Annotated in this window: 50 protein-coding genes and 1 pseudogene (1 of these 51 only partly in view); 26 read left to right on the forward strand and 25 right to left on the reverse strand. The window is 76.0% G+C overall.

The window, feature by feature from the left end; translation table 11 throughout:
* Both J5O08_RS07835 and J5O08_RS07840 read right to left on the reverse strand, forming a co-directional pair.
* Nucleotides 1–1570, reverse strand: a 1570-nt coding sequence (locus tag J5O08_RS07835; RefSeq protein WP_218706314.1) for a proton-conducting transporter membrane subunit, incomplete at its 3' end; no start/stop codon positions are given.
* Between the two features lie 71 nt (nt 1571–1641).
* A complete protein-coding gene (locus J5O08_RS07840; RefSeq protein WP_218706316.1) occupies nt 1642–4227 on the reverse strand; it encodes a LuxR C-terminal-related transcriptional regulator in 2586 nt (861 codons plus the stop codon).
* A gap of 476 nt (nt 4228–4703) precedes the next feature.
* Between J5O08_RS07840 and J5O08_RS07845 the strand changes: the two genes are divergently transcribed.
* From J5O08_RS07845 to J5O08_RS07885, 9 genes are all read left to right on the forward strand, one after another.
* Nucleotides 4704–7691, forward strand: a complete 2988-nt coding sequence (locus J5O08_RS07845) for a hypothetical protein (RefSeq protein WP_218706318.1) — start codon at nt 4704–4706, stop codon at nt 7689–7691.
* Between the two features lie 182 nt (nt 7692–7873).
* Entirely contained in the window at nt 7874–10837 is a 2964-nt protein-coding gene (locus tag J5O08_RS07850; RefSeq protein WP_218706320.1) for a hypothetical protein, read from the forward strand.
* Nucleotides 10838–11006: 169 nt separating this feature from the next.
* Complete coding sequence (locus tag J5O08_RS07855) at nt 11007–11678, forward strand: alternate-type signal peptide domain-containing protein (RefSeq protein ID WP_218706322.1); 672 nt, start codon at nt 11007–11009, stop codon at nt 11676–11678.
* A complete protein-coding gene (locus tag J5O08_RS07860; protein WP_218706323.1) occupies nt 11675–12601 on the forward strand; it encodes a hypothetical protein in 927 nt (308 codons plus the stop codon). Before J5O08_RS07855 ends, J5O08_RS07860 begins: the two co-directional genes overlap by 4 nt.
* A gap of 81 nt (nt 12602–12682) precedes the next feature.
* Complete coding sequence (locus J5O08_RS07865) at nt 12683–13429, forward strand: alternate-type signal peptide domain-containing protein (protein WP_218706324.1); 747 nt, start codon at nt 12683–12685, stop codon at nt 13427–13429.
* Between the two features lie 139 nt (nt 13430–13568).
* Nucleotides 13569–14543, forward strand: a complete 975-nt coding sequence (locus J5O08_RS07870) for a signal peptidase I (protein ID WP_218706325.1) — start codon at nt 13569–13571, stop codon at nt 14541–14543.
* On the forward strand, nt 14543–15661 hold the full coding sequence (locus J5O08_RS07875) for a hypothetical protein (protein WP_218706326.1): 1119 nt from the start codon (nt 14543–14545) through the stop codon (nt 15659–15661). The genes J5O08_RS07870 and J5O08_RS07875 overlap by 1 nt, the downstream gene beginning before the upstream one ends.
* A 109-nt stretch (nt 15662–15770) precedes the next feature.
* A complete protein-coding gene (locus J5O08_RS07880) occupies nt 15771–17396 on the forward strand; it encodes an MFS transporter (protein ID WP_218706327.1) in 1626 nt (541 codons plus the stop codon).
* A gap of 133 nt (nt 17397–17529) precedes the next feature.
* A complete protein-coding gene (locus tag J5O08_RS07885; RefSeq protein WP_218706328.1) occupies nt 17530–18726 on the forward strand; it encodes an acyltransferase in 1197 nt (398 codons plus the stop codon).
* Between the two features lie 143 nt (nt 18727–18869).
* Here J5O08_RS07885 and J5O08_RS07890 read toward each other — a convergent pair whose 3' ends face one another.
* On the reverse strand, nt 18870–20042 hold the full coding sequence (locus J5O08_RS07890; protein WP_218706329.1) for a hypothetical protein: 1173 nt from the start codon (nt 20040–20042) through the stop codon (nt 18870–18872).
* Entirely contained in the window at nt 20042–20377 is a 336-nt protein-coding gene (locus J5O08_RS07895; protein ID WP_218706330.1) for a PadR family transcriptional regulator, read from the reverse strand. The genes J5O08_RS07890 and J5O08_RS07895 overlap by 1 nt, the downstream gene beginning before the upstream one ends.
* Before the next feature lie 148 nt (nt 20378–20525).
* Between J5O08_RS07895 and J5O08_RS07900 the strand changes: the two genes are divergently transcribed.
* Nucleotides 20526–20795: a hypothetical protein gene (locus J5O08_RS07900; RefSeq protein WP_218706331.1), complete on the forward strand. Its 270-nt coding sequence runs from the start codon at nt 20526–20528 to the stop codon at nt 20793–20795.
* Between the two features lie 18 nt (nt 20796–20813).
* On the opposite strand, the gene J5O08_RS07905 is transcribed toward J5O08_RS07900, so the two are convergent.
* Genes J5O08_RS07905 through J5O08_RS07915 form a run of 3 tightly spaced genes read right to left on the reverse strand, consistent with a single transcriptional unit; the run spans nt 20814 to nt 22473 of the window.
* Complete coding sequence (locus J5O08_RS07905) at nt 20814–21236, reverse strand: hypothetical protein (RefSeq protein WP_218706332.1); 423 nt, start codon at nt 21234–21236, stop codon at nt 20814–20816.
* Nucleotides 21125–21580, reverse strand: a complete 456-nt coding sequence (locus J5O08_RS07910) for a hypothetical protein (RefSeq protein ID WP_218706333.1) — start codon at nt 21578–21580, stop codon at nt 21125–21127. The genes J5O08_RS07905 and J5O08_RS07910 overlap by 112 nt, the downstream gene beginning before the upstream one ends.
* Before the next feature lie 50 nt (nt 21581–21630).
* Complete coding sequence (locus tag J5O08_RS07915; RefSeq protein WP_308281469.1) at nt 21631–22473, reverse strand: HAD hydrolase family protein; 843 nt, start codon at nt 22471–22473, stop codon at nt 21631–21633.
* A 72-nt stretch (nt 22474–22545) separates the two neighbouring features.
* Here J5O08_RS07915 and J5O08_RS07920 point away from each other — a divergent pair, with 72 nt between their 5' ends.
* From J5O08_RS07920 to J5O08_RS07940, 5 genes are all read left to right on the forward strand, one after another.
* Nucleotides 22546–23136, forward strand: a complete 591-nt coding sequence (locus J5O08_RS07920) for a TetR/AcrR family transcriptional regulator (protein WP_218706336.1) — start codon at nt 22546–22548, stop codon at nt 23134–23136.
* The gene (locus J5O08_RS07925; RefSeq protein WP_218706338.1) at nt 23133–24299 is read left to right on the forward strand and encodes a GDSL-type esterase/lipase family protein; all 1167 of its coding nucleotides are present in this window, start codon (nt 23133–23135) and stop codon (nt 24297–24299) included. The genes J5O08_RS07920 and J5O08_RS07925 overlap by 4 nt, the downstream gene beginning before the upstream one ends.
* A 112-nt stretch (nt 24300–24411) precedes the next feature.
* The gene (locus J5O08_RS07930; RefSeq protein ID WP_218706340.1) at nt 24412–25242 is read left to right on the forward strand and encodes a GNAT family N-acetyltransferase; all 831 of its coding nucleotides are present in this window, start codon (nt 24412–24414) and stop codon (nt 25240–25242) included.
* A gap of 59 nt (nt 25243–25301) precedes the next feature.
* A complete protein-coding gene (locus tag J5O08_RS07935; protein ID WP_218706342.1) occupies nt 25302–26261 on the forward strand; it encodes an NAD(P)-dependent alcohol dehydrogenase in 960 nt (319 codons plus the stop codon).
* A gap of 28 nt (nt 26262–26289) precedes the next feature.
* Nucleotides 26290–27654: an MFS transporter gene (locus tag J5O08_RS07940; protein WP_218706343.1), complete on the forward strand. Its 1365-nt coding sequence runs from the start codon at nt 26290–26292 to the stop codon at nt 27652–27654.
* 105 nt (nt 27655–27759) lie between these two features.
* On the opposite strand, the gene J5O08_RS07945 is transcribed toward J5O08_RS07940, so the two are convergent.
* Nucleotides 27760–28377: a TetR/AcrR family transcriptional regulator gene (locus J5O08_RS07945; RefSeq protein ID WP_218706344.1), complete on the reverse strand. Its 618-nt coding sequence runs from the start codon at nt 28375–28377 to the stop codon at nt 27760–27762.
* A 119-nt stretch (nt 28378–28496) separates the two neighbouring features.
* Between J5O08_RS07945 and J5O08_RS07950 the strand changes: the two genes are divergently transcribed.
* Both J5O08_RS07950 and J5O08_RS07955 read left to right on the forward strand, forming a co-directional pair.
* A complete protein-coding gene (locus J5O08_RS07950; RefSeq protein WP_218706345.1) occupies nt 28497–29210 on the forward strand; it encodes a LytTR family DNA-binding domain-containing protein in 714 nt (237 codons plus the stop codon).
* A gap of 129 nt (nt 29211–29339) precedes the next feature.
* Nucleotides 29340–32267 carry a glycoside hydrolase family 3 protein gene (locus J5O08_RS07955; protein ID WP_218706346.1) on the forward strand — a complete coding sequence of 976 codons (2928 nt, stop codon included), beginning with the start codon at nt 29340–29342 and terminating at the stop codon, nt 32265–32267.
* An 88-nt stretch (nt 32268–32355) separates the two neighbouring features.
* On the opposite strand, the gene J5O08_RS07960 is transcribed toward J5O08_RS07955, so the two are convergent.
* The gene (locus J5O08_RS07960; protein WP_218706347.1) at nt 32356–33453 is read right to left on the reverse strand and encodes a sorbosone dehydrogenase family protein; all 1098 of its coding nucleotides are present in this window, start codon (nt 33451–33453) and stop codon (nt 32356–32358) included.
* A 259-nt stretch (nt 33454–33712) separates the two neighbouring features.
* Here J5O08_RS07960 and J5O08_RS07965 point away from each other — a divergent pair, with 259 nt between their 5' ends.
* Together J5O08_RS07965 and J5O08_RS07970 are read left to right on the forward strand one after the other, a co-directional pair.
* Entirely contained in the window at nt 33713–34570 is an 858-nt protein-coding gene (locus J5O08_RS07965) for a thioredoxin domain-containing protein (protein WP_218706348.1), read from the forward strand.
* Nucleotides 34567–35700 (forward strand): AI-2E family transporter, encoded by a 1134-nt coding sequence (locus J5O08_RS07970; protein ID WP_218706349.1) that lies wholly within the window; start codon nt 34567–34569, stop codon nt 35698–35700. The genes J5O08_RS07965 and J5O08_RS07970 overlap by 4 nt, the downstream gene beginning before the upstream one ends.
* Here the strand turns inward: J5O08_RS07970 and J5O08_RS20865 are convergent.
* The 4 genes and pseudogenes from J5O08_RS20865 to J5O08_RS07985 all read right to left on the reverse strand — a co-directional run bounded on the left by J5O08_RS20865 (nt 35697) and on the right by J5O08_RS07985 (nt 37468).
* Nucleotides 35697–35819, reverse strand: a complete 123-nt coding sequence (locus J5O08_RS20865) for a hypothetical protein (protein WP_255589472.1) — start codon at nt 35817–35819, stop codon at nt 35697–35699. The two genes, J5O08_RS07970 and J5O08_RS20865, sit on opposite strands and share 4 nt — an antisense overlap.
* 32 nt (nt 35820–35851) lie before the next feature.
* Nucleotides 35852–36196, reverse strand: a pseudogene (locus tag J5O08_RS20870) (DUF1016 N-terminal domain-containing protein); the annotation flags it as partial.
* A 55-nt stretch (nt 36197–36251) separates the two neighbouring features.
* Nucleotides 36252–37136, reverse strand: a complete 885-nt coding sequence (locus J5O08_RS07980) for a hypothetical protein (RefSeq protein WP_218706351.1) — start codon at nt 37134–37136, stop codon at nt 36252–36254.
* 101 nt (nt 37137–37237) lie between these two features.
* A complete protein-coding gene (locus J5O08_RS07985) occupies nt 37238–37468 on the reverse strand; it encodes a DUF6480 family protein (protein WP_217616706.1) in 231 nt (76 codons plus the stop codon).
* Nucleotides 37469–37603: 135 nt separating this feature from the next.
* Between J5O08_RS07985 and J5O08_RS07990 the strand changes: the two genes are divergently transcribed.
* Complete coding sequence (locus J5O08_RS07990) at nt 37604–37834, forward strand: hypothetical protein (RefSeq protein ID WP_147794661.1); 231 nt, start codon at nt 37604–37606, stop codon at nt 37832–37834.
* Nucleotides 37835–37847: 13 nt separating this feature from the next.
* On the opposite strand, the gene J5O08_RS07995 is transcribed toward J5O08_RS07990, so the two are convergent.
* From J5O08_RS07995 to J5O08_RS08025, 7 genes are all read right to left on the reverse strand, one after another.
* On the reverse strand, nt 37848–38309 hold the full coding sequence (locus J5O08_RS07995) for a hypothetical protein (protein ID WP_218706352.1): 462 nt from the start codon (nt 38307–38309) through the stop codon (nt 37848–37850).
* Between the two features lie 86 nt (nt 38310–38395).
* Complete coding sequence (locus J5O08_RS08000) at nt 38396–39130, reverse strand: GntR family transcriptional regulator (protein WP_217616703.1); 735 nt, start codon at nt 39128–39130, stop codon at nt 38396–38398.
* A gap of 96 nt (nt 39131–39226) precedes the next feature.
* On the reverse strand, nt 39227–39943 hold the full coding sequence (locus J5O08_RS08005) for a sugar isomerase domain-containing protein (protein WP_218706354.1): 717 nt from the start codon (nt 39941–39943) through the stop codon (nt 39227–39229).
* Nucleotides 39940–40383, reverse strand: coding sequence for a PTS sugar transporter subunit IIA (locus tag J5O08_RS08010; RefSeq protein ID WP_218706356.1), 444 nt, complete (start codon nt 40381–40383; stop codon nt 39940–39942). Before J5O08_RS08010 ends, J5O08_RS08005 begins: the two co-directional genes overlap by 4 nt.
* A complete protein-coding gene (locus J5O08_RS08015) occupies nt 40374–40676 on the reverse strand; it encodes a PTS sugar transporter subunit IIB (RefSeq protein ID WP_218706357.1) in 303 nt (100 codons plus the stop codon). Before J5O08_RS08015 ends, J5O08_RS08010 begins: the two co-directional genes overlap by 10 nt.
* 50 nt (nt 40677–40726) lie before the next feature.
* The gene (locus tag J5O08_RS08020) at nt 40727–42163 is read right to left on the reverse strand and encodes a PTS ascorbate transporter subunit IIC (protein ID WP_218706358.1); all 1437 of its coding nucleotides are present in this window, start codon (nt 42161–42163) and stop codon (nt 40727–40729) included.
* 87 nt (nt 42164–42250) lie between these two features.
* Nucleotides 42251–43261 (reverse strand): LacI family DNA-binding transcriptional regulator, encoded by a 1011-nt coding sequence (locus J5O08_RS08025; protein ID WP_217616698.1) that lies wholly within the window; start codon nt 43259–43261, stop codon nt 42251–42253.
* 198 nt (nt 43262–43459) lie between these two features.
* On the opposite strand from J5O08_RS08025, the gene J5O08_RS08030 reads away from it, so the two are divergent.
* From J5O08_RS08030 to J5O08_RS08050, 5 genes are all read left to right on the forward strand, one after another.
* The gene (locus J5O08_RS08030; protein ID WP_218706359.1) at nt 43460–44725 is read left to right on the forward strand and encodes an extracellular solute-binding protein; all 1266 of its coding nucleotides are present in this window, start codon (nt 43460–43462) and stop codon (nt 44723–44725) included.
* A 10-nt stretch (nt 44726–44735) separates the two neighbouring features.
* Entirely contained in the window at nt 44736–45677 is a 942-nt protein-coding gene (locus J5O08_RS08035; protein ID WP_218706360.1) for a carbohydrate ABC transporter permease, read from the forward strand.
* Entirely contained in the window at nt 45674–46489 is an 816-nt protein-coding gene (locus J5O08_RS08040) for a carbohydrate ABC transporter permease (RefSeq protein ID WP_218706361.1), read from the forward strand. Before J5O08_RS08035 ends, J5O08_RS08040 begins: the two co-directional genes overlap by 4 nt.
* A gap of 29 nt (nt 46490–46518) precedes the next feature.
* Entirely contained in the window at nt 46519–48417 is a 1899-nt protein-coding gene (locus J5O08_RS08045; RefSeq protein ID WP_218706362.1) for a glycoside hydrolase family 127 protein, read from the forward strand.
* 176 nt (nt 48418–48593) lie between these two features.
* Nucleotides 48594–49865: a chloride channel protein gene (locus tag J5O08_RS08050; protein ID WP_218706363.1), complete on the forward strand. Its 1272-nt coding sequence runs from the start codon at nt 48594–48596 to the stop codon at nt 49863–49865.
* An 88-nt stretch (nt 49866–49953) separates the two neighbouring features.
* On the opposite strand, the gene J5O08_RS08055 is transcribed toward J5O08_RS08050, so the two are convergent.
* From J5O08_RS08055 to J5O08_RS08070, 4 genes are all read right to left on the reverse strand, one after another.
* Nucleotides 49954–52509, reverse strand: a complete 2556-nt coding sequence (locus tag J5O08_RS08055) for an MMPL family transporter (RefSeq protein ID WP_218706364.1) — start codon at nt 52507–52509, stop codon at nt 49954–49956.
* Nucleotides 52510–52547: 38 nt separating this feature from the next.
* The gene (locus J5O08_RS08060) at nt 52548–53195 is read right to left on the reverse strand and encodes a TetR/AcrR family transcriptional regulator (protein WP_218706365.1); all 648 of its coding nucleotides are present in this window, start codon (nt 53193–53195) and stop codon (nt 52548–52550) included.
* A gap of 70 nt (nt 53196–53265) precedes the next feature.
* Nucleotides 53266–53931, reverse strand: coding sequence for a response regulator transcription factor (locus J5O08_RS08065; protein WP_218706366.1), 666 nt, complete (start codon nt 53929–53931; stop codon nt 53266–53268).
* A complete protein-coding gene (locus J5O08_RS08070; protein ID WP_218706367.1) occupies nt 53928–55241 on the reverse strand; it encodes a sensor histidine kinase in 1314 nt (437 codons plus the stop codon). The genes J5O08_RS08065 and J5O08_RS08070 overlap by 4 nt, the downstream gene beginning before the upstream one ends.
* Nucleotides 55242–55359: 118 nt before the next feature.
* Here J5O08_RS08070 and J5O08_RS08075 point away from each other — a divergent pair, with 118 nt between their 5' ends.
* The gene (locus tag J5O08_RS08075) at nt 55360–55980 is read left to right on the forward strand and encodes a hypothetical protein (RefSeq protein WP_218706369.1); all 621 of its coding nucleotides are present in this window, start codon (nt 55360–55362) and stop codon (nt 55978–55980) included.
* On the opposite strand, the gene J5O08_RS08080 is transcribed toward J5O08_RS08075, so the two are convergent.
* Nucleotides 55956–56631: the 3' portion of a glycoside hydrolase family 2 protein gene (locus J5O08_RS08080; protein ID WP_218706370.1), read on the reverse strand. Its footprint extends 1142 nt past the window's final position; 676 of the gene's 1818 nt are visible here — the last part of the coding sequence; its start codon lies off the right edge, out of view; its stop codon occupies nt 55956–55958. The two genes, J5O08_RS08075 and J5O08_RS08080, sit on opposite strands and share 25 nt — an antisense overlap.

A 56631-nucleotide genomic window follows, 5' to 3' on the forward strand; every position in this document is an offset into this window, starting at 1 on the left:
GCCCGCCCGGCGCCCGCCCGCGCGCCGCGGCCGCCGCGTCCAGCGCCCGGCCCAGCACCGCCACGAGGTCGCCCCGCGGGACGGTGGCCGCCCGCAGCCGCGGCGGGACCAGACCGGCCCGCACCGCCACGGCCCCGACGCCGGCGAGCCCCAGGCCGAGCAGCACCGGCCAGGTCGCCTGCCACAGCGTGACGGTGTCGAGGGCGGGGACGGACAGCACCGGCACCCACCGGCCGGCGAGGTACCAGGTCGCGACCGTCCCGCCGAGGCAGAGCACGACCCAGGACGCCAGGCCGACGTCGGCGCCCACCGGGCCCGGTCGGACGTGCCGGCGCAGGATCGTCGCGGTCCGGACCAGGATCAGCGTGGAGACCGTCGCGACGAACGGCAGCGCCACCGTGATGACGGCCAGCTCCGGGCCGTCGGCGAGGGCGCGCTTGGCGGCGTACTTCGCGACCGCGCCGCTGCCGAACGGCGCGCCGACCACCGCGAGGGCGAGCACGGCGGCGCCGGCGAGGACCAGCCCGCGCAGCCGCCCGCCCCCGTGCCGCTGCCAGATCTGCACGGACAGCACGAGGCCGCCCTTCGCCATCCCGTGGTGCACCGCGTACACGACGGCGGACAGCGCGCAGGCCCGGGCCAGCTCCGGGATCGCGAGCGCCACCCCGACCAGCACCGTGATGAAGCCCATCTGGCCGACGGTGCTGTAGCCCAGCGACACCTCGGCGTCGTCGTTCAGCACCCCCGGCACGACCGCCAGCAACCCGCCCGCCAGGCCGACGACCACCAGCGCGGTGCCCCAGCCGGGCAGGGCCACCTCGCCGAGCGGGAGCATCCGCAGCAGGCCGACCAGCCCGACCTTGACGACGGTGCCGCTCAGCACGGCGCCGACCGGGATCGCCACGGTCGACTCCAGGAGCGGCAGCCAGCCGTGCAGCGGGAACGTGGCGGCGCGGATGCCGAACGCGACCAGGGTGAGCGCCACGACGGGCACCAGGACGGGCGAGGTCGCGACCACCGCGGGCACGTCGGCGAGCCGCCCGCCGCCCGCCCCGACGACGAGCGCCGCGGCGGCGACGAGCGCGGCGTCCGAGGCGACGGCCAGCGCCAGGTGCACGCGGGCCGCCGACCGCGCCGGCCCGCCCGCCGGCAGCCGGGCCATCAGCGCGACCGCGATCGTCGTGACCAGGCACCCGGCGACGAGCGTGACCACGTCCGCGGCCAGCAGCGCCAGGGCGTTGCCGGCGCAGCAGAGCAGCAGCAGCGCCGTCAGCCGGACGGCGCCGGGCGTGCCGGCCCGCGCGGTGACGACCAGGGCCGCGGCGTACAGCACCGTCGCGACCAGCACCAGGGGGCGCGACACCGCGTCGACCAGCACCAGCCCGCCCGCGCCGGAGCCGGTGCCGGCCCCCTCGCCCGTGCCCAGCACGGCCAGCACCGCGAGCGGGAGCAGCGCGAACGGCGCGGCGGCGGCCACGGTGCGGCGGCGGTACCCGCCCCGCGCCAGCAGCACGGCGCAGAGCGCGGCGGGCAGCGCGAGAGCGCCCAGCCACAGCAGGTCGGTCGTCACGGCCGCAGCCTGGCAGGGGCGGTCGCAACCGCGGTCGCGGGCGCCGGGCTGGGTAGGTGGCGGCGCACGGGTCAGGCGTAGGGGTCGACGATCCGGCCGATGTCGGCGCGGTCCTTCGCGCCGGTCTTCCGCCGGATGTTGTACAGGTGGCTCTCGACGGTCCGCCGGCTGAGGAACAGCCGCCGGGCGATCGCCGACGTCGACTCGCCGCGCGCGATCAGCGCCGCGATCTCCCGCTCCCGCTCGGTCAGCTCGGCGCTGCCCGCCTGCTCGTCGAGCGGGACGGAGGGCGTCGACCCGAGCACCTGCGCGTCCGCGCGGGCGCGCGCCGCGCCGTCGTCGTCGCCGGCGACCTGCAGGAGGCCCGCCGCGATCAGGTAGCAGCGGACCGCCTGCTCCCGCATGTCCAGGGCGACGAACCGCCGGGCGACGCCCATGAGCGCGTCGGGGTCGCGCCCGTCCCGCAGCGCGTGCTGGGCGTCGAGGTAGGTCAGGTACGCCTCGCCGCCGATCCGCTCCGCGGTGCCGCGGAAGGCGGTGGCGAGCGCCGGGTCGAAGGACAGCAGCAGCCGGTAGATCCGGGTCGCGTCCGCCGCGAGCTGGTGCCCGAGCCCGCGCTCCCGGTCGGTGAGGACGTCGAGCAGCCGCGTGCCCTCCTCGGGCTCGCCGCCGGCGAACAGGCTCATCGCCGCGACCCAGAGCGAGTCGCCGAACGGCAGGGCGTCGGCGGGGGCGTCGTGCTCCTCGGCCAGCGCGCGCAGCCCCTGGACCAGGCCGGTCTGCTGGCTGTGCAGCGACAGCGTGGCGAGCAGCACCCGGGCGGCCAGGTCGGGCGCGAGGACGAGCGCGCGGGCGCGCAGGCCCGAGGCGAGAACCGGCAGCAGCTCGCGGCGCGCGGCGTCGAGGCGCATCCGGCTGCCCAGGCACAGCGCCGCCACGTACAGGCCGCCCACCCAGGTCGACGGGGAGCCCTCGTCGACGGCCGCGCCCGCGAGCGCGCGGGCCCGCTCGACGCCCTCGGCCAGCCGCCCGCTGCCGTACCGGGTGAGCACGGAGAGCACGTCGGCGCTGTCCCGGAGCAGCGCGGGCCAGCCGCCGCGCTCGCCGGTGAGCAGCGCGGCCGCGTCGTCGTGCCGGCCCGCGATCACGTGGCACGCGGCCAGCGCCACCCGCGCCGCGGCCGCCGCCGGGTCGCCGCCGTCCACCCGCGGGCCGAGCGTGGCGGCGTAGCCGTCGGGCACGCGGCCGTACTCGGCGCGCAGCGCCACCGCGAGCGAGTCCAGGGCCTCCCGGTGCGCCGGCGTCGCCCCGGGCGGGAGACCGTCGACCAGGCCGTCCGCGACCGCGGCGGGGTCCGCGCCCTGCACGATCGCCCAGCGGCCCTCGAGGTACCGCAGCTGCACCGGCGCGAACCCGTCGAGGTCGGTGGTCCGGTCCGTGCGAGCGAGGACGTCGTCCACGCGGCCCGGCTCGTCCTCGACCGACAGCAGCAGCCGGAGCAGCTCGGCGGCGTGCTCGGTGCGGGGGTCGTCCTGCCACCGCCGCGCGGCCTCCGGGAGCTGGATGCGCACCCGGGTGGCGAGGAGCCGGGCGACGGCGGCGCCCGCAGCCCCGGGATCCTCGGCCCAGCCGGCGGGCAGGGGTCCCGCGACGCCGTCGCCGGCGGCGGTGAGCAGCCCGCGCAGCCGCGTGCGCAGGCCGCCGTCCTCGCGGTCGGGGTCGGCGTCCAGCGCGTCGACCGCCGCCGCGACCAGGCGGTACCGCGTGGTCGCGCCGGTGGCCCGGGCGAGGTGGTCGGCGAGCCCGGGCGGCGCGACGGCGATCGTCGGCTCCCCGCCCGAGCGACCCGCGCGGAGCATGCCGCGCCGCTCCAGCGCGGACAGCCGGTCCCCGCCGAGCAGGGCGAGCGCGGCGCGCAGGGGCAGCGGCCCGACGACGCCGAGCAGCTCGACCGCGTCGCGGTCCTCGGGCGGCAGCCCGGACACGGCCGCCGCGTGCATCCCGGACACCCGCGCGGAGCGCAGCAGCTCGTCCGGCACGGGGCCGGGCTCCCAGCCGCGGCGCCGTGCCTCGTCGAACACCGCGAGCGCCAGCGAGGGCTGGCCGCCCGTCTCGGCGTGGATCCGCACCGAGAGCTGGGGCGGCACGGGACCCTGCGCCCGCTCCTCGAGCACCGCGTGCAGGCCCTCGGCGGACATGCCGCCGATCGCGACCTCCACCACCGGCCGGACGTTCTCCACGAACCACGGCACGAACGGCACGCCGGGCACGACGGTCGCCACCACCGGGGTGCCGAGCCGGCGGTGCACCGCGCCGAGCAGCCCCCAGGACTCCCGGTCGAGCAGGTGGCCGTCGTCGACCGCGATCACCGCGTCGTCGTCGCCGAGGTGCTCGAGCAGCGCCTGGTGCAGCCCGGCGAAGCCGCCCGGCTCCGCGCCGCGGCCCGGGAGCACGCCGGGCAGCGCCAGCCGTACGGCGGCCAGCGGCGGCGCGCCGCCGACCCCGTCGATGCGCAGCACGTCCCGGCCCGACCGGTCCAGCTGCGTGGCGACGCGGCGCAGCGCGTGCGAGCGCCCGGAGCCGGCCGGGCCGGTGAGCAGCACGCTGGTCCCGCGCCCCGCGAGGGCGGCCACGCCGTCGGCGATCTGATCGGTCATCGGTCCCACCTGGTCCTTCGTCCGCGGACGTCGTCGAGCGCGCAAGCAACCGGGTCTCCCAGTGGACCGCTGTTCGGGCGGAATGACCAGACCTGGTCGCGTCGTCGTGTGGTCGACCGGCCGGCGGGGCGCGTCGTCCGCCCGACGCCGTGCCCGAGATCCCCCCGGAACACCGGCCGGTCGACCGGGGACGACCCTGCCGTCCCGCGGGGCCGCCTCGGTGGGGGTCTGCGTGCGCCCGCCCGGCGACGTCGGTGCTCCGGGGGTGCCGGCTCCGCGCACCGAGGCGCTCGCCGCCCGACCCCCAGAGTCCGGGCGGCGGGCACCGAGACCGCGGCCCGGCACCACCGGTGACCCCCTGAGCCGGCCCACGCGGCAGGGAGGCTCGAGTCCGCTCGCGCTCCCGGTGGACCGCGGGCGACCGGCCCCGCGGCGGACCCGCCCGGAGCCGGACCGGACCGCCGTGAGGAGAACCGATGCCCGCTCGACCCGCGCCCGACGCGCCCCGCCGGGACCGCGCCGCCCTGCGCGCCGGCACCGCGCGCCGACCCGGTCTGCGCGCCCTCGCCGCACGGCGCTGGTCGCGCACGGTCGCGGCCCTGACCGCCACCTCCGCGCTGATGGCCGGCGGCGTGACCGCCGCCGCCGCGGACCCCGCGCCCGCGGAGTCGACCTGGACGCACGAGCTCCTGGTCGACTCGCTCGCCACGACGGTGGACGCGGACCCGGGCGACGGCGTCTGCGCCACCGCGGCAGGCGAGTGCACGCTGCGCGCGGCGATCATGGAGTCGAACGCGCTGAACGCGGGCCCCGGCGAGGTGCGCATCGGCGTGCACCCGGACTTCGCGGGCGGGCGCATCGCGCTGGTCGCCACCCAGTCGACCTGGATGCGCACCACCGCCCTGAGCGCCGGCGGCGGCACCATCACCGGCGACGGCGGCGCGGTGTTCGACGTCCTCGCGCCGGTGACGATCGACCTCGAGAACAAGATCACCGCCGCGCCGAACAACAACGCGGACACGCCGGCGGCCGCGGTGTTCCACCTCAACGGGCCCGACATCACCCTGCGGGGCGTCGACCAGTCCTTCAGCGCCGAGACCACGTTCTACGTCGGGCCGAACGCGTCGAACATCCACATCACCGGCGGCACGATCGCGACCGCGAACTACTACCCCGAGCGGTTCGTCCTGGTGCGCGGCGGCGCCACCGACGTCCGGATCAGCAACTACACCGTGTCCGGCTACGCGTCGAACGACGACGCGTGGGGCTGGGGCTACGTCGACGGCGCGACCGCGACCAACCCGGTCCGCGGGCTGGTCGTCGACGGCGTCACCTACACGGCGAACGCCACCGGCGCGTGCGGCGCCAGCAGCGCCGCGGGCTGCTCCTCGTCGCCCATGTCGCTGCGCGGCCAGACCGTCACCGACTTCACGTTCACGAACAACACCGTCGTGAACTTCAACCGCGCGGTGAGCGCGAGCACCCGGATCATGGACCTGCGCTCGGCGACGGTCGACCGGTTCGTGTTCGCGAACAACACGATCACCACCCCGCAGCTGCGCGCGGGCCTGCCGCTCATCGAGTTCGGCGGCACCGCGGCGACCCGGGCGACGGTGCACGACTTCGAGATCGTCGACAACGTCTTCGCCGGCGTCACCGCCGCCACCGAGGCCGAGAGCGGCGCGATCCGGCTGCCGTTCGGCGGCTCGGTCCGCGACCGCGGCCTGATCGCCCGGAACAGCTTCCACGCGGCCACCGGCCCCACCCAGGCGATCTACTGGCAGGGCCCGGGCTCCAACGCGCTCAGCGTCGCGCCGTCGAACGTCGTGATCGAGGACAACGCCTTCGACGGCTGGGGCTCGGCGGCCTCCCGGTCGACGATCCGGCTCCGGTACGCCGGCGCGGTCACCATCCAGCGGAACACCTTCGGCACCGGCAGCGGCTCGCAGGTCAACACCGTGGCCGAGGAGGCCGGGGCCGTGGACGCCATCGTGCAGACGCTGGTGAACAACCGGAACCTGGGCTCGAACGGCAAGCTCAACACCTGGTACCCGACGGCACGCGCCGCGGACAACACCCAGGCGACCCTCGTGGGCGCCGAGCGCTGCACCATCGACCTGGAGGTCGCGCCGCCGTCCGGCGCCCCGGCGCTGGCCACGGCCCGCAACCCGGAGACGCCCACCACGCTGGACCTGTACTGGACGTCGGGCACCGCCGCCGAGGTGTACCTCGAGTCGGTCACCGTCACCGAGCAGGCGCCGCAGACCTTCACCGTGACGCTCCCGCTCGAGGGCGACGACCGGCTGGCGCACCTGCCGGCCGGCGCGACGATCCCGGTGAACCCGACGACGGGGGAGGTCGCGGGCGGCCTGCGCCTGCAGACCCAGGACCCCAACGCCGGCAGCACCACGGCCTCGTCGCAGTTCTCCCGCGTCGCGCTCCTGAGCGGCACCTGCCGGCCGGAGCTGACCATCGACCAGGCCGAGGGCCAGGCCGACCCCGCGCTGACCCGCGACCTGCACTGGACGGTCACGTCCTCGCTGCCCCTGACCGGCCTGGACGCCGCGGACGTGGACCTGGAGGCCGAGGCGACGGACCAGACGATCGACGCCGAGCGCCTGAACCCGCGGATCGTGTCCGTGACCGCGCTCGACGAGGAGAACACGGTGTTCACCGTCGTCGCCCGCGTCGACGACTCGGCGCTGCTGCGGGCCGGGATCGCGGCCGGCGCCGTCACCGCGGAGTCGGGCTGGGAGAACGACGCGCCCGCCGCGAGCACGGACGCCGAGATCACGTACGTGAACCCGCTGGTCCTGGACCCGGAGCAGGTGACGCTGCTCGCCGGCGACGAGGTGGGGGAGAGCTACGCGGTCTCGACGCGGGTCGGCGCCCCCGTCCCCGCCGACGACCTGGCGTTCCGCACCGTGCCGGACGCCGTGGCCACCGAGTACGACGTCCGGCTGGCGAACGCCGCGCCGACGATCCCGATGGGCGGCAGCTCCACGGGCGCGCTGACGGTGACCGCGGGCGAGAGCGACGTCGAGGCCGGCACCTCGGCCATGGTCGGGCACGAGGTGACCTCGACGGACGTGAACTACGACGGCCTGGTCGTGCAGTCGCTCGACGTGCGGCTGTACTCCACCAGCCCCGCGCTGCAGCTGACCAAGCAGGCGTACGTGCACGTGGGCGACACGTCCACGCCCGAGAGCATCCAGGCCACCGGCACCGAGGTGCTCGCCGGGTCCCGGCTCGGGGACGGGCAGGCGGTGTGCTTCGTCTGGACGGTCGCCAACAACTCCCGGGACACGTGGGCCACCGAGCTCACCGACGTGGTGGTGCGCGACTCCGACACCCGGCTGGGCGACGACGGGCTGATCGCCGAGATCCCGGCGCTCGCGGTCGGGGAGAGCCGGCAGTACGCGTCCTGCGCGCCGCTGGTCCCGGTCGACTCCCGCCGGGGCTGACCGGACCGCCCCGGACCCGCCCCGCACCGCCCCACCGAGACCCGGTCCCCGGACCGCGGAGCCCGCCCCGCCGCCTACCGAGGCGGCGGGGCGGACCCACTGAGCACCCCCCTGCGCGGCCCCGGCCGCGCCCGAACCTGGACAGGCCGGCGGGACCGCCGGCACGACACGAGGAGGACGACGTGACCACTCGACGCGAGGCCCGGTCGGCCCGCCCCGGCGCGCTGGGGGCGCTCCGCGGGCTGCGGCCGTCCCGCTGGGTCCGGCGCGCGACCGCCGGGGCGGTGACCGCGGCGCTGGTGGTCACGACCTTCGGCGTGGCGCAGAGCGCGACGCCGGGCGTCGAGCTGCTCGTGAACTCCGTGGGGACCGAGGAGGACGCGAACCCCGGCGACGGCGTGTGCGCGACCGAGGAGGGCACCTGCACGCTGCGGGCCGCGATCCAGGAGTCGAACGCGCTGAACCTCGCCGCGGGGATCGTCCGCATCGGGCTGGAGCCCGGCTTCGCGGGTGGTCGCATCGACCTCACCGCGGACACCTCCACCTGGATGAGCACGGTGCGCCCGTCCGCGGGCGGCGGCTCCATCACCGACGACCTCGGCGCGGTCTTCCACGTCACGGCACCCGTCGAGATCGACCTCGAGAACAAGCTCTTCCCGAACTCGGTCACCACGCTCGCCGGCCCGAACGCCGCGATCTTCCACGTGAACGGCCCGGACATCACGCTGCGCGGCGTCGACCAGGCGTGGGGCGGCGAGACGACCTTCTACGTGGGCGAGCGCGCCCGGGACGTGACGATCACCGGCGGCGAGGTCCGCACCCAGAACAACCGGCCGCGCCGGTTCCTGGTGGTGCGCGGCGGGGCGACCGACGTCACGGTCAGCGACTACACGGTCTCGGGGTTCGCCGCCCGCGCCGCGGACCGCGGCTGGGGCTTCCTCGACGGGGCCCCCAACGCCGCGAACGCCGTGCGGAACTTGACGATCAGCGGCGTCACCTACGAGTCGCAGACCTCCGGCGCGTGCAGCACGAGCACGGCTGCCGGCTGCACCTCCGGCGTGGTGTACGCCCGGAACCAGCACGTGCAGGGCCTGCGGGTGGTCGACAGCGCGATGCCGAACTACGGCCGCGCCGCGAACAACAGCATCCGGATGATCGACCTGCGCGGCGCGACGGTCAGCGACTTCGTCTTCGCGCGCAACACGATCACCGACCCGCGCATCTACGTGAACCACCCGCTGATCGAGATGGGCGACGCCACGGCGCGCGGCGCCGACATGACGAACTTCGAGATCACGGACAACGTCGTCACCGGCATGACCGCCGCCAGCGAGGCGACCGGCGCGATGATCCGGCTGCCGCAGAACAACCGGATCGCCGGCCGCGGCCTGATCGCCCGGAACCAGTTCCACGCCGCCACCGGCTCGACCCAGGCGATCTACTGGCAGGGCGCGCACACCAACACCCTGAACGTCCAGGCGTCCGGCGTCGTCATCGAGGACAACGACTTCGACGGCTGGGGCTCCACCTCGGCCCGGTCCACGATCCGGATGCGGATGACCGGCGCGGTCACCATCCAGCGCAACACGTTCGGCGCGCGCACCGGCGCCCAGACGAACACCGTCAGCGAGGAGGCCGGAGCGGTCGACTCGACGGTGCTGACGATGGTCAACAACCGCAACCGCGGCGCCAACGGGAAGATGAACACCTGGTTCCCGACCGCGCGCGGCGCGAACAACCAGCAGGCCGCACCCGTGACGGCCGAGAGCTGCACCGTCGGCCTCGAGGTCGCCCCGCCCACCGAGACCGGGGGCAACACCGTCAGCGGCGCGCGCAACCCCGCGGTCCCCGCGCGGCTGGACGTGTACTGGACGGCGCGCAACCAGGCCGAGGTCCTGGTCGACTCGGTCACCGTCACCCAGAACGCGCGGCAGACGATCGACGTCACGCTGCCCGTGGCCGGCGACCCGCGCCTGGCGCACCTGCCCGAGGGCGCCGCGCTGCCGGTGGACCCGGAGACGGGCGCGGTCACGGGCGGGCTGCGGGTGCAGACCCACGACCCGAACGCGGGCGCCACCGCGGTGTCGTCGCAGCTCTCCCGGGTCGCGACCATCGCGGGCACCTGCCGGCCCGAGCTGTCGATCAACCAGGCCGAGTACCAGAACGACCCCACGCTCGCCCGGGACAAGCACTGGACCATCCGGTCCAGCCTGCCCCTGGTCCCGGAGACGGTGACGCCCGAGGCGATCACGCTCACCGCCGAGCCCACCGAGGACACCCTGGACCCCGCGCGGATCAACCCGCGGGTGGTCTCGGTGGAGCCCGTCGAGGGCAGCGGCGGCACCGAGTTCACCGTCGTCGCCAAGGCCGACGACTCGGCCGTGCTGCACGCGGCGATCGAGCCCGGGCGGGTGGAGTCCGAGTCGGGCTGGGTGAACGACACCCCGGCGGACAGCACGGACCCGACCATCCGGTTCGTCAACCCGCTGGTGGTCGACCCGGACACGCTCGCCGTCGTGGCGGGCAAGGAGGCCGGCAAGGACTACCGGATCACGACCCGGCCGGGCGCGCCGCTGCCGACCTCCGAGGTGCGGTTCACGGCCGCACCCGACGCGTCGGCGGCGGGCCACGGGCTGGTGCTGGGCACCCCGGAGCCGACGATGCCGGCGAACGCGACCACGACCGGGCCGCTGAACGTCACCCTCCCCGAGGGCGACGTGCCGGCCGGCACCCGGGGCCGGGTCCACCACACGGCCGCCTCCGAGGACGTCCGCTACGACGGCCTCCTCGTGCCCGACCTCGACCTCCGGCTGTTCGCCACGGACCCCGCCGTCGAGATCACCAAGCAGGCCTACTACGGCGTGGGGGACAGCTCGTCGCCCGCCGCGATCGTCGCCACCGGCACCGAGGCCCCGCTGGGCACGCGGCTGCTGGACGGCCAGCCCGTCTGCTGGGTCTACACCGTGACGAACGTGTCCGAGGACGACTGGGAGACGGTCCTGCGCGACGTCGAGGTGACCGACACGGACACCCGGCTCGGCCAGGGCGGCCTCATCGGGGTCATCCCGACGCTCGGCACGGGCGAGACGCAGCAGCTCGCCGCCTGCGCCGTCCTGATCCCCGGCGACACCCGGACCGCCGGGTGAGCCGCGCGGCCCACCGAGGCGCCGGGCCGGGGTGCTGAGAGGTGCCGGTGCACGCGCGCAGACCGCACGCAGGAGCCACCGAGGGGCCCCCTGAACGGCCCCCGGGCGGCCGAAGGATGGATACATCACCTCGACCGGGCAGGACCGGCACCACGGGAAGGAGGAGGACATGAGCGCACGGACCACGACCACCGCGCCGCGGACCACGCGGCTCGGGGCACCGGCGGTCGCCGCCCTCGCGGTCGCGCTGCTCCTCCTGGGCGGCACGTTCGCCCTGTGGGCCGCGAGCGCCCGGTACACCGGCGGCACCATCACGTCGGGCGACCTGGCCCTCGAGGTCGGCGAGCCGACCTGGGAGCAGGTCACCCCGGGCGTCGTGCAGCGGGAGCAGGGCGTCTTCGACGGCACCGTCCCCGCGGAGTTCTTCACGATGCCCGGCGACGTGGTCGAGATCGCGCAGCCGGTCACGACGACGCTCGTCGGCGACAACCTGGCCGGCGGGTTCGGGCTCCGGCCCGCCGCGCAGTCCCGGCTCGCCGACGACATCGCGTCCGGCCGGATCGCGGTGACCTTCTCGGTGCGCAATGACGCCGGGATGACCGTCGCCCCCGAGGGCGACGGCGCCCAGCTCGGCGAGACCGTGGTCGTCCCCGGCCTGGCCGGCGGCAACGACGAGGAGCCGCAGGACTGGGTCGTGGTGATCCGCGTCGAGGTCCTCGGCGACTACGTCTGGACCGACGGCCACCCGGTGGACGCCGCGGGCGCCTGGAGCAGCGGCGGCCTCGTGATCTCGCTGGACCAGGTCCGCGAGGGCGACGAGTTCCGGGGAGGTGCCGAGTGAAGCGCCCTCAGGTGTCCCGCCCGGCGGTGGTCGTGCTCGGGCTCGGGCTGTGGGCCGGCGCGCTGAGCGCGCATGCGCTGTGGTCCGAGAGCCGCGACGGCGTGCAGCCGAGCATGCGGACCGGCGCGGTGACCTTCGCCGGCCAGGTGCCGGGCCAGGACGGCTCGCGCGTCGTGTCCGACGGCGGCGCCCCGGTGACCGTGCGGCTCCCGGGCTCGGAGATCGTCCGGGTCATGGACCCGGAGGGCACCGAGCAGCCCGGCCCCGTGTTCTGGCGGTTCCAGGCCGCCGGCGCCGCCCTCGGCATCACCGGCCTGGTGTTCGACGTCACCGCGGGCTCCACGGTCGCCGCGGACGGCACCGTCACCGACATCGCGGACGGCGTCGCGCCGGACAGCACGGTGCTCGGCGGCTCGGTCGTCAAGCTCTACCCCGCCGGCACCGGCGGCGACTGCTCGGCCGTGCCGGCGACGCCGCCCGGCGAGGAGCACAAGAACGTGCTGGTGATCGGCGGGGAGCAGGACGTGCTCCAGGCCGCCGGCACCAACCGGACGGGCGACGAGGTCGTCCGCGAGTGGTGCGTGGCCATGGACTGGCTCGACGAGCCGGACGGCTTCTACGCCAACCGGGTCCAGGTCGGCGCCCTCGGCGAGGACGGCACGCTGCGCACCGCGGTCGACGAGTGGGAGGCGCGCGTCGGGGTCCCGCGCTCGCTCCCGTCGACCGGCACCTACGGCAACCGGGCGTGGGCCGAGGCCCTCGGCCTGGACGGCACCGAGGTGCAGCACGAGGACAGCTGGCACGCCCAGCTGTTCCCGGACCCCTCGGCGGAGCCCGACGTGGTGATCACGCTCGACCCCGCCGTCACCAATCTCAACCCCGACGTGGGGACCGGCGACCAGCCGGTGTTCCCCGCCCGCTAGACCCCGTTCAGCCCCAACCGGGGCGTTGAACGGTCCACCAGAAGGCCCGGCTCGGGCCGAACGAGAGGAACAGCACCCACCATGAGCACCACCACCAACGCCCCGGTCGTCGTCGTCACCGAGGAGAAGAAGCGCCGCAAGGGCATGCTGTGGGTCGCCGGCGGCACCGCGCTGCTGCTCGGCGGTTCGACCTTCGCCCTGTGGTCGGCGAACGCCGACTTCGGCGGCGGCTCGGTCACGGCCGGTGACCTGAACCTGGTCGCGCTCGAGGACACCACGTTCTGGGACGTCTCCGCGGACCGCGCCGACGCCACCGAGACGGTGACCGGCACGGACGGCTCGCAGCTCGGCCACGTGATCGACGACGCCGACACCTGGCGGATCGTGCCCGGCGACAAGGTCGCCGCGGCGTTCTCCGCCGAGGCCACCCTCGAGGGCGACAACCTGGTCGGCCAGCTGACGCTGGACGGCTTCGGCGAGAACTCGCTGGTCAACGAGCGCATGGACTGGACCTACGAGGTCTACCTCGGCGGCGAGCTGCTCGCCGCGGAGGCCGAGCTCCCGACGGACGGCGAGACCGCCCTGATGTACCTGGCCGCGCCGCGCGCCGGCCAGGACGCGGGTCTGCCGGACGCCGACGGCAACCTGGTCCTCCAGATGGAGGAGACCACGCAGGAGATCTCCGTGGTCGTCTACGGCACGTTCGACGCCGAGACCCCGGACCGCGAGGAGGTCACGGTGACCGACTCGCTCGCCGACCTGACCCTGTCGCTCAACCAGGTCCGCGACACCGGCGCGCAGTTCATCCCGGGCACCCCGGAGGACTGAGCCCCAGCACCGACCGCGCCGCGGCCCCTCGGGGTCGCGGCGCGGCCGGTCCCGGCGCGTGGAGCGCCAGGCGGACCCGCGCACCCGCGCCGCCCGCCGCACGACCCCGACCGCAGCACGAGCCAGGAGGAGCCGCCAGATGGGCACGCGCGTCAGCAGGAAGAACCGCCCGGTGCGGGTCTCCGGAGCCTGGTACGACTCGCCGTGGCGCATCGCCGGCCACGCGGTCGGCACGGCCCTGGCGCTCGTGCTGATCGGCCTCGTCCTCTCGCTGGCCGTCGTGCCCCGGCTGTCCGGCGGCGCCTCGCTCACCGTGCTCACCGGCTCCATGGAGCCCACCTTCGCGCCCGGCGACGTCATCGTCGTCAGGGGCGTCGACGCCGCCGACGTCTGCGCCGAGGTCGGCGTCGGCGAGATCGTCACGTTCTTCCCCGAGCCGAACGACCCGGCGCTCATCAGCCACCGGGTGATCGGCAAGACCATCGGCACCTTCGACGACGGCACCTCCTGCCGGCTCGTCACGCAGGGCGACGCGAACTCCGCGGTCGACGAGCCGGTGTCGCCGGAGCAGGTCCGCGGCGTGTTCCAGTACGGCGTCCCGAAGCTCGGCTGGGTGCGGCAGTGGGTCGGGGACAACATCCAGGCCGTGGTCGTCGTCGCCGCGCTGGCGCTGGTCGCCCTCGGCATCGCGTCCGGCACGCGCAAGCCCCGCACCCGGATCTACGCTGCGCCGGGCGGCACCGACGGGCCGGCGGGCCCCGGCGGCGTCCCCGTCGACGTCGCGCCCGCCCCCGCCGCGCCCGCGCCCGCCGTGCCGGCCCTCGACGCCGAGGACCTCGCCCACGAGCGCGCGCTGCGCGAGCGGGACCTCGACCTGCGCGAGCGCGAGCTGGAGCTGCGGGAGCGCGAGCTGGAGCTCGCGCGGCTGCAGGCCGGCCCCGCCTGGTCCGACCGCGACCTGCACCACGACCTGCACCACGACCTGCACCGCGCCCTCGACCTCGGCCCGGACGTCGACGTCCGGGCCGAGCACGACCCCCAGCCCCCGACGGCGCCGGTCCCCGTGCCCGCGTCCCTCCCCGCAGCGCAGCCGCTCGACCGAATCGAGGCGTGATGTCCTCCCGTACCGTGCTCCTCCCGGCCGGCCCCGGGGCGCAGCCCCAGGTGGTCCGCGTCGACGGGGGCGGCCTGTCCCGGCGCGGGCGCACGCTCGCCTGGGCGCTCGCGCTCGTGCTGCTGCTGACGGGCGCCGGCGCGCTCACCGCCGCCGGCCTCACCCCGATCACCGGCGAGCGCCGGGGAGCGACCACCGGGTCGTCCGACGGCGTCGGCTCCTCCGGCGCGTCCGCGGACGCGGGCGACGGCGCGGCCGGCGACGGTGCCGCGGGCGGGACCCGAGGCGGCGCGTCCGCGACGGACGGCACCGTGGTGCCGGGCGCGATCGCGGCCGAGTGGGACGGCCCGACCGTGCACCTCGACTGGACGGGCGAGCGGTACACCACCGTCGAGGCGGACTTCGTCGGCGACCGGGTCGCCTCGCCCGGCGACCGCGTCGAGCGCACCCTCACGCTGCGCAACGACGGCCCGGAGGACGCGGTGCTGTCCGTCGACCTCCTGCTGGACCAGCAGGTCCCCGCCGGCTCCCCGAACCCCGGGCTCGGCGAGGCGATCGACCTGCACTGGGACGTCGCGGGCGTCGAGGGCACCGAGCGGTTCGCGGCCCTGCACGCCGAGCGGCAGCCGACGATCGCGGAGGCGCGGGTGCCGCAGGGCGGCACCGTCCCGGTCACGGTCGGGTTCACCATGCCCGCCGACGAGACCGGCCAGCGCGGCGGCGCCGACTCGACCGTGCTGCACTTCCGGGTGCTGGCGCAGCTCCAGGGCGAGACCGGCGTCGACCCGGGCCCCGAGCCGGTCGACCCGGAGGAGCCCGCGGAGCCCGGCCCCGACGGCGGCCTGGCCGTCACCGGGTCCCAGCTGCTCGGCGCCGTCCTGCTGCTGCTCGGCCTGCTGCTCGCCGGCTGGCTGCTGCGGGCGCTGAACCGGCGGCGCACCGTGTGCGACGTCTGCGGCGGGCGCGTCGACCGGGCGGACCGCTGGACGGTGCACCACGCCGAGGACGGGTCGCGCCTGGTGGAGTGCGGGGACTGCTGGGCCCGCCCGCGGCTCGGCGCGCAGGACCGGGCGCAGGATCGGGAGCCGGGCCGGGAGCCGGTCGAGCCTGCGCGCTGACCGGCCGCGCCGCCCGTCCCGCCCTGGACGTCCCCGCGCAGGTGGGAGCACGCTGGGCCCACCGCCCGCACGGGCCGGTGACCCGACGGCGGCCGGGAGGGCGCGGGGCATGAGCGAGGGGATCCGGGCGGACGCGCCCGCCGGGCGGCGCGCGTCGTGGCTGCCGCTCGTCTGCCTGTTCCTGGCGCAGGTGCTGATGGCCTTCAACCTGGCCGCGCTGCCGGTGTCGATCGGCGGCATGGTCGCCGACTTCGGGGTCCCCCCGACGGCCGTGAGCGGCGCGATCGTGACCTACGGCCTGTCGGTCGCCGCGCTGGTGATGACCGGGGCGAAGGTGGGGCAGCGCCTCGGCTGGGTCCGCGCCTTCCGGGTGGTCGTCGGGACGTTCGCCGTGTCGAGCCTGCTCATGCTGCTCGCGCCGGCAGTCGGGTGGGTCATCGCGGCGCAGGCGCTCGCGGGCGCGTCCGCCGCGGTGATCGTGCCCTCGCTGGTCGCGCTCATCGCCCAGAGCTACGTCGGCGACCAGCGGGCCACCGCCGTCGGGTCCCTCGGGTCGGCGCGCGCGCTCGCCGGGGTCGCCGCGTTCCTGCTCGGCGGGGTGCTCGGCACGCTCGTCGGCTGGCGCCCCGTGTTCGGCGTGGCCCTGGCGCTCGCCGTGGCCGTGCTGGTGCTGAGCACCCGGCTGCCCCCGGTGCCCGGGGACCCGGGGGTCCGGGTCGACGCGGTCGGCGCGGTGCTGGTCGGCGCCGGGGTGGTCCTGGTGTCCGTCGGCTTCCAGAACCTCGACGCGTGGGGACTGCTGCTCGCCGCGCCGGGCGCGCCGTTCGACGTCGCAGGGGTCTCGCCGGCCCCGGTCCTGGTGGTCCTCGGCGTCGTCCTCGGGCAGGCGTTCGTGCGGTGGACCCGCCGCCGGGTCGCGGCCGGGCGCACCCCGCTCGTCGACCTGTCGGTGCTGGGGTCGCCGCAGGAGCGCGCGGCGGTCTACGCGATGTTCACCGTGGTCGCGCTCGAGGCGGCGCTGAACTTCACCGTGCCGCTCTACATCCAGATCGTGCAGGGGCGCACGCCGCTCGACACCGCCCTGGCGATGATGCCGTTCAACCTCACGGTGCTCGTCGTCGCCACGCTCGTCGTCCGGCTGTACGGCCGGTTCCCGCCGCGCACCATCGCGCTCGCGGGCTTCGGGCTCACCACCGCGGCGCTGACGTGGCTGTCGCTGGTCGTGACGAACAACTGGGAGACGCTGCCCACCGTCCTCGGGCTGGTCGTGTTCGGGGTGGGCCAGGGTGCGCTGGTGACGATCGTGTTCAACGTGCTGGTCACGGCCGCCCCGCGGCAGCAGGCCGGGGACGTCGGCGCCATCCGCGGGACCACGCAGAACCTCGCGTCGGCCGTCGGCACCGCCCTGGTCGGCGCGCTGCTCGTCACGATCCTCGGGCTCGGGGTCGGGCGCGCCGTGCTCGCGCACCCGGAGCTGCCGCCGTCGCTGGTGGCGCAGGTCGACCTCGACTCCGTCGACTTCGTCAGCAACGACGACCTCCGCGCGGCGCTGGAGTCCAGGACCGACGCCGACCCGGCGCAGGTCGACGCGGCGGTGGCGGTCAACGAGCAGGTCCGGCTGGACACGCTGCGGGTGGGTCTGCTGGTGCTCGCCGGCCTGAGCGCCGTGGCCGCGCTGCCGGCGAGCCGGCTCCCGCGGTACCGCGCAGGCGAGGACGCGGGCCGGGCGGGCTGACCCGTACGTCCATTCGGGCGAAAAACCCACAAAACGGACAGTTGTGCCCGGGTGCTGGGCTATCAACAGACTCTCGGGTCGCGACGCCGGGCGCCGTCGGCCGCCCGGGACGGCCCCCGACCCGGAGGTGGCGATGTCCGTCCCCACGACCGTCCGCGGCGCGGTCCCCGGCGCGCCGGCAGCCGGCGCGGGCAGTCGCCGGCTGCCGGGCCTCGACGGCCTGCGCGGCGTCGCGGCGCTGCTCGTCCTCGTGCACCACTCGCTGCTGCTCACGCCCGCGCTGATGACGGTGCACGACGACCCCGCCGCCCCGCGGAGCGCGCTCGTCCAGGCCGTGTCGGCGACGCCGCTGCACCTGCTGTGGGAGGGCGAGGTCGCGGTGCAGGTGTTCTTCGTCCTCAGCGGGTTCGTGCTCACCGTCGCCGCGACCCGCCCCGGTCACCGGTGGGGGCCGTACTACCCGCAGCGGCTGCTCCGGCTGTACCTGCCGGTGTGGGCCGCCGTCGTGCTGGCGCTGGCCCTGCGGTTCGCGGTGCCCGTCGGCGACACCGCCGGCCTCAGCCCGTGGCTCACGTTCCACGGGGACGTCGGCCGGGCGGGGGTCCTCGGCGACCTGCTGCTGCTCGTCGGTCCGGCGGGCTCGACGATGACCGCGCTGTGGTCGCTGCGCTGGGAGGTGCTGTTCTCCCTGCTGCTGCCGCTGTTCGTGCTCGCGGCGACCCGGCTGCGGCACTGGGCGCCGCTGGTGGTGGGCGCGCTCGCGGCCGTGGCCTGGGTGGGCGCGGCGACCGGGCCGGTCGACCAGCCCTACGCGCTGGGCGCGCTCTACCAGCTGCCGCTGTTCGCGGTGGGCTGCGTGCTGGCGGCCGGGCGGGACCGGGTCGCCGCCGTCACCGCGCGCTGGGGCCGGGTCGCCTGGGCCGGTGTGCTGGTCGGGGCCGTGCTGCTCACCACGAGCTACTGGCTGCTGGACCTGGGCGGGGCGCGGGTGGACGTGCCGCACGGCGTGGTCGCGCTGACCCGCGTGCTGCAGGCGGCGGGCGCGGGGTTGCTCGTGGTCGCGGCGCTCGGGCCGCTCGCCCGGCCGCTGAGCCGGCCGGCGGTGCGCTGGCTCGGGACGCGGTCGTTCAGCCTCTACCTGGTCCACGAGCCGGTCGTCGTCGCGGTCGGCTACCTGACGGGCTGGACGTCGCCCGCGGTGCTGCTGCTGACCGTGCCGGCGTCTCTGCTGCTGGCGGAGGGCTTCTTCCGCGCGGTCGAGCGACCGTCCCACCGCCTGGCTCGCGCGGTCGGCGGACGCGTGACCCGCCGCGCGGCCCCGGCGCCCTGACGACCCCGGCCCGGCCGCCCCACCCGCCCCGCCCGCCCCGCCCCGCCGCTCCCGCTCACCGAGGTCGGTGGTTCGCGCCGAGATCGGTGGGTACAACCACCGATCTCGCGCCGAACCACCGACCTCGGCGCCGCGGCCGGGCCTCAGCCCCGGCGGTCGAGCGCCGTGCCCGGCGCGCGGGCGGCGGGCGCCGGGTCCCCGGGCAGCGGGACGACCGTGCCGACCGGGAGCCAGTCCGCCGCGGGCAGGTACCCGTCGACAGGCGCGTCGGCCCGGTCGGGCCGCCGGCGCAGGGCGCGCACGAGGTCGATCCCCGCGACGACGCCGGTGCGGCCCTGGTCGAGGGCCCGGCCAGCGGCGGCGAGCACCGGCAGCGCGGCGGCCGCCAGCGCGGCGACCAGGCCCGCGAGCAGGGCGGCGAGCCCCGGCGCCCACAGCGTCAGGAGCGCGCCGGCGCCGACCGCCGCCGCGAGCCGGCTGCGTCCCGCGGGGCCGAGCGGGACCACCCACCGGTGCGGCTGGGCGACGGGCCGCCACGCCCGCACGCGTGCCCCGGCCCGTCGCCGGACGGCGAGCCCCACCAGCACGCCGAGCACCGCGAGCCCGAGCCCGAGGCCGCGCGCGCCGGCGGTCATCGGCGTCGACGTGATCTGGAGCTCCGCGCCCTCCCGCACGGCGGACGTCCGGTACGGGGCTACCGCCAGGGTCACGACGCACAGCGCGAGCACGGTCACGGCGACCACCCGCGCCGCCGCGATCCACGACCGGGCCTCGACCCGGGGTCGCGCGACGATCCCGGGGATCCGCCCGCTCGGGGTGACCGTCTCCCCGGGCTGCACGACCAGCTGGCGGGCGACCATCCGGGCGCGCCAGTGGCCGCCCCAGATCGCGATGCCGAGCAGCATCACCGGGGCCCACCCGCGGAGCAGGCCGAGCAGCGGGGTGCTGCCGCCGAGCACCGGCGTCGAGGCGATCGCACCGACCACCGCGAACGCGACCACCCACCGCCGCACGACGAACCACGTCCCCTCGATGTCGTCCCGCGCCCAGTCCCGGTACCGGGGGTCGAGCCGGAGCTCCAGCGCGACGTACCCGAGGTACGCGAGCAGCGGCGGGTGCTCTCGCCACCGGGTCCGCCAGCCCGCGACCAGCAGGCCCAGCCCCGAGCGCAGGTCGAGGCGCCGCGCGCCCGGGGGCGCCAGGTCGGCCAGCACCGCGGTGATCTCGTCCGCCCGCGCCGCCCGCCACCGCCGCGGGTACGCTCGCAGCCACCGCGCGACCGACCGCGCGAAGGCCGCGTCCACGCCCGGGCCCATCAGGCGATCCCCGGCCGGGGGACGCCGCCGAGCAGCCGGTCGGCGCGCCGGGCGAGCGCCGACAGCCGGGCGGTCTCGGCAGTGAGCGCGTCGTGGCCCTCGGGCGTGAGCCGGTAGTACCGGCGCAGGCGCCCGTCGACGACCACCTCGCCCGACCCCTCGGCGTAGCCGGCGGCCACGAGCCGGTCCAGGATCCCGTAGAGCGTGCCCGCGCCCAGCCGGACCGTGCCGCCGGACAGCGCGCCCACCTCCTGGACGACGCCGTAGCCGTGCCGGGGCTCGTCCGCGAGGGCGAGCAGCACCAGGTAGGCCTGCTCGGTGAGTCGCATCGCCATGGGCGATATATATCGCGTCGCGATGCATCAGGACAAGGGGCACCCGGGCGGAGCAGCGCACAGCAAGTCCCCATCTCCCGGACGCCCGGCGTTCATCTCCGGGCGCCACACTCGGTGCCATCGGTCGCGCGCGGGAGAGGTCGGGCGGATGCAGGCGGTTCGGGACGTGGGCACGCGGTACTCGTGGGTCCAGGTGGAGCACCCGGTGTACGTCGTCGACTTCCTGGCCTCGGCGGGCGCGCCCGCCGAGCGCTGGCGGCTCGTCGACGGCGGCGACGTGCTCGAGGTGCTCGAGTGGGTCGGCCGGCACCAGCGCGGGCGGGCCGTCGCGGTGAGCCTGGAGGTCGAGGACGCGGGCGGCTTCTCGCTCGTGCAGCTCACGCCGGCCGAGGGGCTGCGGCAGGTCGCCGGCTGGTGACGCCGGGCGCCGGGCCCGTCAGGCGCCCGCGAGCGCGCGCAGCAGCGCCGGGCCGAGCAGGAGTCCGAGCAGGAACGCCCACCCGCCGGTGAGCCGGCGCTCCGGTGCGGTGCGCCCGCGGCGGTCCCACACCGGCGTCGGCTCCAGCGCGAGGTAGGCGATCGCGACCGGCCACGCGTGCACGGCCAGCCAGAACCAGGCCCAGCGGGTCGCGAGCCGCGGCTCGGGCCCGGCGACCAGGGTGAGCGGCAGGGCGACGAGCGCACCGAGCGCGAGGTACAGCTGCCACGCGGGGCTCGACCGGCTCGGGAGCTCCTCGACCCGCGGCCTCAGCGCCAGGCGAGGAGCGCGGTGAGCGGCGTGCCCAGCAGCAGCCCGATCAGGAAGCCCCAGCCGCCCGTCAGCCGGCGCCCGGGCGCCCGCGCCGACGCGCGCCGCCACGCCGCCGTCGGCTCCAGCAGCAGGTAGACGACCGCCGCCGGCCAGACGTAGGCGACGAGCCAGAACCACGCCCACCGGGTCGCCAGCCGGGGCTCGGGACTCGCGATGATCGTGGCGGTGAGGGCGACGAGCACCGCGAGCGCGATCAGGGCGTCCGGGGCGTCGTACGAGCCGAGGCCCGACCGGTCGGCGCCGACCGGGCGCAGCAGCGCGTACGCGACCGAGGCCAGCACCGCGACGAGCAGGGCGAGCCGCACCACGAGGTGCGCGGTCGACGACGGCGGCACGGGGCGCGGCTCCGGAGCGGCCGGGAGCGGGGGCGGCGGGGCGCTGGGCTGGCTCATCACCGCCACGCTAGGCCAGCGACCCGCCTCGGCGGGCGGGTTCCGGGGGGTCAGACCAGGCCCACGCGCGCGAACCCCTCGACCAGCCCCTCGACCTGCGGCCCGGCCACGACCAGGTCGGCGACCGCGAGCACCCGCGGGTCGGCGCCCTCGATGGCCACGCCGGTCCCGGCGTGCTCCAGCATCTCCAGGTCGTTGAGCCCGTCGCCGAACGCGATCACGTCCTCGCGCGGGACGCCCAGGTGCGCCGTGACGGCCTCGATGCCGAGCGCCTTGTGCACGCCGCGCAGGTAGATCTCGCCGGCGGACTCGCCCATCGCGGCGATCGAGCTGGGCAGGATCCCGAGCTGGTCCCCGAGCTCCGCGCCGAGCTCCGGCCACGGGATCGCCGCGCCGAAGTAGGTGATCTTCGCGAACGAGCAGGACCCGAGGTCGTCGGGCGTCTCGAGCGCCTTCAGGATCTCCAGCGGGCTCGCCGCGCCGTCGGCGCCGCCGCGGCCGAAGTGGCCGTCCAGCAGCTCGCCCAGCCGCTCGTCGACGCCGGGGCGGCCGTAGAGCGCGTCGGGGGCCTCCAGCAGGTAGGCCGCGCAGTGCCGGTCGAGGACCTCGATCGCGTGCACCGCGAGGTCCGCGGGGAACCGCTGGTCGCGCAGCACCTCGCCGTCGACCTCGACGTACCCGCCGGCGGACGCCACGATCCCGTCGAAGCCCGCGGCGCGGATCTGGTCCGGCAGCATCGACTTCGGCCGCCCGGTGCACAGCAGCACGCGGTGCCCGTTGGCCCGGGCCGCCCGGACCACGCGCTCGTGGCCCGGGGGGACCTCGCCGTGGTGCGCGTAGGTCCCGTCGACGTCGAGGAACACGTACCGGGGGGCCGAGGGCGCGGGAGTCACGAGGCCCATCCTCTCGCACTCGCGCACGCCTACGCCCTTGAGGTTTCCACCTACACGGTGTAGGTTGGGCGCATGCCCCGCGCCGGACTGACCCCCGCCCTCGTCGTGGCCGACGCCGCGGCGCTGGCCGACGAGGCCGGCTTCGACGCGCTCACGCTGTCCGCCGTCGCGCGGCGGCTGGGCGTGCAGACCGCCAGCCTGTACGCGCACGTCCGGGACCGGGCCGCCCTGCTGGACGGAGTCACCGCGCTCGCGATGGGCGAGGTCGCCGCCCGGATCGCCACCGGGATCGCAGGGCGGTCGGGCCGGGATGCGCTGCGGGGGTACGCCGACGCGTTCCGCGACTACGCGCGCGAGCACCCCGGCCGGTGGGCGGCGATGCAGCGCCGCGCCGGCCCGGCCGCCGTCGCCGCGCCCTCGGCGGTGGACGTCGTCGCGCTCACCGACGCCCTGCTCCGCGGCTACGCCGTCCCGGCCGACCAGCGCGTGCACGTGATCCGGCTGCTCGGCAGCACCATCAACGGCTTCGTCCAGCTCGAGCGCATCGGCAGCTTCGACCACAGCGCGCCCGCCCCGGCGGACTCGTGGGGCCGGACGGTCGACGCGCTCGACGCCCTCCTGCGGGCCTGGCCCGCCCCCGACCTCGAGGACATCCCCGCATGATCGACGTCCCCCTGACCGACCTCGCCGCGCTCGTCCGCGGCGCCGACCGGACCGAGCCCACCGCGCGAGGGCTGCGGCCGCACCGGCTGCCCGCGTGGGTGGACCGGCAGCTCGGCGACCCGCAGCTCGCCGCGATGGAGGCGCAGCCCTCCGGCGTCCGGCTGGCCTTCACGACCACCGCGACGGCGGTCGAGGTCGTGCTGCACCCGACTCGGCTCACCTACCGGCAGGTGGATCGGCCCCGCGGAGCGGTCGACCTGGTGGTCGACGGGGTCGTGCACGCGAGCGAGCCGCTGACCGCGGGCGACGCCGTCGAGACCGACCTCGCGACCGGCGCGTCCGCGCTGCTGGCCGGCGCGCCGCAGACCGTCTCGTTCGCCGGGCTGCCCGCGGGGGAGAAGGCCGTCGAGGTCTGGCTCCCGCACAACGAGTCCGTCGAGGTCGTCGCCCTGCGCGCCGACGCGCCCGTGCGGCCCGCCGCCGACCGGTCCGTGTGGGTGCACCACGGGTCGTCGATCAGCCAGGGCTCCAACGCCGCGACGCCGTCCGGCACCTGGCCCGCCCTGGCGGCGCGCCTCGGGGGGGTCGACCTGCGCAACCTCGGCCTCGGCGGCAGCGCCCTCGTCGACCCGGCGACCGCACGCGTCATCCGGGACGCCCCGGCCGACCTGGTCAGCGTGGCGCTCGGCATCAACGTCGTGAACCTCGACGGGATGCGGCGGCGGACGTTCGAGGCGGCGGTGCACGGGTTCCTCGACACGATCCGCGACGGCCACCCGGACACGCCGCTCGTGCTGGTGACGCCGATCTTCTGCGGGATCCACGAGGACACCCCCGGGCCCGGGGCGTTCGACGTCGCGGAGCTCGCGGCGGGCCGGGTGCGGTTCGTGGCGACCGGCGGCGACGACCTGTCGAACGGGCGCCTGACGCTCCGGGTCGTGCGGGACGCGCTCGCGGCCGTGGTGGGGAGGCGGTCCGACGACCCGCACCTGCACCTGCTCGACGGGCTGTCGCTCTACGGGGCCGCGGACGCGGAGGAGCACCCGCTGCCCGACGGTCTGCACCCGGACCCCGCGACGCACCGGCTGATCGGCGAGCGGTTCGCGGCGCAGGTGTTCGCGGCCGGCAGGCCGTTCGCGCGGTCGGGGACGGTCCGAGGCTGACGCCGGCGGGCGCCGCCTCCGCGGGCGGGGGTCGGCGCTCGGCGTGCGGCGGGATCCACTTCCCGCCGAGTGGCCCTGGTGGCGGGCCGGCGCTCCCTGCGAGGGTCGCCGTGTGGAGGTCGATCTGCGGGACCCGTGCGACGAGGACCTGCGGGCTCGGGCGCGCCGGGAGCTGGCCGGGGTGCCGGTGAACACCGGCTTCGCCCGGGCGGTGCTGGACGGGACCGCGCCGGGTGCGCTGTGGTGCGACCGCGCCGACGCCCCGAGGGCGTTCCACGCCGTGCACGGGTACGGCATGTCGCTGGTCTGGGGCCCGGCGGTGGACGAGGCGTTCGACGCGGTGCTGGTGCGGTTGCGGGGCGGGGCCGGACCGGCCGAGGAGTGGCTGCAGGTGGACCCGCGCTGGACCGGCCTCGGCTGGGACGCCGCGCTCCGGGCGGTGCCCTTCGACGCGCCCGGGGCGGCGGCCCCCGGCGCGGCGGCCCGGCACGTGCGGCTCAACTTCCGGCACGACCCGGCCGCGCCTCGCGCAGCCCGGCCGCTGCCGTCGGGCTGGCGCACCCGTGCGGCCACCGCCGCCGACTTCGGCTGGTCCGGCTCCGTGGCGCCCGCCGGGTTCTGGCCGGACGACGCGGCGTTCCTCGCGCACGGCGGCGGTGTCGTGGCGGAGCGGGCGGCCGACGGCGCGGTCGGCGCGATCGCGTTCACGTCGTACCGCACCGGGGACGAGCTCGAGATCGGCATCGAGACCGCGGCCCCGTTCCGGGCGCGGGGTCTCGCCGCGAGCGTGGCGGGCGCGTTCGTCGACGCGGTGCTGGGTGCCGGGCTGACGCCCGTGTGGTCGTGCCGGGAGGACAACGCGGCGTCGGTGCGGGTCGCGCTGTCGGCGGGGTTCCGGCCGACCGTGCGGCTGCCGTACTACCACCTCCGCCGGACCGGGTGAGGCGCCGCCCGCCGCTGAGGGGTCTCGACCCCGCGTCGCCCGGCTGCCAGGATCGTGCCGTGCGCGCCCTGGTGTACGACCGCTACGGCCCTCCCGACGTGCTGCGGCTCGCGGACGTGCCCGTCCCGGAGCCCGGTCCCGGTCAGGTCCTGCTGGAGACCGAGGCCGTCGGGCTCAACCTCTCGGACTGGGAGTGCCTGCGCGGCTCCCCGGCCTACTCCCGGATCGGCGGGCTGCGCAGGCCCGCGCGCCGGGTGCTCGGCTCCGACGTCGCCGGCCGGGTGGCCGCGGTCGGTGCCGGGGTGACCCGGTTCCGGGTCGGCGACGACGTCTACGGGGACAACCTCGCGCTGAAGGGCGGCCTCGCGGAGTGCACGCTGGCGCGGGAGTCGGCGCTGGCGCTGCGCCCGCCCGGGCTGTCGGCCGTGCAGGCGGCAGCGATCCCGCAGCCGGCGGCGATCGCGCTCCAGGGCGTCACGGGCGTCGGGCCGGGCTCCCGGGTGCTGGTGAACGGTGCGGGCGGCGGGGCCGGGTCGCTGGCCGTGCAGCTCGCGAAGGCCGCGGGCGCGCACGTCACCGGCGTCGACAACGCGAGCAAGGCCGCGTTCGTCGCCTCGCTCGGGGCGGACGTGGTGCTCGACCACCGGGTCGACGACTTCACGCGCACCGCCGCCGGGTACGACCTGGTGCTCGACCTGGTCGCCCACCGCTCGGTCCTCGCGTACCGGCGCGCCCTGGCACCCGGCGGCCGGTACCGGTGCGTCGGCGGGACCACCCGGGCGCTGCTGCGGGTGCTCGTCGGGGGCGCCGTGGTCGGCGCGCTCTCCGGGCGGCGGATCGGCGTGCTGGCGGTGCGGGAGGGGCCGGCGGCGTTCACGCCGATGGCGGACCGCTGCCTGGCGGGGTCGGTCCGGCTGCACGTGCACCGCGAGTACCGGCTCGACGAGGCGCCCGCGGCGCTCGCGGACGTCGGGGCCGGGCGCGCGCTGGGCAAGGCGGTCGTGCTCCCGCGGGCGTGACGGCCCCGACGACGTAGCGTGGGGGGTCGTGCCCTCAGAACGCGGATTCGGTCCCCGGTTCGTCGCGCCGGTGCTGATCGGCCCCGTGCTGAACCCGATCAACACCACGATGATCTCGGTCGCGCTGGTGCCGATCTCCCGGGACCTGGGCATCCCGACGTCCCGGGCGATCTGGCTGGTCGCGGGCCTGTACCTGGCGAGCGCCGTCGCCCAGCCGGTCATGGGCCGGTTCGCCGACCTGCTCGGCCCCCGCCGGGTCTACACCGCCGGCCTGGGCGGGGTGCTGGTCGCCGGCGTGCTGCCCCTGCTGTGGCCGGGGTTCGGCGGGGTGCTCGCCGCACGGGTGCTCATCGGGCTCGGCACGTCCACCGCGTACCCGTCGGCGATGACCCTGATCAGCGACCAGTCCCGGCGGGCCGGCCGACCGACGCCGCCCGCGCTGCTCTCCGGGCTGTCGATCGCGAGCCTCACCACGTCCGCGGTCGGGCCGGTGCTCGGCGGCGTGCTGGTCGCGGCCTTCGACTGGCAGGCGATCTTCCTGGTCAACGTGCCGCTCGCGCTCGCGGCGCTGGCGATGACGGCGGCCTGGGTGCCGAGCGACGACGAGCGGCCGCCGCGGGAAGCGCCGGGGCCGCGGGCGGGCGTCGACGCCGTGGGCATCCTGCTGTTCGCCGCCGGCCTCGCGGCGCTGCTCGTGTTCCTGCTCGAGCTCGCGCGCCCGCAGTGGTGGCTGCTCGCCGTGGCGGTCGCGCTGCTCGTCGCGTTCGTGCGCTGGGAGCGGGGGAGGGCGGCGCCGTTCGTCGACGTGCGGATGCTCGCCCGCAACGGCGCGCTCACCCGGACCTACGCGCGCATGTTCCTCGTCTACCTCGCGGCCTATTCCGTGGTGTACGGCTACTCGCAGTGGCTCCAGGGCGCCGCGGGCTACGACCCCGACGCCGCGGGGCTGCTCCAGCTGCCGACGGCGGTGCTCGCCGGGCTGGCGTCCGTCGTGGTCGCGCGGAACACCCGGCTACGGCCGCCGCTGGTCGTCGCGGGGGCGCTCGCGGTCACCGGGGGGACGCTGCTGCTCGTGCTCACCTCGGCGTCGCCGGTGTGGCTGCTGCTGGTGGTCGCCGCCGTGTTCGGGGTGCCGCAGGGGCTGGCGTCGGTGTCCAACCAGGCGGCGCTGTACCGGCAGGCGCCGCCGGACCAGATCGGCACCGCCTCGGGGCTGTCGCGGACCTCGGTGTACCTCGCCGCCATCGGGTCGTCCGCGGTCACCGGCCTGGTCTTCGGGGAGCAGCCGACCGACGCGGGGCTGCACGCGATCGGCTGGCTGGTGCTCGCCGCCGGCGCGGGGGCGACGGTCCTGGCGGCGGTGGACCGGGCGCTGGCGCCGCGCCGGGGGTGAGCGCGGGCGGTCGCAGCACCGTGAGGTCGTCACGACGCGACGAGGTCGTCATTCGTTCGTGACGACCTCACGGCCTGATGACGACTTCACGCCCGTGTGACGACCTCACGCGCCGGGGCGCTGCCCCCGCGCGAGCACCCGCAGCCCCGCCGCGACCTCGGCCCCGAGGTCGGTCGACGGGTCCAGGAGCCACTGCGCCTGCGCGCCGTCCCACAGCGCTACCAGCTGCCGGCCGAACCGCTGCGGATCGACATCCGGGTGCGCCCACCCGGTCGCCTGCAGCTCGCGGAGGATCTGCGCGTAGCTCGCGACCGTGCGCCGGGTGCGCTCGACGAGCCAGGCGTGCGCGGGGTGGCCGGGGTCGAGGCCCTCGGCGCACATGCTCGCGAACAGCCGGACGACGTGCGGGTCGGAGTGCTGGGCGCGGATCGCCGCCGCGAGGGTGGCCTCGGGGTCGGGCACCTCGGCGAGGCCGGGCGAGCCGGGCTCCGGACGAAGGCGCGCGTCGGCGTGCTCGAGCGCCGCGACCAGCAGGTGGTCGCGGGACGGGAACAGGTGCAGCACCTGGGCCTCGGTGAGCGCCGCGCGCCGGGCGACCTCCGCCATCGTCAGGCTCCGGTGGCCCGCCTCGACGACCAGCTCGTACGCGACGCGGCCGAGGGTCTCGACGCGGCCGCGCGTCTTGCCGTACGGGCCACGCCGGGGGCGGGTCTCGGTGGGCATGGCGACACCCTAGCGACGCGAGCGGATCACCCTCGACATCGAAAAACAAGCGGGCTAGATTTTCGACCCGCCACGGCGCCGCGCACCCCGCGCACCGCCCCGGAGCGAGGAGCCCGCCGATGATCGAGGTCGCGGTCGTCGAGGACGAGGACGTCGCCGCGCAGCGCCTGACCGCCGCGCTGCGCCGGTACCAGGCCGAGCGCGGCGTCCCGCTGCACGTCCGGCGGCACGTGGACGGGACGGGCCTCGTCGCCGGGTACCGGCCCGGCACGGACCTGCTGCTCCTCGACATCGAGATGCCGGGGCTCGACGGTGTCGGCGCGGCCGAGCTGGTCCGCCGCCGGGACCCCGACGTCGCGATCGTGTTCGTCACGAACGCGGCGGCGCAGGCGGTCCGGGGCTACGCGGTCGGCGCTCTCGGCTTCCTGCTCAAGCCGGTGTCGTACGACGCGCTGGCGCGCGAGCTCGACCGGGCCGTCGAGCGCGCGCGGTCCCGCGCGGACGCCACGGTCGACCTGGTGACCGAGGACGGCCCGCTGCGGCTGAGCACCGCCGACGTCGTCTGCCTGGAGGCGTCCCGGCGCCGAGTCGTGGTCGACACGCTCGACGGGCGGTACGCCGTCGCCGGGCCGCTCAAGCAGCGCGAGCGCGACCTCGCCCCGCACGGCTTCTTCCGCTGCCACCACGGCTACCTGGTCAACCTCCGGCACGTCGTGGCCGTCCGGCAGGCGACCTGCCGGCTGGTGACCGGGCGCGAGGTGCCGGTGAGCCGCCCGCACCGCGCCGCGTTCCTCGCCGCCCTCACGGACCGGCTGGCGGCCCGGGGCGCCTGACGCGCGACAGGTTGTGCGCCGCGGGACGCGAGTTGTTCCCCGGCCCCGGGCCCGGCCCGGTCCCGGTGCTTCGATCGCCGCGCACCCCAGGGCGTCGCAGTCGACGACCCGTGAGAGATGAGGCCATCGATGTCCACGAAGCAGCCCAGGCGGCTGTCGACACCCGTCGCGGTCGGCGCGTACGTCCTGTGCGCCGCGCTCGCCGGCGGGCTCGTCGTCGGCAACGCCTACGCCACGAAGTACTCCGACCTGATCTCGGTCTACCTCGACCAGCCCACCCAGAAGGTGGTCTCGGCCGACGGCACCGACGCCGAGTACTTCACCTCCGACTTCACGTCCGACGACGACCGCCAGGCGCACCTCGCCGACGTCGGCACCCGGATCTCCGCCGGCGGCATCACCCTGCTGGAGAACGACGGGTCCCTGCCGCTGGCCGAGGGCGCGCGGATCAGCGTGTTCGGCCAGGACGCGGTCGACCCCGTCTACGGCGGCGGCGGCGCCGGCTCCGTCGACACGTCGAAGGCCGTCACGCTGGAGCAGTCGTTCGCGGACGCCGGGTTCGAGGTCAACCCGACGCTGTGGGACTTCTACGAGTCGGGCGCCGGCAAGGACTACCGCAAGACCACGCCCGACGTGTACGGCGAGGGCGCCTTCGCGGTGAACGAGGTCCCGCAGGGCGTCTACACCGACGAGGTCCGCGCGTCGTACGCGGACTACGCCGACGCCGCGGTGGTCGTGCTCGGCCGCTCCGGCGGCGAGAGCAAGGACCTGATCGCGACCGGCGACGCCGGCGACGGCACCTACCTCCAGCTCACCGCCGACGAGCGCGACCTGCTGGCGGCGGTCACGGACGACTTCGAGACCGTCGTCGTCCTGCTGAACACGCAGAACCCGGTCGAGCTCGGCTTCCTCGAGGAGTACCCGGTCAGCGCGGCTCTCTGGGTCGGCTCGTTCGGCCAGACCGGTGCCGCCGCGGTCGGTCAGGTGCTCACCGGCGCGGTGAACCCGTCCGGCGCGCTCGTCGACACCTACGCCTACGACTCGACGAGCGCCCCGAGCATCGCGAACCTGGGCTCGTACGACCTCACGAACTCCGAGGTCGACCGTGGGAACAAGTACATGGTCTACGCCGAGGGCGTGTACGTCGGGTACCGGTACTACGAGACCCGGTACGAGGACGCGGTCCTCGGCGCCGCGGGCGTGGGCGACTTCGACTACGCCACCGCCGTGCAGTACCCGTTCGGCTACGGCCTGTCGTACACGACCTTCGACTGGTCGGACTACGCCGTGACCGAGGGCGACGACGCGTTCGAGGTCGCGGTCACCGTCACCAACTCCGGCGACGTCGCGGGCCGGGACGTCGTGCAGGTCTACCTGCAGCAGCCGTACACGGACGTCGACCGCGAGCACGGCGTCGAGAAGCCGGCCGTCGAGCTGGCGGGGTACGCCAAGACCGGGTCCCTGGAGCCGGGTGCGTCCGAGACGGTCACCGTCGAGGTGCCGCGCGAGCTCATGAAGTCCTACGACGCCGACGGCGCCGGCACCTACGTCGTCGACGCGGGCGACCACTACCTGGCCGCCGGCACCGACGCGCACGTCGCGCTCAACAACATCCTCGCCGCCAAGGGCCTCACCACCGCCGACGGCATGGACGCGGACGGCGACGCGGCGTTCGCCTGGTCGACGACCGTCGACGCCCTCGACGCCACCACGTACGCGGTGTCCGCCGAGACCGGCGCGTCGGTGACCAACCAGTTCGACGACGTCGACCTGCGGACCTACGACGAGGCCTTCACCTACCTGAGCCGATCCGACTGGACCGGCACCTGGCCGACCACCTACGCCGGCGGCGCCTGGGAGGCCCCCGACGCGCTGCTCGCGGACCTGGAGATCCCGGACGTCGAGGACCCGGACGCCGAGATGCCGGCCACCGGGACCGTGAGCGAGGAGTACGGCGAGCTGTCCGCCGCCACCCTGGTGGGCGAGCCCTACGACTCGCCGTCGTGGGACGCGCTGCTCGACCAGATGACCGTGACCGAGCTGGACGAGCTCACCCGGATCGGCGGCTACGCCACCAAGCGCGTCGACTCGATCCAGCTGCCCGCGACCGTCGACAAGGACGGCCCCGCCGGCATCTCCGACACGCTCGTCGGCGGCCAGGGCGGCATGGGCTACCCGCCGGCGATCGTCCTGGCCTCGTCCTGGGACGACGCCCTCGCCGAGGAGTTCGGCGCCGCGATCGGGGAGGACTCCCTCGACCTCGGCGTCGCCGGCTGGTACGGACCGGCGGCGAACATCCACCGCTCGCCGTACAGCGGCCGGAACTTCGAGTACTACTCCGAGGACCCGGTGCTGTCCGGCGCGATGAGCGCGGCGGTCGTCGAGGGCGCGCAGTCGAAGGGCGTGCTCGTCTTCATGAAGCACTTCGCGCTCAACGACCAGGAGACCGACCGCATCGGGCTCGCGACGTTCGCCGACGAGCAGGCCGTCCGCCAGCTCTACCTGGCGCCGTTCGAGATGGCCGTCCGGGACGGCGGCGCCCGCGGCATGATGGCGTCGATGAACCGCCTCGGGGCGACCTGGAGCGGCGCGCACGCCGGGCTGATGACCGGCGCGCTGCGCGACGAGTGGGGCTTCGAGGGCGTCGTCGTCACCGACCAGGCCTCGTTCGACGTGTTCGCCTACGAGGACCTGCGCGCGGGCCTCGACGCCGGCACCGACCTGTGGCTCAACACCGACGCGACGCTCTGGAAGCTGACCGACGACCAGATGACCCCCTCGGTCGTGGCCGACATGCGGCGCGCCGCGCACAACATCGGCTACGCCGTCACCGCGTCGAACGCGATGAACGGCCTCGCCGCCGACAGCCGCCTTGTCGCCGTGACCCCGCCGTGGAAGTGGGCGCTGTACGCGGCCGACGTCCTCGTCGGGCTGCTGCTGGTCGGCGCGGTCGTCCTGGTGACCCGGAAGCTCGTGCGGCAGCGGCGCTCCGGCGGCGGCACGCCGGGCGGGCCGCGCGCGGCGACGCGCGTGGACGCGGAGGCGCCGGCGAGCTGAGCCGGCTCACCGCCGGCGACGGCAGCGGGTCGAGGTCGGCACCCCCGGGTGCCGGCCTCGACCCGTCCCTGCTGAGGTCGCGCCGGGCCTACCGGAGCGGCACGCGCAGGATCCGGTCGTCGCCCGTGCGCGGGGTGCCGCGGCCGTCGGTGTTGCCCGTGACCAGCCACAGCGACCCGTCGGGCGACGCGACCGCGTCCCGCAGCCGCCCGTAGGTCCCCGCGAACAGGTCGACGGCCGTGCCCGGCTCCGCGGCCGGCACCGCGCGCAGCACCGAGCCCTTGAGGTTCGCCACGTAGAGCGTCCCGTCGAGGAAGGCCACGCCGCTGGGGCTAGCGGCGTCGGGCGTCCACTGCTGGACCGGGTCGACGTACCCCTCCCGCCCGGCGACCCCCTCGACCACCGGCCAGCCGTAGTTCGCGCCCGGGGTGATGACGTTGAGCTCGTCCCAGGTGTCCTGGCCGAACTCGGTCGCGTACAGCGTGCCGTCGTCGGACCACGCGAGGCCCTGGACGTTGCGGTGGCCGAGGCTCCACACCGGCGAGCCCGGGAACGGGTTGTCCGCGGGGACGTCGCCGTCCGGGGTGACGCGGAGGATCTTGCCCGCGAGGGACCCGGGGTCCTGCGCCGCGTCCCTCTGCCCGGCGTCGCCGGTGCCCACGTAGAGCATCCCGTCGGGCCCGACGGCGATCCGGCCGCCGTCGTGTTTCGACGCGGCGGGGATGCCGTCGAGCACCGGTTCGCGCGGCCCGAGCCGCAGCGCGCCGGGGTCGCCCTCGAGCGGGAACCGGTCGACGCGGTTGCCGTCGGCGGTGGTCGCGTAGGTGTAGAGGTACCCGTCGGCGACCGCAAGACCGAGCAGGCCGCCCTCGCCGGACGGGGCGACGTCGGGCACGGTGCCGACGACGCGGGTCCCGCCGTCGGCGGCCGGCTCCAGCACCTCGGCGCGCTCGCGCGTGCTGATCAGGGGCGTGTCACCGAGGAAGGCCACCGACCACGGGACGTCAAGCCCTGTCAGCACGTCCTCGGGGGCCGCGCCCGGGGTAGCGGCTGGTCCCGGCGCCGCGGGCGTCGCGGGCGCCGCGGGCGGCCCCGGGTCGGCGGGCTCGGCGGCGGGCGGGCTGCAGGCCGTCGCGAGGACCACCGCGAGCAGGGCGGCGGCCGCGGCGAGCCGTGTGCAGCGCATCGGTCCTCCCGTCGTCGGGGCGGTGCGGTCGGCTGCGGGCGGGTGCGGGCGGGTGCGGGCGCCGCACGCGCCGCCCCGGCCATCGTCCCCGCCGCGCCCGGGACGCGCGCGCGGACGGGGTGCGCGGGAGCCGTGGAGATCCCGGGCAGGCCTCCCGGCCCCGCACGGGACCGGGACCTAGGGGGCGGGGGAGGGCGGTCGACCCGTGCGACCCTGGTGCGGACACTTCGAGGGGGGCACACCCGAAGGAGTCAGCCAGATGACGACTCGTCCGACGCCGGCACGCGCCCGTTCGCGCCGCACCCCGTCCGGCCTCGCCCGGGCGCTGCGCGCGGCGCTCGTCGCCTGCCTGGTCGCCCTGCCGCTCGCCGCGTGCGGCGCGGACGCACCCGGTGACGACGGCGACCAGGTCGGGTACGGCGGCGGAGCCGAGGGCGTGGTGGCCCCGGCGCTCGCGGACGTCACCGCGCCCGCCGCGGCCGACGCGGCCGGCGGCATCCCGATCAGCCAGGCGGGCGTCGGCGTCGCAGGCCCGGGCGACGTCGTCGTCGACGTGTACGCCGACCCGTGGTGCCCCTGGTGCCAGCGCTTCGACGAGCAGTACTCGGACGCCCTGATGGACCTGGTCGACCAGGGCGGCGTCACCGTCGTGCACCGGCCGCTCGCGTTCCTGGACGCCCGGTTCGGCGGCACGTACTCGACCCGCGTCGTCAACGCGCTGGCCCTCGTCGCCGACGAGTCCCCCGAGCACTACGTCGACGTGCTGCACGCGTTGATGGCCGCCCAGCCGCCCACCGACCAGCCTGCGGGCCTGCCCGACGAGGAGATCGCCCGGATCGCGGTCGAGGCCGGCGTGCCGGCGGGCGTCGCGGAGCGGTTCACCGCGGTGCGGCCGACCCCGTACGAGGTGACGACCCCGGGCGGCGGCACCGAGGAGCGCACGGCGACGTCCCGGGTGTTCGCGCCGTGGGTCGCCGCCGCGACGCACCAGGCCGCGCTCGACCTGGCGGAGGTCCGGGTGCCGACGATCCTGGTCGACGGCGTGCCGGTCGACGACTGGACCGAGCCCGGGAGCCTCACGGACCTGGTCGCCGCGGCCGTCGCGGCGCGCGGGTGACGGCGGGGTCCGCACCCGGTCAGCACCCCGTCCCGCCGTCGGTCCGCGCCGCGGCCGCGTGGTCGTGGCGGGTGCTGGCGGTCGCCGGGGCGGCCGCCGTGGGGCTGTGGCTGGTCGACGTCTTCCGGGTGGTCGTCGTCGCGGTGGCGGTGGGCCTGCTGCTCGCCGTCCTGCTCACCCCGCTCGCGCGCTGGCTGGAGCGCCGCGCCCGGTTCCCGTCGTGGCTGTCCTCTCTGACCGGCGTGCTCGGGCTCGTGGCGGTCGGAGCGGCCCTGGCGGTGCTGTCCGGACGGTCGATCGCGACCGGCCTCGGGGACCTCGCCGAGCAGGCGCTCGCCGGCGTCGACCAGGCGCTGGCGTGGTTGTCGGACGGGCCGCTCGGGCTGGAGGTGGACCGGATCGACGCCCTCGTGGCGCAGGGACAGGCGGCGCTCCGCGACAACGCCGGGACGCTGCTCACGGGGGCGTGGTCGGCGACGCTCACCATCGGCCAGGTGCTCGCCGGCGCCGTGATGGCGCTGTTCTGCGCGTTCTTCTTCGTCCGGGACGCCCGGCCGATGTGGGCGTGGACGGTCGGCCTCCTGCCCCGTGCCGTCCGCCCCCGGGTGCACGAGGCGGGCCGGCGCGGGCTCGTCACGCTCGCGGCCTACACCCGCACGCAGATCCTGGTCGGTGCCGTGGACGCGGTGGGCATCGGCGTGGGTGCGGCGCTGCTGGGCGTGCCGCTGGCGGTGCCCATCGCCGTGCTGGTGTTCATGGCGTCGTTCATCCCGTTCGTGGGCGCCGTGAGCACCGGTGCGATCGCGGTGCTGGTCGCGCTCGTCGCGCAGGGCCCGGTGACCGCCCTGCTCATGCTCGGGGTCGTGCTGCTGGTGCAGCAGGTCGAGGGCAACGTGCTGCAGCCGTTCCTCATGGGGCACGCGGTGGCCCTGCACCCGGTCGCGGTGCTCCTGGTGGTGAGCGCCGGATCGATCGCGGCGGGGATCGTCTGCGCGCTGTTCGCGGTCCCGGTGGCCGCGACGCTCAACACGATGGTGCGGTACCTGCACGGGCACGACCGGTTCCCCGGCCTGGGGACGGAGGGTGCCGGGACGGAGGCGGAGCCCGGGCCGGCGACGGGACCCGCCTAGCGGGACGCCGCCCTCGTACGCGGCGGACCGTGCAGCTGGGCGTCGACGACGGCCTGCAGCTCGCCGGCCGACGGCAGCGCGGCCCGGGCGTCCGCCGGGAGGCCCTGGTAGTCGGCCACGACGACCGGAGGCCGACGGCGATGTGGTGCAGTTGCACGCTGCGCGACCAGCCCTCGTCGACGGCCCGAGCGGCGTACCAGTCGCGGTCGTCCCGGGTCTTCAGGCGGTCGAGCAGCACGGTGACGTGGCCCCACGGCAATCGTCCAACAGCTTGTTGGACGTCGGGCTCGGTGGGCCACGCCTTGGCGGCTCTCCGCATGTAGAAGAGGTTCGCGCGCGACCAACCGCGTTGCTCGGGAAACTCGCGCTCGAGGTCGGCGGCGAGCCGCTCCACGACACGCGAACCCCATCCGCGGACCTCCTGACGGTCCAGGATGTCGTGGCCGATCGACCAGTACAGCCGCATCACCTCGGTGTTGGCCGCGCGGGCCGCGCGGAACTGCGTCTGACAGCGGCGAGGGTGCCGACGTCGCGCCGGTCCGGTCCCGGCGTCAGGACGCCGGGCTCCCGAGGTGGCGGGTCGGCAGGCCGTCGAGCCGCCGGTACAGCCAGGCGGTCGTCGCGAACCCCACCGGGTAGGCGAGCGCCAGCCCGACGAGGCACACCATCGACCCGGCCGACCCGAGGAGCGCGACGGCGAGCACCAGCAGGATCGTCGTCCCCAGGTGCCGGCTCGCGAGCCGGGCGCTCTCCCGGATCGCCGCGACCGGCCCGAACCCGCGGTCGAACGACAGGTACACCGCGTACTGCCCGAGCAGCGCGATCACCAGGCCGGGCAGGTAGAGCAGCAGCAGACCGACCCCGGTCAGGACCGCGAGCAGCAGCGCGGTGGCGACCGGGCGCCCGAGCCCGCGCGGCGTCCAGAACTCGCGCGCGCCGAACGGCCGGCCGTCCACCAGCGCGAGGCCGAACCGCGCCCCGAGCACCTGCACCAGCATCGTGACCGCCTGCAGCACGACGATCGCGGCGAGCAGCCCGACGAGCGTCGCGGGCGTGACGCCCCAGCTCGTCCCGATCACCTCCGCACCGGCCCGGGCGCCTGCGGCCTGCGCCTCGGCCTGGGCGCGGAGGTCGTCGACCATGAAGGCCAGCACCGGGACGTAGACCGCGGCCACCCCCGCGATCAGCAGGACGACGGGCACCGCGAACAGGCCGATCGCGGTGCCGAGGCGCACGCGGACGGCCTCCCAGCCGAACCGCAGGGCGTCGCCGACGCCCGGCTCGGGCGGCGGGCCCCACGGCGGGGCGCCGTACCCGGGCGGGGGCGGCCGGTGGCCGGGCGGCGGGAGCCGGTACCCGGGCGGCGGGGGCGGCCGGTAGCCGGGCGGCGGCGGCCCGTACCCAGGCGGGACGGGCGCGGTCGGGTCGCTCGGCACCGGTGCTCCTCGGGGTCGTGTCCGCCCCGCGCGGGCGGCCCGCCCCGGACGCTACCGGCCGGGCAGCCGCTCCCGGGCCCGGTTCGCGGCGAACCGCCCGGTCAGCCCAGCAGCCCCACCACGTACCCGACGAACAGCAGCAGCGCGAAGACCACCACCACCCCGATCAGCACGTACACCAGCCAGTTCGTGCGGCGGCTCGGCAGGTCCGGCTCCTGGAACGCCGCGCCGGACGTGCTGGACTCGCCGGGCGGGGTGTCGCCGGGTGCGACGCCGCCGCCGGGCTCGAGGCCGGGCGTGTTCTCCGGGTCCGGGTCGGGGGTGCTCGTCATGCGGCCACGCTAGGCACGGGTGCCGCGACCGGCGACCGGGGAGCATCACCGCAGGCCGCGGCGCCGCCCTCGCGGGGCGCGAGGGCGGCGCCTACCGTGGGTCGCACGCGGCCGTCGCGTGACGAGGGGGTCATCATGTCGAGCAGCGAGACCGGGGGCACCACCGGGACCCCGGACAAGGACTACAACCTCATCTGGTTCGCGGAGGCGTGCCTGAGCAACGTCCTCCGGCTGGAGCAGTACGCGCAGGACGCCGACCGGGCGGGGGACGCGGAGCTCGCGGAGTTCTTCCGGCGGGCGCAGCACGAGAGCCGCAAGGGCGCGGAGCAGTCGAAGGCGATGCTCGCGCGGCGGCTGCAGGGCTGACGCCCCGCGGTCGTCAGGCGGTGAGGCCCCGGGTCCGGATCGCCTCGGCGACCTCCTGCACGAACCGGTCCATCCGGACCAGCACGTCGCGGTCCCACGGGTCGACGGCGTCGGAGTACAGGTTCAGCGCGACGGTCGTGTCGGCGTCGACCTGCCCCGGCAGCGCGGCGGCCGACCGGAACCCGGCCTCGGTCGCGGCCGCGCGCCACTCCGGCCACCGCTCCTCGGCCAGCACGTCGGGGACCAGCTCGCCGCGGAGCTGCTGGATCGCCACGACGCACGGTCCCTCGCCCGAGGTCACCTCGGCGCGGTCGCAGCGGGCGGCCCGCTCGCCGCTGCTCGCGACCTGGTCGAGCAGGTGGTGGTTGCGCAGGATGATGCTGCACTCGGTCGGCACGCCGACGCGCGCGGCGGCCTCCTCCGCGTAGGCGACGAGGTACGAGGACGTGGGGTCCACATCGGTCGACGCGGTCATCGGGGCTCCTCCGGCTGCTGGGGGGGAGACGCACTGTCTCACACCACCCTGCGTGGCGGTGAACCGGCTGGTCGGCGACCGGAGCGCTACAGCGCGCTGCTCAGCTCGTACCGGTCGCCGCGGTAGGCGGACACCGTGTACTCCAGCAGCCGACCCCGCCACGTCGAGGTCCGCACCAGGTGCAGCACCGGCGACCCCTCCGGCAGGTCGAGGTGCACGGCGTCCCCGGGGTCGACGAGGCGCGCGGTGATGATCTGCCGGCCCCCGTCGAACACGATGCTGTACCGCTCCGCGAGCACGGAGTAGAGGGAGCGGTCGGTGAGGTCGACGTCGGCCAGCCCCGGCACGACGTCGGCGTTCAGGTGCACCCGCTCCAGGGCGACGGGCTGGCCGTCGGCGGTGCGCAGCCGGACGATCCGCAGCACGGGGTGGCCGCGCGGCACGTCGAGCACGCTGCTCAGCCAGTCGTCCGCGGCGAGGAGCCCGCCCTCCAGCGTGCGCGCCCCGGAGGAGTAGCCGCGCTGCTGCATGTCGTGCGTGAACGACGTGAGCTGGATGGGCAGCCGGATCGTCGGCTCGTTCACGAAGGACCCGCGACCCGGCACCCGGCGGATGCGGCCCTCGTCGACGAGCTCGGAGAGCGCCCGGCGGGCCGTCATCCGCGAGATGTCGAGCCCGTCGGCGAGCTCGCGCTCCGACGGCACCGGGTCGCCGGGCGCGAGGTCGCGGTCGATGTGCTCGACCAGCACCGACTTCAGCCACGCGTACTTCGCCACCGACGGCGGCGGCGCGCCGACGACCTCGCGGGTCAGAGGGGTCACGGCTGTCCTTCCGGTGCGGTCGACGGCTGCTCCCGTCGGCGTCGCCCATTGTGCAGGTCGGGGGCGCGCCGCGGGTTCCCCGGGGTCCGCTCGCGCTCAGATCGACGGCACGAGGGCGCGGAACCGCTCCTGCAGCCGGGCGTTGTGGTCCGCGGGGGCACCCGTGTTCGCGCTGCGCCAGGTGGGCAGGTCGGGCTCGGCGTCGAGCGCCGCGACCAGCACGAGGTTCCAGCACAGGGCGTTGGCGAGCGAGGACAGCGGGGCGGTGCGCGGGTCGTCCGGCGGCCAGGCGGCGTCGCCGGGAGGGGTGCCGGTGTCCAGCACGACGTCGGCGAGGTCGGCGAGGCGGCGACCCGCGCGCAGCGGCGCCACGGCGGACGCCGCGACCGAGGTCACGGCGACGACCCGGGCCCCGGCGGCGCGGGCGGCCTGGGCGATCTCGACCGGGTACGGGTTGATGCCGGAGCTGGAGAACACCACCAGCCCGTCGCCTGCCCGGATGCCCGCGTCCGCCGCGACCCGCGCCCCCAGGCCGGGGCGCCGCTCCGCGTCCGTGGACGCCGCGGCGCCGTTGAGGGGCAGGACGTCCGGGTGCCACAGCGGGTTGACGAACGGGAGCCCGCCCGCGCGGAAGAACGTCTCCAGCACCCCGGCGAGCGAGTGCCCGGCCCCGGCGGTGTGCAGGACCCGCCCCGCACGGGCGACGTCGACGACGACCCCGGCGGCCGCGCGCACCGCGTCGGCGTTCTCGGCGGCGACCCGGCGCAGGTGCCTGTCGGCGAGGGCGGCGTAGTCCGCCACGGCGTCGGTCACGGCGCCACCGCCCCGGCCAGCAGGTCCGCGAGCCGGTCCGGCGGCGCCGCCCGGAGGTCGGCGGCGAGCCCCGCGCCCAGCGCCGTCGCGAGCGCGCGCAGCACGTCGAGGTGCTCCTCGGCGTCGGCGGTCGCGAACGCGAGCACCAGGTCGACGGGGTCGTTGGCGGGGTGCCCGAACACGACGGGCTCGCCCAGCCGGACCAGGGTGATGCCGGTACCGGTCGCGCCCTCCTCGGGGCGGGCGTGGGCGAGCGCGAGCCCGGGCGCGAGCACGATGTAGGGCCCTCGCTCCCGCACCGACGCCACGCAGGCCTCGGTGTATCCGGGCTCCGCGACGCCGAGGTCGACCAGCAGGTCGCCCGCCAACCGGACCGCGTCGGACCAGTCCTGCGCCGCCGGCACGTGCCGGGCGCGCGTCGGGGCGGCGGTCACAGCCATCCCGCCTCCTCCAGCGCGGGGCGCAGCCGCTGCTCCAGGGCCTGGTCGTCGACGAAGTCGTGCACCACGACGTTGACGGTGGCGACGCCCGCCAGGTCGTCCATGTGCATGCCCTGGCCGACCAGCACGTCGGGGGACTGGCTCTTGGCGGTGGACAGGTCCGTGTTGTCGACCCGTGCCTCGACGCCGAGGCGCTGGAGCACGGTCTCGCAGGTCATCCGCAGGATCAGGCTGGTGCCCATGCCGAGGCCGCAGACGGCGAGCACGGTCAGGGGGACGGGACGGTCGGGCATCGAAGGCTCCTCGGGTCGGGGACGGTGCGGCGCGGCGGGGCGCGCCCGGATCAGGGACGGACCAGGTCGTCGTCGGCCGTGGCGGGCGCCGCGGCGGCGAGCCGCTCGGCGCGGGCGGCACGCCGGCCCAGGACGGCGAGCACGACGACGGAGGCGGCGAGCACGGCGCCGGCGATGACCCAGACCGCGGCTGCGCCCAGCGGCTCCAGGACGCCGCCGGCGGCGACCAGCACCGCGGACACGACGTACCAGTCCGGGTCGGCGAGGGTCGCGAGCTCGGGCGCGGTGCCGGAGAACACGCCCCAGAACACCCACTGCCCGACGGCGAGGACGACACCGTTCAGCACGCCGCCGAACACGGCGCCGCGCCAGCCGGCGACCGCGTTGCCGAACACGCCGCCGGCACCGCCGCCGAAGAACAGCATGATCATCGGCGGCACGAGGACGAACCAGCCCGCCGCGGCGAACACCCCGAGCAGGACCAGGAAGGTGGCGGTCGAGGCGAGGAAGCCCACCATGACGGCCGTCGTGGCCTTCGGGAAGATCACCGGGATGTCGAGCGCGGGGCGCGAGCCCGGCAGCAGCTTGTCCGAGATCCCCTTGAACGACGGGACGATCTCCGCCAGGAACATCCGGACGCCGAACAGCAGGATCGCGATGCCGCCCGCGAACCGCAGCGCCTGCATGACGCCCCAGGCGAACGGGGCGAGGTCCTCGCCCGCCACCGCGGCGACCGTCTCCGGGTCGGCGAACGCGAGCGCGACGAGCATGATGACGCCGACGACGAGCGCCGTGGCGACGTTCATGTCCTTGAGGAACGCGACGCCGCGCGGCATCCGCAGCTTCTCGGTGTCGTGCTTCACCGGGTCGCCCAGCCGGAGCGCCTTCGCGCCGTACCCGGTCGCGAGCGCGAGCGTCGACGTGGTGTGCGCGAGGCCGAACTGGTCGTGGCCCATCACCCGGCGCATCAGCGGGGCGATCCAGAGCGGTTGCAGCGTGAAGTAGCAGGCGAGCACGACCGAGCCCGCGCCGACGAGCGCCCACCGGTCGAGGTCGCCGAACGCCTCGACGAAGCAGGCGGCGACGACGATGCTCATCCAGAGCATGAGGTGGCCGGTCAGGTACACGTACCGAGCCGACCGGAACAGCCGCACCAGGACCAGGTGCAGCACGAAGCCGCCCGCGATGATGAGCGGGGCTGCGGCGCCCGGGCCGGCGAGGAAGTCGTCGAGCGTGGTGGTCGCCGCGGGCGGCTCGACGCCGACGGCGCTGGAGACGATCGCCTGGAAGCTCGCGAGCCCGCCGACGAACACGTCGATGCCGACCGTCATGATGACGACGCCGATGGCCGCACGCAGGGTGCCGCCGATGACGTCCTCGGCCGGCTTGCGCTGGAGCAGCAGCCCGACGAGGGCGATCAGGCCGATGAGGATCGGGACCTGGCTCAGCAGGTTGTCGGCGAGGCCTTGAAGGATGTCCTGCACCATTGCACGCGTCCCTTCGCGGGGTGGACCGGTATAGACCGGACCATACCGGCGCCGCCGCGAGCGGGACAAGACCCGATGCGGCCCGGATCAGCCCCCCGTCGACTCCCGCACGATCACCCGCGGCGTGACGGTCTCCACCCCGCCCGGGTCGCGGCCCTCGAGCCGCGCGAACAGCCGCTCCGCCGCCCGCCGGCCCATGAGCTGGAAGTTCATGTCGATGCTCGTCAGCGCCGGGCGGCACCCGGCGATCATCGGCTCCCAGTTGTCGAAGCCGATCACCGCGACGTCGTCGGGCACCCGCACCCCGCGGTCGTGCAGCGCGTCCAGGACGCCGCGGGCGATCTGGTCGCTGCCGCAGACGACGGCGTCGACGTCCTGCTCCAGCATCGCCGCCACGGACGAGCGGCCCCACGCCTCGGACCACGAGCCGTACCGCACCGGCCCGACCCGCTCGAGCCCGTGCTCGGCCAGGGCGGCGTCGGCGCCCGCGGCGCGGTCGGTGGCGGCGGCGTAGGTGATGTCGCCGGAGACGTGCGCGATGCGGCGGCGGCCCGTGGCGAGGAGGTGCTCGACGGCGATGCGGCCGGCCGTGACGTTGTCGGGGACGACCGACGCGTCGGCGGGGTCGGTCGACGGCGCGTACGTGTAGACCACCGGGACGGGCAGGTCCCGGCCCAGCGGGGGCCGGGCGTCGGTCTGCGAGCCGACGACGATCAGGCCGTCCACCCGGCGGCCGAGCAGCGTCGACAGGTGGTGCTGCTCGCGGATGGCGTCGCCGCGGGAGTCGCACAGCAGCACGCTCGACCGGCCCGCGCCGAACGCGTCCTCGGCGCCCATGAGGATCGGCAGCGAGAACCGGCCCTCGAGGTCGTGCGTCAGCAGGCCGACGGTGCCGGTGTGCCCGTCGAGCATGGCCCGGGCGAGCGCGTTGGGCGTGAACGACAGCCGCTCCGCGACGTCGAGGACCCGGCGCCGGGTGTCCGGGCTGACCTCGGCCTTGCCGTTGATCGCCTTGGACGCCGTGGCGACCGAGACGCCGGCGAGCTGCGCGACGTCGCGCAACGTCACCTGGCGCCGGCCCGGTGCGTCGGTGCTCATGGATGCCCCCTGTCCTGGTGCTGGGACGCAGCGTACGACGAAAACGTCGCACCTCGGCACCCCGTTGACGCCCGCGACGCCCCGGTGCTAGCGTCCCCGAAAACCGTTTCGGGTGTTTTCGTCCGGGGCGGCGCACCAGCGATGGCCGCGGCACCGATGCCCGGCCACCGACCGCACTCGACGAGGAGACCGGTCCGCATGAACGCACGACGCAGCTCGCTCATCGCCCTGGCCGCCGTGGGCGCGCTCGGGCTCGCCGCCTGCTCCGGCGGCACCAGCGCCGGGGGCGGCGGTGGCTCGACCTCCGGGGGCGACGGCGGGGGCGACGGCGTCGTCACCGTCTGGCACTACTTCTCCGACCCCAACCAGGTCGCGCTCATGGACGCGTACAAGGAGAAGTTCGAGTCCGAGAACGACGCGACCGTCGAGAACGTCTACGTCCCCTACGACCAGATGAACTCGAAGCTCGTGTCCGCCGCGGGCGCCGGCACCGGCCCCGACGTCGTCGTGTTCAACGGCGCGGAGGCCGCGACGCTCGCGCTCGGCGGCGTGCTCGCGCCGCTCGACGAGCAGTGGGCGGACTTCGCGGACGCCGACCAGTTCCCCGACTCGGTCCTGCACAGCGTCGACGACCAGCTGTACGCCGTGCAGGGCTACGTGAACCTGCTGGGCCTCTGGTACAACCAGGACATCCTCGACGAGATCGGGGTCGAGCCGCCCACCACGATGGACGAGCTCGAGGCCGCGATGGCCGCCGCGAAGGACGCCGGGTACGGCGGCATCACGCTGTCCGGCCTGCCGCAGTCGCAGGGCGAGTGGCAGGCGTACCCGTGGATCAGCGACGCCGGCTTCGACTACGAGAACCTCGACGCCGACGCGCTGGCGTCCGGGTTCGAGCGCGTGCGCGGCTGGGTCGACAACGGCTGGCTGACGCAGGAGGCCGTGACCTGGGACCAGACGGTGCCGTTCCAGCAGTTCGCGGCCGGGAAGACGGCGTTCGCGCAGAACGGCAACTGGCAGATCGGCACCGCCGAGTCCGACGCCGACTTCGCCTACGGCGTCGTCCCGCTGCCGCTCGGCGACACCGGCCAGGTGTACCTGGGCGGCGAGGGCGAGGGCATCGGCGCGCACGCTGACGACCCGGAGCTGGCGTGGGAGTACCTGCAGAGCACGTACCTCGACGCGAAGGGCCAGGAGCTGGCCCCCGACCTGGTCGGCTCGATCCCGTCCCGCGCCGACACCGCACAGGCCGACGTGGTGACGAGCAACGACCTGCTCGACCCGTTCGCCCGCACGATCGCCGACTTCGGCGCCAGCTACCCGGCGGCCTCGATCCCGCCGGCCGCCGTCGCGGACGTGCAGCTCACGGTCGGCCAGGCCTGGTCCGCCGTCATCGGCGGCCAGCAGGCGCCCCGGGCCGCGGCCGACCAGGCGGTCGCCGCGCTGAAGAGCCAGATCGGCTGACGAGACCGCCATGTCCGCACCCGTCACCACCGCGCCCGTGCGGCAGGCGAGGGCCGGCTCCGCCCCGACGACCCGGCGTCGTCGGGGCGGCAGCCGGATCGTGTTCCTGCTGCCCGCGGCCGTGTTCCTCGGCCTGTTCAGCCTGTACCCGCTCGTCCAGCTCGCCCGGATGGCGGTCAGCCAGGTCACCGCCGCCACCCTGAACGCCGACTGGGTGTTCACCGGCCTCGACAACGTCCGCCGCGGCTTCGAGACCGGGCAGACCGGGCCGGCGATCAGCCGCACGCTGGTGTTCGTCGTCGTGGTGACCGTGCTCGGCATGCTCGTCGGGTTCGGCGCGGCGGTCGCCCTGCGCACCACGGGCCGGTGGTCGGCCTGGCTGCTCGCGCTCATGGTGTTCGTCTGGGCGCTGCCGCCGGTGGTGAACGGGTCGGTCTGGAAGTTCCTGCTCAACGACGCCGGGCTGATCAACACCGTCCTCACGAGCACCGGCCTGCGCGACACCCCCGTGCCGTTCCTCTACGACCAGCACTGGGCGCTGTTCTCCGTGGCGTTCGTCAACGCGTTCGCGGTCATCCCGTTCAACACCCTCGTGTTCCGGGCCGCGCTCATGACGATCGACCCCGAGGTGTTCGAGGCGGCGCAGCTCGACGGCGCCAGCAAGTGGCAGCAGATCCGGCACATCATGGTGCCGTCGGTCCGCCCGACCACGCTGGTGCTGCTGATCCTCACCCTGGTCTACGGGTTCCGGTCGTTCGACTTCATCTACGTGATGACGTACGGCGGCCCGGGTACCGCGACCAACACCCTGCCGTTCCTGGGCTACCTGCAGGCCTTCGTCCGCTACGACTACGGGCTCGGCGCGGCCACCTCCGCGCTCGCCGTGGTCGGCGTGCTGGTCCTGGCCGTGGTCTACGCCCGGAGCATCAAGCGCGAGGAGGCGGACGGATGAGCGTCAAGGCCGGCCCGCTGGCGGTCGCCGCCAAGGTCCTGCTCACCCTGATGTACGGGGTGCCGATCCTGTGGATCCTGCTCACCTCGGTGAAGTCGTCGGACGACGTCTTCGACCCGAGCCGCACGTTCCTGTTCCGCCCGGTCACCACCGCGTACGTCGAGGCGCTGAGCGGCGACCTGTTCCGGGCCCTGCTGCAGTCCGTGATCATCGCGACCAGCACCACCGCGCTGGTCCTGGTGATCGCGATCCCCGCCGCGTACGGCCTGGCCCGCACCCGCGGGTGGCTGCCCACGGTGGCGCTCGGCCTGCTGATCGTGCTGCAGATGATGCCGCAGACGGCCACCGTCATCCCGCTGTTCCAGGCGTTCTCCGGCTGGCGGCTGCTCGACACCACGATGGCGGTGGTGCTCGCCGACGCCGCGCTGCTGACCCCGTTCGCCACCCTGCTGCTGCGCCCGTTCTTCCGGGCGGTGCCGCCGCAGATCGAGGAGGCGTCGTCGATCGACGGCGCGGGCATGCTCCGGACGTTCTGGTCGGTCGTGCTGCCCGTCGCCCGCAACGGCGTCGCCACCGTCGGCACGCTGACGTTCCTGCTGGCGTGGGGCGAGTTCCTGTACGCCGTGAACTTCTACCTGACCCCCGGGCAGTACCCGCTGTCCGCGCTGCTCGCGCAGCAGGTGAGCGCCTTCGGCATCAACTGGCCTGGGCTCATGGCGCTGGCCGTGCTCACCTCGATCCCGATCCTCGTCGTGTTCAGCAGCACCTACCGGCTGCTGCGCGACGGCCTGACCGTCGGCGCGGTGAAGTGACCGCCGCCCGCCCGCGCCCTGGAGGCGACATGTCCGACACGTCCACGACCACCGTCGACCGCACGGCGCAGCACGGCCGCCCGCTCGTCCCCTCCGCCGCCCGCTGGCGCCCGCTCGGCATCGACGAGGTCCGCCTCGAGGGCGGGTTCTGGGGCGAGCTGCAGGAGCGCAACGCGACCGCGATGATCGCCCACGCCGAGCGGTGGGTGGAGGAGATGGGCTGGGCCGGGAACTTCGACCTCGCCGCGGCCGGCACGCTGCCCGAGGGCCGCCGCGGCCGCGAGTTCTCCGACTCCGAGATCTACAAGCTGCTCGAGGCGATGTCCTGGGAGGTCGGCCGCACCGGCGACGCCGACCTCGACCGCCGGCTCCGGGCGCTCGCGTCCCGGGTCGCCGCCGCGCAGGAGCCGGACGGGTACATCTCGACGATGTTCGGCCGCCCGGGCCAGGGCGCGCGCTGGTCCGACCCCGAGTGGGGCCACGAGCTGTACTGCATCGGTCACCTGATCCAGGCGGGCGTGGCCCGGGCGCGGACGCACGGCGACGACGAGCTGGTGCAGGTCGCGATCCGCGCGGCCGACCACGTGTGCGACGTCTTCGGGCCGGAGGGCCGGCAGGGCGTCGACGGGCACCCGGAGATCGAGCCCGCTCTGGTGGAGCTGTACCGGCTCACCGGCGAGCGCCGGTACCTGGACCAGGCGCGGCTGTTCGTCGACCGCCGGGGGCACGGCGTGCTCGACGACATCGAGCTCGGCCGGTCCTACTTCCAGGACGACGAGCCGGTCCGGGAGTCGACCACGCTGCGCGGGCACGCCGTCCGCGCGCTCTACCTCGCCGCGGGTGCCGCGGACCTCGCGGTCGAGGACGGTGACGACGAGCTGCTCGCGGCCGTGACCCGGCAGGTCCGGTCGGCGCTCGCGCGCCGCACCTACCTGACCGGCGGCATGGGGGCGCACCACGAGGGGGAGTCGTTCGGCCTCGACTTCGAGCTGCCGCCGGACCGCGCCTACGCGGAGACCTGCGCCGGCATCGGGTCGGTCATGGCCAACCACCGGCTGCTGCTGCAGTCCGGCGACGCCCGGCACGCGGACGCCGTCGAGCGCACGCTGTTCAACGTGCTCGCCGCCTCGCCGTCGGCCGAGGGCACCGCGTTCTTCTACACGAACCCCCTCCAGCAGCGGGTGCCGGGCGACGTCCCGGACCCGGACGTGGCCAGCCCGCGCGCGTCGTCCAGCCTGCGGGCGCCGTGGTTCCACGTGTCCTGCTGCCCGACGAACGTGACCCGCACCGTCGCGTCGCTCGCGGCCTACGTGGCCAGCACGGACGACGACGGGGTGCAGCTGCACCAGTACGCCGCGGGCACCGTCGCGGCGACGGTCGGCGGCGAGCCGGTGCGCCTCCAGGTCGGGACCGGGTACCCGCACGACGGGCGCGTGGTCGTGTCGGTCGAGGAGGCGCCGGCGGCGTGGACGCTCACGCTGCGGGTGCCGTCGTGGGCGGCGGGCGCCACCGTGGACGGCCGAGCGGTCGAGCCGGGGTACGTGGCCGTCGCCGGGCCGGTGGCGGGCGGGAGCGTCGTGCTGGACCTGCCCGTCGCGCCGCGGTTCACCGTCGCGGACCCGCGGGTCGACGCCGTCCGGGGTCAGGTCGCCGTCGAGGCGGGGCCGCTGGTGTACGCGCTGGAGTCCGTCGACCTCGGGACGGACGTCGGGCTGGCCCGGGTCGACACCGGGATCGCGCCCGAGGCCCGCGACGGCGCGGTGACCGTGCGCGCGCGCACGGTCGACGTCCCCGAGGGGGACTGGCCGTACGCCGACCGGGCCGCGGAGGCCGGGGAAGACGAGCCGCGCGAGGTCCCCCTGGTGCCGTACCACGCCTGGGGCAACCGCGGGCCGTCGACGATGCGGGTGTGGATGCCGGTCGGCTGACCCTGTCGGACCCGCCCCGGGCCCGACCGCGCGCGGCCTACGGTTTTCCGGCGCGCCCCAACGCCGATCGGCGGTGGCGGCGCCGGAAACCGTAGGCCGCGTCGCCGCGGTCCACGCGCGGGCTCATCCCGTGCGGGTGGCGCCCGCCCGCGAGGGCCGTCGCTAGCGTCGGCCGCGTGTCCGCCACCGGCTCGACCGACGTCGCGGCCGTCCCGACGCGGGACCTGGCCCGGTTGACGCTGCTGGGCGCGCTGGTCGGGCTGCCCGCCGGCGTGGTCGCGTTCGCGTTCGTGGGCGCGGTGCACGTGCTCCAGGACCTGCTGTGGACCGAGCTCCCCGAGGCGCTCGGCACCGACGAGCCGCCCTGGTACCTGGTGCTCGGGCTGCCGGTGGTCGCTGCGGTGCTGGTCGCGGCCGCGCGCCGGCTGCCGGGCGACGGCGGGCACGACCCGGTCGAGGGACTGAGCATGACGCCCCTGCCGCCGGTCGCCGCGGGCGGTGTCGCCCTCGCGGCGCTGGCCGGGCTCGGGTTCGGGGTGGTGCTGGGGCCGGAGGCGCCGCTGATGACGCTCGGCGGCATCGTCGGCGTGTGGATGACGTCGTGGACGGGCGTCACCGGCCGCGCGCGCGGGCTGCTCGGCGTCTCCGGGGCGTCGGGCGCGATCTCGACGCTGTTCGGCGGGCCGCTGGTCGCCGGGGTCATGCTGCTCGAGGCGGGGGCCGGGGCCCTGGCCGCCGCGGCGCTGCTCCCGCCGCTCGCGGCCGCGGCGGTGGCGTACGTGCTGGTCACGGGGTTCGGCGACTGGGCTGGCGTGCCCGTCACCGGGCTCGCCGTCCCCGACCTCCCCGAGTACGACCGTGTCCGGCCGGGGTCGCTGCTGCTGGCCCTGATGGTCGGGGTGGTCGCGGCGGCGCTGATCACCGGGGTCAGGCGGCTCGCCCGGGCGCTGCGGTCGACGGGGCCGCGTGTCGGCCGGCTGCCGCTGCTGCTCGCGTCCGGGGCGGCGGTCGGGGCGCTCGCCCTGCTGGCGGGGGCCCTCGGCGCCGACCCGCGGGACGTCCTGTTCTCCGGCCAGGCGTCGATCCCGGCGCTGGTGGCCGAGGAGTCGGTCGGCGTCGTGCTCGTGCTCGTGGTGGCGAAGGGGCTCGCCTACGGGATCAGCATGGGGGGCGGGTTCCGCGGCGGGCCGATCTTCCCGGCGATCTTCCTCGGGGTCGGGCTGGCCTCGGTCGCCGTGGCGGCGCTGAACGTGTCGCCGACGCTCGCGGTGGCCGTCGGGGCGGCTGCGGGGATGGCAGCGACCAGCCGGCTGCTGCTGTCCGCGGTGATGTTCGCGGCGCTGCTGGTCGGCCGGGCGGGGCTGGACACGGCCCCGGCGGCGGTGGTCGCGGCGGCCGCGGCCCTGCTGACGGTCCGCCTCCTCGACCCGCCGCCCCGCCCGGCCTGACCGGGCCTCGAGCGGAGACGAGTGGAACGTCCTGCCGCGACACGCCGGGCGTGTCGGGCAGGACGCTCCACTCGGGGGTCGTGCTGGGTCAGGCGCGGTGCGCCGGCTCGCCCTCCGACGGCACGCCCTCGTCGGGGTCGGCCGACGTGCGGTGCATCGGGTGCGGGTGGCTGCGCTCGAGCGAGGCGCCCTCCACGTCGACGTCCGGCAGGATCCGGTCGAGCCACTTCGGGATCCACCACGCCCACCTGCCGGCCAGGTGCATGACGGCCGGGATCAGGAGCATGCGGACCACGAACGCGTCGAGCAGCACGCCGAACGCCAGGCCGAAGCCGAGCGGCCGGATGATCGACGACTCCGCGAAGATGAACCCGGCGAACACCGAGGCCATGATGATCGCCGCCGCGGTGACGACGACCCGGCCGGCGTGCAGACCGCGCCGGACCGCCACCCGCGGGTCGACGCCGTGGGCGTAGGCCTCGCGCATGCCGGACACCAGGAACAGCTGGTAGTCCATGGCGAGGCCGAAGAGCACGCCGGTGACGATGATCGGCAGGAAGCTCAGCACCGGGCTGGGGTCGTGCACCCCGAACACCGAGCCGAGCCAGCCCCACTGGTAGATCGCCACGACGCCGCCGAACCCGGCGAACAGCGACATGACGAACCCGAGCGTCGCGGTGACCGGGACGAAGATCGACCGGAACACGATGATGAGGATGATCAGCGACAGGCCGACGACGATCGCCAGGTAGCCCGGCAGCACGTCGGACAGCTTCTCGGAGACGTCGATGTTGGCGCTCGCGGTGCCGGCGACGCCGAGCTCCACGTCTCCCTCGATCGGGGACGAGTCGCGCAGCGCGTGCACGAGGGCCTCGGTCGACTCGCTGTTCGGGCCCTCGGTCGGGACGACCTGGAACGCGAGCATCGTGCCGGCCTCGTTGGCGCCGATCGGGGCGACCGCCACGACGTCGTCGTGCGCCGCGAGCTCGGTCCCGATGCGGACCTGCTCCGCCGTCAGGTCCTCCTCGGACACCGCGTCCGGCAGGTTCGCCACGACCAGCAGCGGGCCGTTCACGCCCGCGCCGAACTTGTCCGCGGTGATCTGGTACGCCCGGTACTGGGTCGACTCCGGGGACTCCGAGGAGCCGTCCGGCAGGCCGAGCCGCATCGACAGCGCCGGGATCGCGATGATCAGCAGCGCCGCCACACCAGCGACCAGCGTGAGCACCGCGCGGGAGGTCGTCATCGGGGTGGTGGGGACGGCCTCGGGCTCCTCGTGGCCGACCGTCGCGCGCTGCTTCTTCGGCAGCACCTTGAGGCCGATCCGGGACAGCAGCGCCGGGGTCAGCGTGATCGCGATGAGGATCGCCACGAGGATGCAGATGGCGCCGACCGTGCCCATGAGGCCCAGGAACGGGATGCCGGTGACGTTGAGCGCCAGCAGCGCGACCAGGACGGTGGTACCGGCGAACACGACCGCGTTGCCCGCGGTGCCGTTGGCCAGCCCGATCGACTCCTCGAGCTCGACCCCGTCGCGCAGCTGGCGGCGGTGCCGGTTGAGGATGAACAGCGAGTAGTCGATGCCGACCGCGAGGCCGAGCATGATGCCGAGCACCGGGGTGACGGACAGCATCTCGACCGCGCCGGACAGCGCCAGCGAGGCGACCGCGCCGATGCCGACGCCGACGAGGGCGGACAGGATCGGCAGGCCGGCGGCGACCAGCGAGCCCAGCATGACCAGCAGGACGATGCCGGCGACGACCACGCCGATGACCTCGCCCGGGCCGAGCACGCTCGGGATCTCCTGGGTCAGGTCGGACGACAGCTCGACGTCCACGCCCTGCAGGTCCGCGGACTCGAGGGCGTCGACGACGGCCTCCTTGGTCTCCGGGGCGATCTCGAACTGCGAGTCCTCGAACGCGATGGTGCCGACCGCGGCGGTGCCGTCCTCGGAGACGAGGCGGATGCCGGAGGACAGCTCCAGCAGGTCGGCGCCGGCCTCGAGCTGGGCGCTCTGCGTCTCGATCTCGGCGAGGCCGTCGGTCAGCTGCTGCGCCTGCGCGTCGAGCTGCGCCTGCTGCGCGTCGATCTCCGCCTGGCCGGCGTCGAGCTGGGGCTGCACCGCGGCGAGGGCGCCCGCGGCCTCCGCCTGCGCGCGCTGGGTGTCGAGCTGCGCCTGCGCGGCGTCGAGCTGCTGCTGGCCGGCGTCGAGCTGGGCCTGCCCCGCCTCGAGCTGGGCCTGGCCCTGCTCGATCTGGTCGCGGCCGGCGGTGACCTGCGCCTGCTGCTCCTCGAGCTGGGCGGTCGTCTGGAACGGGTCGGTGGCGCCCGTGACGCCGTCGACGTCCGCGAGGCCGGCCAGCGTGTCGCTGATCGCGGTCTGCTGGGCGTCGGTGAACGGGGCGTCGTCGGCGGTGTGGAACACCACCGTGCCGCTGCCGCCGCTCGCGGCGGGGAACTCGTCGGCCAGCTGCTCGGTCACGCGCTCGGTGGCGGTGCCGGGGATGGTGACGGCGGAGGTGAGCTGCCCGCCGAACGCGAAGTACGCGCCGACGGCCAGGGCGAGCACGACGACCCAGGCCGTCACGACGGCCCAGGCGCGGCGGGCCGAGAAGCGCCCGATGCGGTAGAGGAGTCCTGCCATGGTCCCTGTTCTCTCGGTGGTGGTGGGAGTGCGGGGCGTCAGTGCTCCGGCATGTACCCGGCTCGGACGCTCTGGATGAGCCGGTCGACGAGGGCGTCCCACTGCGCGCGGGCGTCCGGCGCGGTGGGGTCGGTGGTGGTGCACCAGTGCATCGCGATGACGGCGACGCCGTGCACCAGGGAGGAGACGAGCAGCCGGACGTCCAGCAGCTCGGCGCGCGGGTAGCGGCGGACCAGCTCGGCCGAGAGGTGGTCGGCGACCCGGGAGAACGCCTCCTGCGCCAGCATGTTCGCCCGGGGGTCGTCACCCTCGGCGAGCGGGCCGAGCGCGCCGGCCAGGTAGGTGATCGCGGGCGGCAGGTCCGCGCCGCGGAGGGTCTGCGCGAGCTCGTCGAACATCGACGCCCGGGTGCCGTCGCCCACCGGGGTCGCGCTCGCGACGGCCTGGACCTGGTCGATGACCACGCCGAGCCGCTCGGTGCAGGTGGACAGGACGACGTCCTCGAGCGACCCGAAGTGGTTGAACACGGTGCGCCGGGACACGTCGGCGCGCTCGGCGAGCTCGTCGACGGTGAACTGGGCGGTGCCGCGCTCGGCGATCAGGGCGTCGGCGGCGTCCAGGATCGCGCGCCGGGACCGCGCCTTGAGCGCCGCCCGCCGGTCCGTCCCCGCCGTCTCCGTCGTCACGCGGACGACCGTAGGCACGTGGGTGCACTCTGTGCAACCGTGCACGGGGTGCAATGCGGGCAGGTGTGGCTCAGGTCACGAGCCCGGCGCGGTGCGCGACCGCGGCGGCCTCCAGCCGGGTCCGGCAGCCCAGCTTCGCGAGCACCCGGCTGACGTGGGTCTTCGCGGTGGTCTCGGAGACAGTCAGGGCGTCGGCGACCTGCTGGTTGGACCGGCCGCCGGCGAGGAGCACCAGCACCTCGCGCTCGCGGGCGGTGAGCAGGTCGAGCCCGGGCGGCGGCTCCACCGGGCCGGCGCCGGGAGCAGGGCCCTCGGGCGCAGACACCGACGCGGCGAGCACCCGGCGGGTCACCTCGGGCGCGAGGACGCCCTCGCCGGCGGCGACCCGGCGCACGGCCTCGACCAGCTCCGCCGCCCCGACCGACTTGAGCAGGAAGCCGACGGCGCCCGCGCGCAGCACCCCGAACAGGTACTCGTCGAGGTCGAAGGTGGTCAGCGCGACGACGGCGCCGAGGCCCTCGGCGGCGATGCGGCGGGTCGCCTCGATGCCGTCGGTGCCAGGCATCCGGACATCCATGAGCACGACGTCGGGGCGCAGGGCGCGGGCGTTGGCGACGGCGGCGGCGCCGTCGGCGGCCTCGCCCACGACCGTGACGTCCGGCGCCTGGTCGAGCATGAGGCGCAGGCCGGCTCGGATGGCGCCGTGGTCGTCGGCGAGCAGGACGCGGACCGTCATCGGGCTGCCGCCGTGCGGGTGGCGGGGGCGGCCGGGCGCCCGGCGGCTGGAAGGGCGGCGTCGGCGAGCGGCAGCACCGCACGCACCCGCCACCGAGCGCCCTCGGGGCCGGCGGTCACGTCGCCGCCGAGGGACCGGGCGCGCTCGCGCATGGTGAGCAGCCCGGTCGCGGACCCGAGGCCGGCCCGGCCCTGGCTGCCGGCCGGGTCCGCGCCCTCCGCGCCCGGGTCGACCGCCGGCCGGAGCGCGCTCACGACCTCCACCTCCAGCAGGCCGTCGCCCGCGGCCACCCGCACGTCCACCCGGCCCCCGGCCGGCCCGTGCGCGGCGGCGTTCCGCAGCGCCTCGCCCGCGATGCGGTACGCGGCCTGGTCGACCACCGCGGGCAGCGCAGGCTGCGGGGACGCGGACACGCGCACGTCCAGGCCGCGGCCCTCGGCGTCGGCGACCAGGTCGGGCAGCCGGTCCAGCCCGGCAGCCGCCCCGGCCGGCGGGTCGCCCCCGCCCCCGCGCAGCACGAGCACCATCGACCGCATCTCGGCGAGCGACGCGACCGCCTCCGCGCGGACGGCGCCGAGCGCGGCCCGGTCGCGCCCCGCCTCCGGCTCCCCGGCGAGCGCCGCCTCGGCGTGGATCGCGATCGCCGACAGCCGGGACGCGACCACGTCGTGCAGGTCGCGGGCCATCGCGGCGCGCTCCTCCCGCACGGCGGCGTCCCGGTCGAGATCGGCGATCCGCTCGACGTCCGCGGCGTGCGCCCGCGCGAGGTCGGCCTGCCGCCGCTCCAGCGCGGCGCGGCGCGCCTCGAACGCGGCCGACTCCGTGCGGATCCGGACGTCGGCCGCCCACCACAGCGGCGTGACCAGCACCGCGGCGGCGAACAGCAGCGCCTGGGCGGCGTCGCGGAGGCCGTCGCCGAGGACGCCGCCGGCGACCGCCGCCGCGGTTGTCAGCACGGCCACCACGGCGACGAGCCCGCGCCGCCCGCGCGCGGGCAGGTGCATCCCGGCCGAGTACAGCGCGTCCCACAGCACCAGCAGCAGGCCGACCGAGCCGCCGACGGGCAGGGTCCCGGCGAACGCGCCCGTCGCCACGAGCAGCACCGCCAGCGGGTGCCGGCGCTTGGCGGCGAGGGCCGCGCAGCCGGCGACCAGGAGCGCGGCGTGCAGCGCGTCCGCCGCCGGGCCGTCGGCCGCCGGGGCGGTGCTCGTCACGCCGAGGCCGAGCAGCAGCAGGCCGACGCCGAGGTACACCAGGGCGACGCCGCGGTCGTCGAGCCGCGGCCACCGGGCGGGTCGTCGCGGAGGCATGCGGCCATCCCAGCACGGACCTCCGCCCCGGCGGGTCCTCCGAACGGACGACGCGCGCCGCCGGGATCGTGCGGACGGCCGACGCCGGCGCCCCGTCCCCGCCGCGAGGCTGCCCGGCATGGACGCCCTGCGCGAGAACCCCGTCGCCCTGCTCGTCGTCGCCTGCGAGGTCGCCTTCTGGGTGTTCCTCGCCGCGGCGGTCGTCGCGCGCTACGTGCTGCGGCGGCGCCGCCTGTCGACGGTGCTGCTGCTCTGCGAGCCGCTGCTCGAGGTGGTGCTGCTGGTCGCGACGGTCGGCGACCTGCTCCGGGGCAGCGAGGCGACCTGGACCCACGGGCTCGCGGCGCTCTACCTCGGGTTCACGGTCGCGTTCGGGAAGCGGACGGTGCACGCGGTCGACGCGTGGGTGGCGCACCGGTTCTTCGGCGGGCCCGAGCCGGTGCGGCCGCCGAAGCACGGGCCGGTGCGGGTCCGGTACGAGTGGGCGCTGTGGCTCCGGGTGCTGCTGGCCTGGGCCGTCGCGTGGGCCGTGCTCGGCGTGCTGCTGCTGGTCGCCTCCGGCGCGGGCGAGGCGGCGGCGCAGCAGCGCGAGGTGCTGCTCGGCTGGGGGGCGCGAGCCACGCTCGTGCTGGTGGCGTGGCTGGTGTTCGGCCCGGTGTGGGAGACGCTGACGCCCGCGCGGCGCGAGGAGGAGCCCCGCGCGGGCGACGGCGCTCAGCCCGCGAAGATCCGGCGGTAGGTCTCCGGCGGGAGCTTCGGGTTCCGGTGCTCGTCGCACAGGCCGTTGGTCTCGAGGCCGGTGTCGGTGAGCTGGGTGTAGCAGTAGCCCTGCAGCACCGTCGACGCGCGGACGGCCCCGACGATGTCGGACAGCCGCGCCTCCAGGTCCTCGGTCGACCGGGCCTCGGAGTAGCCCCACGACCCCTCCGGCGCGCCGGGTGCGTAGGAGACGCCGCCGAACTCGGTCAGCAGCACGGGGATGGCGCCCGGCTCGGGGGCCGGGCCGCCGACCCACATCCGCCGCCCGGCCGGCCCGACGCCGTCGAGGGTCGCCGCGACCGCCGCCGCGTCCGCGTACCGCGGGCCGAGCACCGCGCCGCTGTCGGCGTAGTCGTGCACGGTCAGGAGGTCGGAGGCCGTGTGCTCCCAGCCGTCGTTCGAGATGACCGGGCGGGTCGGGTCGAGCGCGCGGGTGAGGTCGGTGAGCGCCCGGCTGTAGGCCTGCTGCGCCGGGTCGTGCGGGATGTGCTGCACCCCCCAGGACTCGTTGAACGGCACCCACGCGATGATCGACGGGTGCGAGACGTCGCGGCGCACGACGTCCAGCCACTCGCGGGTCAGCTGGGCGACCGCCTCGTCGCTGAACCGGTACGCGCCGGCCGTCTCCGAC

The sequence above is a fragment of the Cellulomonas sp. PS-H5 genome (genome assembly GCF_019265565.1).
Taxonomy (GTDB): domain Bacteria; phylum Actinomycetota; class Actinomycetes; order Actinomycetales; family Cellulomonadaceae; genus Cellulomonas.

Excerpts from the sequence above, each read along its gene's own strand:
- J5O08_RS07840 (WP_218706316.1), bottom strand. The coding sequence starts at position 4,227 with ATGACCGATCAGATCGCCGACGGCGTGGCCGCCCTCGCGGGGCGCGGG.
- J5O08_RS07845 (WP_218706318.1), top strand. The coding sequence starts at position 4,704 with ATGCCCGCTCGACCCGCGCCCGACGCGCCCCGCCGGGACCGCGCCGCC.
- J5O08_RS07855 (WP_218706322.1), top strand. The coding sequence starts at position 11,007 with ATGAGCGCACGGACCACGACCACCGCGCCGCGGACCACGCGGCTCGGG.
- J5O08_RS07865 (WP_218706324.1), top strand. The coding sequence starts at position 12,683 with ATGAGCACCACCACCAACGCCCCGGTCGTCGTCGTCACCGAGGAGAAG.
- J5O08_RS07870 (WP_218706325.1), top strand. The coding sequence starts at position 13,569 with ATGGGCACGCGCGTCAGCAGGAAGAACCGCCCGGTGCGGGTCTCCGGA.
- J5O08_RS07875 (WP_218706326.1), top strand. The coding sequence starts at position 14,543 with ATGTCCTCCCGTACCGTGCTCCTCCCGGCCGGCCCCGGGGCGCAGCCC.
- J5O08_RS07880 (WP_218706327.1), top strand. The coding sequence starts at position 15,771 with ATGAGCGAGGGGATCCGGGCGGACGCGCCCGCCGGGCGGCGCGCGTCG.
- J5O08_RS07885 (WP_218706328.1), top strand. The coding sequence starts at position 17,530 with ATGTCCGTCCCCACGACCGTCCGCGGCGCGGTCCCCGGCGCGCCGGCA.
- J5O08_RS07890 (WP_218706329.1), bottom strand. The coding sequence starts at position 20,042 with ATGGGCCCGGGCGTGGACGCGGCCTTCGCGCGGTCGGTCGCGCGGTGG.
- J5O08_RS07895 (WP_218706330.1), bottom strand. The coding sequence starts at position 20,377 with ATGGCGATGCGACTCACCGAGCAGGCCTACCTGGTGCTGCTCGCCCTC.
- J5O08_RS07900 (WP_218706331.1), top strand. The coding sequence starts at position 20,526 with ATGCAGGCGGTTCGGGACGTGGGCACGCGGTACTCGTGGGTCCAGGTG.
- J5O08_RS07910 (WP_218706333.1), bottom strand. The coding sequence starts at position 21,580 with ATGAGCCAGCCCAGCGCCCCGCCGCCCCCGCTCCCGGCCGCTCCGGAG.
- J5O08_RS07920 (WP_218706336.1), top strand. The coding sequence starts at position 22,546 with ATGCCCCGCGCCGGACTGACCCCCGCCCTCGTCGTGGCCGACGCCGCG.
- J5O08_RS07925 (WP_218706338.1), top strand. The coding sequence starts at position 23,133 with ATGATCGACGTCCCCCTGACCGACCTCGCCGCGCTCGTCCGCGGCGCC.
- J5O08_RS07945 (WP_218706344.1), bottom strand. The coding sequence starts at position 28,377 with ATGCCCACCGAGACCCGCCCCCGGCGTGGCCCGTACGGCAAGACGCGC.
- J5O08_RS07950 (WP_218706345.1), top strand. The coding sequence starts at position 28,497 with ATGATCGAGGTCGCGGTCGTCGAGGACGAGGACGTCGCCGCGCAGCGC.
- J5O08_RS07955 (WP_218706346.1), top strand. The coding sequence starts at position 29,340 with ATGTCCACGAAGCAGCCCAGGCGGCTGTCGACACCCGTCGCGGTCGGC.
- J5O08_RS07960 (WP_218706347.1), bottom strand. The coding sequence starts at position 33,453 with ATGCGCTGCACACGGCTCGCCGCGGCCGCCGCCCTGCTCGCGGTGGTC.
- J5O08_RS07965 (WP_218706348.1), top strand. The coding sequence starts at position 33,713 with ATGACGACTCGTCCGACGCCGGCACGCGCCCGTTCGCGCCGCACCCCG.
- J5O08_RS07985 (WP_217616706.1), bottom strand. The coding sequence starts at position 37,468 with ATGACGAGCACCCCCGACCCGGACCCGGAGAACACGCCCGGCCTCGAG.
- J5O08_RS07990 (WP_147794661.1), top strand. The coding sequence starts at position 37,604 with ATGTCGAGCAGCGAGACCGGGGGCACCACCGGGACCCCGGACAAGGAC.
- J5O08_RS07995 (WP_218706352.1), bottom strand. The coding sequence starts at position 38,309 with ATGACCGCGTCGACCGATGTGGACCCCACGTCCTCGTACCTCGTCGCC.
- J5O08_RS08010 (WP_218706356.1), bottom strand. The coding sequence starts at position 40,383 with ATGGCTGTGACCGCCGCCCCGACGCGCGCCCGGCACGTGCCGGCGGCG.
- J5O08_RS08015 (WP_218706357.1), bottom strand. The coding sequence starts at position 40,676 with ATGCCCGACCGTCCCGTCCCCCTGACCGTGCTCGCCGTCTGCGGCCTC.
- J5O08_RS08020 (WP_218706358.1), bottom strand. The coding sequence starts at position 42,163 with ATGGTGCAGGACATCCTTCAAGGCCTCGCCGACAACCTGCTGAGCCAG.
- J5O08_RS08025 (WP_217616698.1), bottom strand. The coding sequence starts at position 43,261 with ATGAGCACCGACGCACCGGGCCGGCGCCAGGTGACGTTGCGCGACGTC.
- J5O08_RS08030 (WP_218706359.1), top strand. The coding sequence starts at position 43,460 with ATGAACGCACGACGCAGCTCGCTCATCGCCCTGGCCGCCGTGGGCGCG.
- J5O08_RS08035 (WP_218706360.1), top strand. The coding sequence starts at position 44,736 with ATGTCCGCACCCGTCACCACCGCGCCCGTGCGGCAGGCGAGGGCCGGC.
- J5O08_RS08040 (WP_218706361.1), top strand. The coding sequence starts at position 45,674 with ATGAGCGTCAAGGCCGGCCCGCTGGCGGTCGCCGCCAAGGTCCTGCTC.
- J5O08_RS08045 (WP_218706362.1), top strand. The coding sequence starts at position 46,519 with ATGTCCGACACGTCCACGACCACCGTCGACCGCACGGCGCAGCACGGC.
- J5O08_RS08055 (WP_218706364.1), bottom strand. The coding sequence starts at position 52,509 with ATGGCAGGACTCCTCTACCGCATCGGGCGCTTCTCGGCCCGCCGCGCC.
- J5O08_RS08065 (WP_218706366.1), bottom strand. The coding sequence starts at position 53,931 with ATGACGGTCCGCGTCCTGCTCGCCGACGACCACGGCGCCATCCGAGCC.
- J5O08_RS08070 (WP_218706367.1), bottom strand. The coding sequence starts at position 55,241 with ATGCCTCCGCGACGACCCGCCCGGTGGCCGCGGCTCGACGACCGCGGC.
- J5O08_RS08075 (WP_218706369.1), top strand. The coding sequence starts at position 55,360 with ATGGACGCCCTGCGCGAGAACCCCGTCGCCCTGCTCGTCGTCGCCTGC.